This is a genomic window from Pseudofrankia coriaricola (assembly GCF_032027725.1).
Lineage (GTDB): Bacteria > Actinomycetota > Actinomycetes > Frankiales > Frankiaceae > Pseudofrankia.
Map to the genome: position 1 here is coordinate 57,672 of NZ_JASNFO010000027.1, position 56,761 is coordinate 114,432.

The following is a 56,761-nucleotide window of genomic DNA, read 5'->3' on the forward strand; positions in this document are numbered from 1 at the left end:
CGACGGCGACGGCCGGGCCACCGCAACCGCCCAGTCCGCGCCGACGAGGAGACAAAGAGGCAAAGAGGCAAAGAGGTAGTTGCTATCACTCGCGGCCAGCCTCTTGGTCTCGTCGAACCACGACACCGCGGGCGGGCACCTGAGCATCGGCCGACGGTAGGTGTGCTGGTTCACTCCTGGTGGCACGGTTCGGCACCAGGCTCGTCCGCCTCACCGGCAACCGCCGCGGGGCTGGAGCACGCACGGCAGATGTCGGCGAAGACGTCGACGAACGGTCGGTCGTCGACCGTGCGCCAGACGACGGCCAGTTCGCTGGGCGGCAGTCCGCTGACCGGCCGGCAGATGACGTCATCGCGGTGGTAGATCTTGGCGTTGCCCGCGGAAAGCAGGGTGATCCCTGCTCCGGAGGCGACCGCTTCGAACGACTCCTCGGCGGTCTCGGCCTCCCCCGCGATGACGGCTGGGGACTGCCGGGCCGACGCCCCGAGCCAGAAGTCCCGCTGGGCGCCAGCCGTCCTCGGCAACGCGATGAAGGGCTCGTCGGCGAGCTCGGCGAAGGGCACCGCGGGCCGGCCCGCCAGCCGGTGACGAGGCGCGAGCGCGACCCAGACGTCCTCGCGGGCCACGACCCGCCAGGAAAGCGCGCCCGTGTCGGGCACCGGTAGCCAGGCGATCGCGACGTCCACCTCGCCGCCTGCCAGGCCAACGGTGGGGTCGGCCCAGGAGACCTGACGGAAGACCAGCTTCCAGCCGGGAAGCCGCTGTCGCATCCGCGAGGTGACGGCTGGGATGAGCCCGCGACCGATCCGCGTCTGAAATCCCACCCGCACCGTCGTTCCGGCCTGGGCCGACGCCGCCGACACCGCGAGCAGCGCCGCCTCCCAGTCCTCGGTGAGCCGCCGGGCAAGCGGCAGCAGGGCCTCTCCGGCCGGGGTCAGCCGGACCGTCCGCCGGTCCCGATCAAACAGCACAATCCGCAACGACCGCTCCAGGTGGCGGATCTGCTTGCTCAGGGCCGGCTGGGAGATGAACAGCCGCTGGCTCGCCGCCCGGGTGAAGCTCTGCTCCTCGGCGACGCAGAAGGCACGCGAAGTAGTCTTTAAATATGACGAGGTTGGACGGGATGCGACTCGGCCTGTACCGCCGGTATTCGCTGCTTGTCGGTGGAGACGACGCACTAGAGCGTCAGGACGAGGACGGCCAGGACTACGCCGCAGAGTTCGGTGGCGAAGTCGTGAAGACCTACGAGGACAAGAAGAGCGCGTGGCGTAAGAAGCGGATCGTGCAGCCTGACGGCCGGGTGATCCTTCGCGTGATCCGGCCTGACTACGCGAACATGCTCGCCGATCTTCGCGCCGGAGTCATCGACGGCGCGGTGGTCTACGACCTGGACAGGCTTACGCGCGACCTCCGCGACCTGGAAGACGCCATCGAGGTAGTGGAGCTTTACGGCCGTCCGATCGTCGGCCCCGGTGTGGACCTGACGACCGACCACGGCCGAGCGAACGCCCGCGCGCAGGCCGTCTCCGCGAACAAGGCGAGTCAGGACACGTCACGGCGCGTCAAGCGAGCGCACCGCCAGCAGGCCGAACGTGGCGTACCGGTGGGGTCACGCCGTCCGTTCGGCTGGAAGGCCGACAAACGGACGTTGGAACCGGTCGAAGCCGAGGCGCTGCGCGTCGCCGTCCGCCGGATCATCCAGGGCGTACCGCCCGCCGCGATCATCCGCGAGTGGGACGAAGCCGGTTTTCTGAGCGCCACCGGAGTCCGCTGGCGTAAGGCCACGCTGATGAAGATCCTTCGGAATCCGCGCCTGTGTGGCCTGCGCGGCCGGGGCGTGCAGACACCAAACGAACACGGCCAGGTATCCGAGCGGATGGAAGTCGTGACCCGTCGGGTCCGCAGGGATGGCCAGGTCGTCACCGAACCGGTCACCGGCCAGTGGGAACCGATCATCAGCGTGTCCGAGTGGGAAACGCTCACCGCCGTCATCGGGGACCACACGACCGCCGCCCGAGGGTCAAACGCTCGCCGCTACCTGCTCACGGCCATTCTGCGATGCGGCCTGTGTGGGGGCGGGATGCGCTGCTCCCCGCCGTCCGGAACCCGCACGTCACCCACCTACCAGTGCGCGGGGGTCCTCAATGGTGGGTGCGGCAAGGTCGCACGCAACGGGCCGCTGACCGAACGACACGTGTTGGCCGCCGTCTTCGCGAAGATCGAACTAGAGACCGCGCAGGCTGTCGCCGATATCGCCCCGTGGGGCCGACAGGCCGAGCTCGACGAGGTTAAGGCCACGATCGCCGCGACGAACGCCGCATGGACGGCCCGCCCGCGTCAGATCGACCCGCAGGACTATTTCAGCGTCCTGCCCGACCTACGGGAACAGGAACGCGAACTGGTCGCCGATCGCAACGCCTACCAGGTCGCAGCCGCCAAGGCCCGTTCTCGCCCGGCGGACATCGAGGCCGAGTGGGAGACCTACACGTTGGCACACCAGCGCGCGATCATCGCCGAGCACCTACGCGCGGTGGTCGTGCACCCGGCAGGCAAGGGCAGACGGCCGTTCAACCCGGATCTGTTGGAGCTGGTCTGGCGCGACTAGCCGCCGTCCCCGTCGGCCAGGACCATACCGAGCAGACCCGCCACCCGGGCCCGCTTCTGCGCCGACCACGCCGGAGCCTTCGCAGCCTGCACACGGCCCCAGGCACGAGCATCCGCCGACAGCACACCCCCGCCGGACGACCCGCCCCGCAGTGGGCCGTCATTCGGCGGCTGGCGGTCCCACCCACCCACCCCCACCGGCGTGGACACACCATCCGCAGCCACAACCGGGGCAGGAACCGGGGCAGGAACCGGGGCAGGAACCGGGGCAGGAACCGGGGCAGGAACCGGGGCAGGAACCGGGGCAGGAACCGGGGCAGGAACCGGGGCAGGAACCGGGGCAGGAACCGGGGCAGGAACCGGAATCGAACCTTCGGTGCTCACCGCGTCGGCGGCCAAGTGCCCCGTGCCGTCCGTAGCGCCTGAGGCGTCGTCCAGGTCGAACGGCAGGGCGATTTCTCCCGCGAGCCGTCCGGCAGGTCGCTGCCTCACGGGTCCGTCCCCGCGTCACCGCCACCGGCGGATGGGTCGCGACCACGTCCGGCATAGCGCCACTGCCCGATGACCTCCGTTTGCGGATCGCCGTCGGGGCGGCCGAACTCATCGAGGACGACCGGCGATCCGTCGCCGTCCAGGCCGAGGGCACGGCCGCCCAGTGCCGCCGCGAGCAGCCGTGACCAGCGCCGCCGCACCCCGCGTAGCTGGCGGAAGGTGGTGGAGTATTTCCGCGATTTGGTGAGCCAGTGGCCGCCGAAGCCGAACGAGTGTGACCAGCGGATGAGCCCGGATACTCGGCCTGCTGGCCGTCCTGCTGCCGCATCCAGCGCTTCCGCGAAGGCCCGGTCGGTGCCGAGGCGCCAGCACGTTTCCACGAGCCGCTTTGTGTGTTCGCGCAGGCCGAGGCGGGCGAGGTGGCGCAGTGACCGGACCGGCCCGTTCAGTGCCCCCGAGTCGGTGACGGATTTGGTCAGGTATTTGGCCAGGTAGTTGCCGACCTTGACGGCGTCGGTGTCGGAGCCGAGGCGGATGCGGCGGATGTCGACCTGTCCGCCCCAGCGCACCGCCCACCCGTCGACCGACGCGGCGACCGGCAGCGCGCCCGAGCTGTCGAACAGTGCGACCGCCGCCGGGTCGGGCGCCGCCACCGAGACCGAGGCGACGACCGCGCGTAGGCAGTCCGCGATCAGGTCCCCGTGTGCCCAGTCGGGCGGGGTGGTCGGTTCGCCGGAGGGGTCGCGGCCGTCGACCCGGACCACGACGTGCAGGTGCACCAGGCCCCGGCGTTGCATCTCCGCGACCTTGACGAACGACACCCGCACCTGACGGCGCAGTCCGGTGACGGTCAGCCCGACGGCCGAGGCCACCGCGGATTCCAACCTGTCGCGGGTGGCCTTCCACAGCGCGGGCACCATCGCGTTCCAGACCACCGCGCGGCTGTAGCCGAAGCAGCGCGCGCACAGCGGTTCCCCGAGCCGCCGGTCGTCGCCGCTGTGGCGTAGGTGGCAGGACAGCGCACGGCCGTGTTCGCAGGTCCCGCGACGCTGCCGACACACCTGGCTGTCCGCGCCTTTGCCCGCCCGGCGGGAATGGACCGGGCCGAAGGACGGGGCGGTCAGCGTGACGAACCAGGCAGGCCCGCCCGTGACCGCAGCCGCGCCGTCGGGTCCGGTGTCCAGGCCGCGCACGACGATGCGCCGCGCGTCGCGCTGGTAGAGCTTGGAGCAGTCCGGGCAGGCCGACGCCCGCCGGTTGTTACACCGCACGTGCACCGTGGGCGGGGCGGAGGCCCGCCGGATCTCACCGGTCGCCAGGTCCACATGGTCTGACCGTCCGGAAAGGCGGATCGGGCGTACGCAGCCGTCCGCCGGCTTGTCCGGGCCGGTATCCGTAGCCACAGGTCACCCCTTTGGGCGCGTCGAGGCAGCCGCGACCCGCGCGACCACCGAGGGCGCGCGGCGCAGCAGAGAAGAGGAGGAAGAGGGAGCCGGGGGCCGGTTAGTCGGTGAGGGGTTGGCCGTCGTCGTCGAGGCCCTGACGGCGTCGCCAGTCAGCCGCCCACGACTCCCACGCCTGCTGATCCGACTCAGAGATCCGGGGTGGTACCGGCGGAGGCGGCACCGGCGGCCACACCCGCCCCGGCAACAGCTCCGGCGGGGGCGGCGGTGACCAGCCGCGCAGCGGCACCGTCGGCGGGTCCACCGGATCAACCGGCCGTTCCGCCCGCCGCAGCGCCGCCGGGGGCGGGACCGCGCTCACGTCCGGCACCCAGCCCACCACCGGCCGCCGAGGAGCAGACGGAGCCGGGCGGGGAGCGACCACGGGCCGCGCCTGCTGTTCCGGCGGTTCCACGGGGTCGGGGGTGACGGCGGGGTGGCCGTAGCGGGTGGCCACGGTGTGGATGTCGTCGTCGTCCTGCCACGCCGCCCGGACCAGCACCGGAATCGGCGCCTCATCGGTACGGACGTAGCCCGTACCCGCACGGTCCATCGGGATCAGTTCGGCGTGGGCGCCGGCCGCGTGCGCGCCCCGGCCAAGGACAAGATCAACCTGGCCGTCCTCGGACATCCGCAGGCAGACCCGGACCGGGAACAGGTCCCGCCACGTCAGCACGTCCTTACGCGGGTCCTGCACGCCGCCGACGACGACGAAGCCGGGCGCCCGTCCTTGGGTGAGCAGCAGCGGCAACGATTCGGCCACCCGACGGCGTACCGCCACCGGCCCGTAGGCGGTCAGAAACGCGATTTCGTCCACCAGGACCACGACCAGCGGGTCACCCGGGGTAGGCCGATGCACCCGGGCGACCCCGCGCAGCCGGCCGGCACGCCGGGTCATCCGTTCGGCCGCTTCGTCGAGGAGATCCGCGATCGCTACCGGGTCCCAGGCGAACCGGGCGAACAGCGGCGCACCGCCGGCCAGTTCCATCCCGCCTTTGGGGTCGACGGCCCAGATCTCGACGAGACCGGCCCGGACCGCCGGGGCCAGGGCGCGCACGATCGCCCACAGGACCGAGCCCTTACCGGCCCCGGTAGCGCCGGCCACCAGGACATGCGAGCCGGCCAGCGGGAGCAGCCAGCGCCCGCCATCCTCGCGACGACCCACCGGCACCGCCGACAGATCCACCCCACCAGCCAGCCGAGACGTCCGACGAGCCGGACGCACCGGGGCGGGCATCGCAGCCGGCAGCAGCGACCAGGCGTCGGCGTCGAGCCCGTAGTCGTCGAGCCCGTCATCGTCAGCGGCCGTGTCGTCGACGGGAAGGGGTTCCGGGTCGACCGTGCGGCGCAGCGATTCCCGTAGTCGGACCGTGACCGTGGCCCGTCCGGCGTGACGGGCATCCGCCGCCACCGTCAGACCCCGGGCGCCGAGGGCCGCCGCGAGCCCAGGGACCGCCCGTTCCAGATCGGCAATCGACTGTCCCGGGCGGACCTGCACCGCCAGGACCGCACCCGCCGCCGAGCGGCGCACCCGCCGGACGCGGGGAGTGCGCTCCCAGGAGATCGACAGTCCGCAGGCTCGGCAGGCCGCAGCCCACCGCCGCCGCCACCGGCCGCCGGCCAGCCAGCCCAGCAGCGCCCGGCGCGACCACGGCAGCGCGAACACGACGGCCACCAGGACCAGCAGCCCGACCCGGCCAGCCCCCGGGCCGAACACGCCCGCCAGCCACCACAGCACGACCAGCGCGACCGCTTCGCGCCGCCAGTCCCAGACCCAGCGGCCCACGTAGCGGGCCAGCATCCACGGCACCGACGGGCGGACCGTCAGCCGGAAACCCCGCGAAACCCGGCCCGCCCGGACCCACATCACCCGTGCCACAGCACACCTTCCGATCAGCGAAATTGGGTCCGAGGGAGACGGCGGGCGGCAGCCGAACCCGTCAGAGTCCGAGCCGCCGCCCGCCGTGTCTGTGTCAGCTCTCGCGCTTGCCCGCCGCCGGCGGCGGGGCGCCGGTGATCGGCCGGATCTCCTGCGCGGAGAACGCCAGCCCGTGCCGGCTACCCATCTCCCACGCCAGCGCCTTGAGCCCGACGAAGGTCACCGGCTGCCCGAGCGTCAGCCGAGGCGCCGAGGTGGCCGCGACCTTGACGCGCAGCGTCGAGGCCCCCGACCCGGCGACCGCCACCGTGACCTGGACCTCCCACAGCGGGACGCCGTCGCGGTTGGCCCGGTGCTCGCCCTGGTAGACCGACGCCTCTGGCTCACCCATGACCACGGCCGCGACAATCGCCCCGGGGTCGATCGGAAGTTCACGCATGACAACCACTCCATTTCGTTGGTGAAACGCACGGCCGCACGGCCGGGCGGACAGTTTCCGGGCAGGCAAAAACCACGCCCAGGGAAAGAGGAGAGAGAGGAAAGAAACGGGTCGTGAATGCGCTACAGAGGGCGCACCACGACCACCGGAACCGGAGCCACCGGCCCCGACGGCGAGCCGGAGCCGGCCAGCCAGCCGAGCGCGACCCCGACCACGACCGCCACGACGAAACCGCCAATCATCGCCAGGATCGTGACCGCTACCAGGCGTTCCGACGTGGCACGTGCCCGCTCGTCTTCCGGCGACCAGGGCCGGGCCGGCATGTGCGGGTCCATCTAGCCCCGCCTCCAGACCACGGCCGTCCAGACCATGCCCGCGCCCAGCGGTGCCGCCAGAAGGGGCGCGTCACCGGACAGTCCGGCCAGGGTCAGGTACAGACCGCAGACCCACAGAACGAGCGGCCAAAACCACGGCCGCCGATATGTGCGCGGCATACAGCCTCCCAGAAAGGCACCGGGCGGGGCATTCCCGCCGTGGTGCCCACACTGCGCCGAACCGCTGGCAGAAAGCTGCACCTCAACCCGGCCAATAACTGGTTAAAGACCGGCACCGGACCGGCCTGTTCCTGGCACCAGACCGGTACGCGAGTGGCACCGAACTGGCACGCGAGTGGTACACGAGTGGCACCAGACCGGTATCCGCGCACCTCACGCGCCCCCGACCGGCCGAGCGCGCCCAGCCGGCCCGGCAGACACCGCCGGCCGACACCCAGGCCACACCGCGACTAGCACCTAAGTGCTATCAGGGGGGCGAAAATCTTCGCGGACGTTCCAGCACTTTCCGACACCCGCCGACACCGGCAAACACTGCCCGACACTGCCCAACACGTCCCCAAGCATCCGAGCCGACCCGACGGCCTGCGGACGGCTATGACTTCCTCCGTTTGCATCGCAATCTGGGCACATGGCGACGTCTTCCCCCGGAGCCGGCACCCGCCCGGACCCCGCACCCGGCCACCACGCCATCCCAACCAGCGCCACCAGGACCAGGCCCGCGACCCATCCCCACGGACCGTGTCCGGCCGACCTGTCGCAGCGACGACAGGGCCTAGCGGAGGCAAACGGGCCTAAACAACAGGGAAACGGAGAGAATGGTTTCTGTTGCCCTGAATCCCCGCGATCAGGACAACACCACCGAAAGGAGGAGACGGCGGGGGACAGCGGGGGCCGACCAACGGCCCCAGCCGGACCAGCCATGACCAGCACCCAGCCCGACGTTCCGACGCTCACGGACCAGCTCCGCGCCGCCATGCGCCACGGTGTGCGCGCCGCCAGTCTCGCCGCCCACGCACCCGAACTGATCGACCTGCTCACCGCCGGCAGCCCCGGCAGCCGCGACGAACGCGCCATCGCGGCCGAGCAGATCATCCGGGCAGCGACCGAGCCCCTCGGACCCAACGTCGGACCCGCCATGCGGATCATGCTCGGACTCGAACCCGGAACCTGGCACACCCGGATCGAGACCCGCCGCGACCGCGCCGCCCACCTGCTCGACATCGCCCCCAACACGTTCCGCCGCCGCCGCCACGAAGCCACCTACCTACGCGACATCGCCTGGCAGATCTGGCAGACCCAGCGCGACGGCACCACGTGACACCCGGCAAGGCGGGGGCAAATGCCACCGCGGATTCCCTCCGCCGACACACGAAGGCGGGGGCACAGGCCACAAGCCCATGCCCCCGCCCCGGCCGGCATCCTCCACCCGGCCACGCACCGCCGCCACCCAGGCCCACACCCGCGAACCGCCATCACCGCCGCCGCCGAGACACCCGCGATGAGCTGTCAGTTCAGCGGCGCGTTGACCCAGCCACCACGACCCACCAGACGCCACCCCGCGCCACCGGACCTACATCCCCGGCCCCCGCGCTCATAGCTTCCGTCCGACCAGACCGTAAATCCCGATCTCCTCGTCCTTGTATTGATCAGGGTCGGTGTCCGGGCGCCACCGATGCACCGGCACGATCCCCGGATCCAGGATCTCCAGACCCGCCGGCACCAGCGCCGCAACCTCATCCCGGCTACGGACCTGCACCGTGATGCCCGCCTTGCGGTACGCCTCCACGCCCAGCCGGGTCCGCTCCGGCGCGAAGTCCCCGGTGCCATGGCTGAGCACCAGCAGGCTGCCTTTCGGCGCCGCCGCCACCAGATCGGCCACGATCGACGCCGGATCGTCGCTGTCTGGGACGAAGTGCAACACCGCGACCAGCGACAACCCCACCGGCCGCGACAGATCCAGCGTCGTGCCTACCGCAGCGCTCGACAGGATCGCCTGCGGACTCCGTAAATCGGCATCCACGAACGCCGTCCGACCCTCCGGCGAGCCGGTCAGCAGCGCCCGCGCATGCACCAACACCAGCGGGTCATGATCGACGTAGACGACCCGGGCTGCCGGATTCACTCCCTGAGCGATCTGGTGCAGGTTCGGCTCTGTCGGGATCCCCGTACCCACGTCCAGGAACTGATCCACACCGGCACCGGCCGCGAACCGCACCGCCCGATGCAGGAACGCCCGATTCTCCCGCGCGCTCGTCCGTAGATGCGGCACGACCCCCAGCGCCTGTTGCGCCGCTACCTGATCCGCGCCGTAGTTGTTCTTACCGCCCAGCAGGTAGTCGTAGACCCGCGCCGTCTGCGCATGCCGCACATCCACGACCTGATCAGCCTGGTCATCGATGCCGACGCCGACGAAGTCCCACGTCATGGCGCGACCCGCTCTCCCACTCCAGATACGCCGACCGCGCCGGGCCGATGCCAGTCATCCAACGCCCGCAGGCCATCCGCGACCCGGCCCAACATCGCCGGATCCGTGCTGAACGTCACCGGAAACCACGGCAGCGGCAGCGCGACCGCCACCCGCCTCCGTAGCGGCGGCACGATTTCTCCCGCAGGACATGGCCGAGGCGCCATCGAGCCCGCCACCCGCGCCCACACGACCTTTCCCCCGGACCGTGCCCGGTACCACGACCACCGGGCACTGACCGCCTCGACCAGCAACAGCCCGCGCCCGGTCTCCTCGTCCGCGCCAGCCTGGACGACCTGCGGCACGGTGGCGTCGTCGTGGTCCCACACCTCGACCAGAACGCTGCCATTGCCAGCCGACAGCCGCACCGCCACGAAATCGGCATCCGGCCCACTTGCCTTCACCGCGTTCGACGCCAACTCACCGACGACCAGTTCCACGGACTCGACCGCGGCCGGATCCACACGCCAGCCCCGCAGCGTCGCCACGGCACGCCCGCGCACCTCCGACACCACCGCCGCCGTAGGACGGAAACGAGCGACAGCGACACGCGGCGCGACCGAGCTCGCTTGCCTTGTATGGCCTGGCGCCGTTTGTCTGTCTTTCCGGGCCGCCGTTGCTATCGGCGGCGCATTCGCGGCCATCGTTCACCTCACGTCTGTTGACCAGCCGTCCACGGCGGGCGGCCAGCGCCGGATATCTACCGCCGGCCCGCGCCGATACCAGCACGAGAACCGGAGTTTCCTTAGCTCTACGGGGCGAGGCGCCGCGCCGTCGCAATGACCGTGTCCGGCCCGCGCGGTTCATCAACGATCGTGACGTCGATCGCGCCGAACCCGGCCGCCGACAACAGGCACCGCCATTCCCGCCCCGTGTGCTCATAGCGGATCACTGGCACAGTGATACCGCCGCCGAGCGCCACGATTTCCCGACGCGGCCCCGTCCCGTCGCCGACAGTCGCCGAGACCGCCAGCAGCCCGCCCGGCGTGAGCTTGGCGCCCACCAGGTCCAGCAGAGATTCCGCCGGGTAGAAGCTGAAGGCGCCGAAGCACGAATAGCAGACGTCGAACCCTACGCAGCCGGACAGGTACCGGGCCGCATCCACGCAGTGGAAGGCCGGTTTCGGCCACCGCGCCCGCGCCCGCCGGATCTGGCCCGCCGCCGGGTCGATACCGACGCCATCCGCGCCGCACCCGACGAGATACGCCAGGTTGTCACCAGTGCCGCAGCCGAGTTCGACGACCCGACGACCCCGCACGTCACCCAGAAGGCTTACGCCCGGGTCCATGGTGCTGTCCCGGGTCCAACGGAATGCGTGCGCGGACGGTCGGTCGCCGAGCCCACGCGTCCCGATCCGGACCCGAGCGTGTGTCTCCCAGGCCGCTACGTTGACTGCGAGGGCATCCGCAGCCCGAAACAGGCCGCCGCCTCCGCCAGATGCCGCCGGATCACCCCGGCCACGAACTCGTCCTGTGAAGGGTCGTTTATCCATCTCGTTGCCTGTTCGAGATACCAGGCGATGATCCACAGACGGTGCCAGCCCATCGCCCAGGCCTCAGCCGGCAATCCGCCACGCGGCATCGCCACCTCGGCCGCCCCTCCGGCGCGTACGTAGTCATCCATGAATCCGCGCAGCGCGTCGAGATCCGCCGGGCCGGTCGTCCCCTGCCAGGACACCAGATCCAGCAGACCCGGACCGACGAACGCCCGCGCCCAGTCCAACAGACGCCAGCCGTCCGGCCCGATGTGCACGCTCGTCGGATGAAACTCCGAGTGACACAGCCCGAACGGCGCCACCTCCGCCCCCCGCGCCCGCTCCTCCGCCACCGCGCCCAGCTCGCCAAGAAGCACATCGAGATCCGACGCATCCACCCATCGGTCCCGCGACCGCAACGCTGTCAGGCTCTCCAGAGCGCGGCCCGGGAGCGCCGCGAGCGCAGCGCCGTCCAACACCGGCAGCCAACCCGGAGCAGGCACCGCATGGGTCACCACAGCCGCCGCGGCTCCATCCACGTCGGTGGCGGCCCGGACCGCGTCGCCGAGATCTTCCATCAGCATCCCGAGTTCGCCATCCCGGCGAACGCTCGCCACCAGGTACGGCACTGGCATGCCCAGGGCGTTGAGGTAGTCCAGTACGTCGGACTCACCCGTGAACGGCTCCCGCGCGTACTTGAAGATCGCATGACCGCCACCTGGCAGGCTCACCCGCTCCACCCCGGACAGCACCCACACCCGGATAGGCGAGCGAACCGCCCGACCCTCCTCGGCGAGCTCCGCCAGCAAAGCGGCCAGCAGCGACCCCGACTCGTCCATAGACCGGTCCGTCCTTCCATTCCTCGGTACCCGTCAGGCCAGTCCGACCGGCGAGGCGACCCGTGCGCGACCATCGCCGGTCGGAGTCAGGGACCGTCAGTCCGCCACGCCCGCCCGCAGCGCCAGGATCGAGCCGATCCACTCCGCCTTGAACGCTCCGAGGTCCGACCGGAACCGCTCAAGATCCGCGCCGTACGGCAGAACCGCACCGCCGGACATGTTCGCCGACGACTGACAGGCATGCACGAGCCTGCCCCCGAGCGCCGCATGCGCCTTGATCGCGTCGCGTCGCCGGTACTCGTTGAAGAACCCGCCGTGGTACAGCCCGTCGATCCGGTCGCCCTCCGCCTCATCCAGATCGAAGACGACGCGCGCCGTGGCCGGGAAGAACCAGCACGGCCCGATGTCCGTGATCTCCCCCGACGGCTCCACCCGGTTCAGCGCCGCCAGCGTCGCCGACTCTCGCAAGATCCGAAGATCCTCCTCCGTCACCTCCGACAGGTCCGGGTCAGTCAGCCGCTCGCGGTCGAACAGGTGGCCGTACACCAGCTCGGCCGTCTCCAGGACATCCGCCGGGTCCGACGTCCGCCGCCCGTACCGATGCACGAATTCGAGCGCCTGCTGTTCCACCGCCGCCGTCTCCGTCTCCTCGGAACCCAGCAGCCGATCCACCACCAGATCCCAGTCGACGAGCAACCACGTCGGCGCCGCGCTGTGCCGGTAGAAGTAGGCGTCCGGGTCGATGCTCACCCGCGCCCCGTCCACCTCGATCCCCGGAATCCGGTTCCACGTCGGCGTGAACGGCTCACCCGTCCTGACCGTGATCTGACGCTGCGTTGGACTGTCCGTCATGGCGGTTCCTCCCGTCTTTGCGCCGCCAGCCCGCGAACCGCACATGTGAGGACTCGGTCGGGCGGAGTACCGGTGGTGAGTCGCCCTGTCGCGAATCGCCACAGCCATGACACAATCCGCACAGCTCGCAGGCACAGAGCGCAACTCCCAAGTGCGGCCCGCACGCACCGGCAAGTGCGTGCGCCGCCCGAACATCAGAAGGCCGGGGACGACACGTGGCATCTCACCCGCTGCCTGACGGGGCACTCGCCGAGTTTTCCGCGCTCATGCAACAGCTCGTCGCCGAGCACGCCACGAGTTACACCGACCTCAGCCGCCGCATCACCTACAGTCGTCAGCAGATCTCCCGCGCCGCCAATGGCCAGGAGGTCCCATCCGAAGGACTCGCCCGAGCGCTGGACGATGCCCTCAGCGCGGATCAACGCCTCGTCGGGTTGCGCGGCCGGGCGGATCGCGAGAGGCACGCGCGTAGACTTGGGATCAATCTGGCTGGCTTCACCCAGACCTCGGACGAGCAGGAGGAGGCCGGGTCAACGAACAGGCGCGCGTTCGTCACTGTCGACCCGGTCAGCGATGCGTTGCATGAGGAGAAGCCGACGGACCGCCGCGAGTTCGTTGCCCTGCCCGCACTTTCCGCACTGGTACCCGGGCAGAACCTACCCACCGACCGCTCACCGTCTATCGTTTCGATGTCCGACGACGCAGACAACGCGCTTCGCGCTCTTTCGCGCGCTGACGATGCTGCGCCCTCCGAAGTCATCGACCTCCTGTGGTCGGGCGTGCGCCGCCTCGCCCATGCCTACGGCGATCAGCTCACCTTCCTGGTCGATGATCTAGTCATCGCCCGTAAGGCAGCGTTCCGACTCCTCGACGACGCCACCACGCCAGCCAAGAGCCGGGACCTCTACTTCCTCGCCGGCATCGTCTGCGCGATGCTCGCCCACACCGCCCGCGACCGAGGCCAGCCCGACACCGCGTTGTCCTACCAGCACAGCGCGCTCCTCTGCGCCGACAGATCCGGCCACAGCGGACTACGCATCTTCGCCCGCACCGAACAGGCCGCCACCGCCTACTGGACAGGGCACCACACCGAGTCGGCCCGCCTCGCCCGAATGGCGACCGACGAAGCGCGTTCTGTCCGAGGCTCCCTGTCAGTCCTACCAGCTGTCCAAGAGGCACGTGCGTGGGCCGCCGCAGGACGAGCTGACCTCGCGACTGACGCCATCACCAGGGCCGCCGATCTCCGCGACAGCGTGACCCCGGACGACCTGGACGACATCGGCGGAATCCTCGCTCTCCCGCTACCCGAACAGCTCGGCATCGTCGCCGGAACGGCAGCGTGGCTCCCCAGCGCTCCCGACGCAGAACGCGCGGCCCGCCAAGCCATCCACGCGTTCCAGACAGCCGCACCCCACGAGCGCTCCTACAACTCCGAAGCAATCGCGCACGCCGACCTGGCACTTGCGTGCGTACGCCTCGGCTCCCTGGACGAAGCGGCAAGTGCCGTCGCCCCGATCCTCGACGTTCCACCTACACGCCGCGTACATCAGATCCAGACCAGCGTCGCCCGGGTCGCACACGCGCTGACTGACGCACGTTTCGAGCACTCCACCACAGCCCGCGACGCCGTCGCCGCCATCCACTCGTTCAGGGATGCCGGGTAGAAGATCGTCCGCGAATACCCGAGTCGAAGACCCTCCCCTCAGTTACCGATGCTCTTGATTGCCTGCGTGATTTCGTGAAGACTTCCTGTCGGTCTATGCATGACACCCCGAAAATCTGAAAGATCCACGGTGTAAGAAACCTCCGGAATCGTCCCGAATGGCCCGTCGGCCTTTACTGTAAAGGTGAAGGCCTCCCGGCCGCTCTCCGGAATTAGGTTGAACCCCTGGCCGAGAGGCCAGGTCAGCGAGCGTCCGGGGGCGAGGGAGCTGATTCCCTCCGCGAGGCGGACCTGAGCCGCATGTGCCCGGTCTCGCATTTGATCGATAGATGCCAAGGGCGGGTCAACTGCGACCGTCACGTTCAGTGCTACCGTCGGCCCGCTATTGCCAACAATCAGGTTCAGCAGAGTTCCGACGGTCTCATCAGGCCTGACGTCCACCCAGACGTACGGCTGCGCAGCATCAATACGTAGTTGCCGTTGAATTTCCGTTTGCTCTTCTGCGGCACGTGCCGCACGGGTCGCCGCACGCGTAGCCAGATGGCCGAAGTATAAAGAAAACGCGGCAATAGCTGCGGCCCCAATTGAGACCCCAGTTTCGACGTTCATCGGGCTGTGCCTCTTTTCTCGAATTCTTGCGGCCTCATTTGTTCGCCGAACACCAATTACGTCTCACCTGAGCCCGCCACTGAACGCGACGAACCCGGCCATCGCGGCAAGGATCCCGGTCCGCGTCATTGCCACCGCGCTGCCCGGATCCTTCGCATGCAGGTAGAAGATCGGCGCCTTCATCCATGGCACCGTGAGCACGACCAGCCCGCCGAATCCGAGCCCCAGCAACAGCGCCCGCTGCCATCCACTGCCGCGCCGGACCGCTCCCCCTTTGCCTGCCACGAGGAAGGTTGTACGCCATCGCCGCGCCGTGCCAGCGGCATGCCTCCGTTGGAGACAAGCGGAACCGCTGTCCGCCATCGGATGGGACGCCGGTGGCGACCATCCACCAGTGCGCAGGGCGCTGTCAACGAAGGGCGACGAAGATGGTCGAGTCTCAGGTGAGGCTTGACGACAAGATCGACCAAAAAGATCGACCAAAATCGCTGTCGCAGACTTTCTGTACGGGTTCAAGGGCGGCCTTCGGCCGCCGTGGTGGGGCGCGCCGTGCGCGCCGCACACGCCGCTCCGGGTGGGGCCCGTCAGCCCCGCCACGCCCCGGGGCCCCGCCTCGCTTCGCTCGGCACCCCGGGCGTGTCGGGTCTGCCACCCACCCGGAACGTCGGAGCGTCGGCCCGTCGCACCCCACCACCAGGACCATGAAGGCCACCGCGGAATCCGTCAGTAGGCAGCGCGAGCCCGTAGGCATGACAGTGAGCCGGGCGGGTCGGGTTTAGTGCTCGGGGGCCAGCCCCCGAACCCCCGGCCGCCTCCGGAGAGGGGGCAGGGCAGGGCGAGAGTCCGCGTGTCTCCTCCGGTGAGCAGGCACCCAGAGGGTTGCCACAGGAACCTCGACCGCGCAAGACCCGCACCATGGCCGCTGTGGGCGGTCGCCAGGCCGCGCACGCTCCGCACGGCGGACGACGAGTGTGAGCACCGACGGCGGAGCGCACCCGACCAGCCGGCCGCAGGTTCCGACGGCGGATCTTGCACGGCCGAGAACCCTGCGGCAAAGCAGAGCTTGCCTGCCCACCGGAGAAGCCCCGCTCAGCCGGGGGTATGACGGGGCAGAGCCCCGAGGCCCCGGGACACGGCGACGGCCGGCAGCCCCCGTGAGGAGAGCTGCCGGCCGCCGGTGGGCGGGAGGCGTCAGGCCCGGCAGGAACAGCGCGACGGGCGCCGGACGCGCAGCAGGTCCGCCAGGTGCATAACTTCCTCGGGGAGCATCCGCATGACCAGGCCGACCATCCGGGCACCGGCCGCACCATCGCCAGCCGCCGTGATGACCTCCCATACCGCGAGCTGATACGGAGTCAGCCCGGGGTCTGGAGCAACGTCGGTCCCGACCGCTGGCACCCAGCCACCCTCTTGCCCGTCGGCGTCGCCGGGTGTGGTCAGCGCGTCCGCCAGGTCAGGGACCGCGCAGGGCCGGACGGAGACCGCCACGGCCTGACCGGCTCCCTCCTGAAAGATCAGCGTGACCGTGGTCCCGCCGTACGGCCGCGACGCCACGTGATCCACCAGGATCGACGGCGGGAGCATCGAGACCGCGCCTACCAGGTCACGCGGGGTGGCACCCGAGCGCAACGTCACCCCATGCCGACCACCGCCAAGCGGAGTGACATGGGCACGTGGCCGAGCCGCCGGCCAGCCGTTCTCCCCGCTCACCGGGCCACCGCCACACGGGCCGCGCCGACCAGGGAGCCGACCAGGTCAGCACCGATCGGATCACCCGTGTCGATCCCGTCATGAGCCGCAAGCAGCCGCACGCCCTCCCGCCGCAGCATGCCCAGAACCGCCGACCGGCCCGCGTCCATCGCCGCGATGCGGTCGATCGAGTCGACCACGACGACGTCGTAGCCACCGGTCCGGACCATCCGCAGGACCGCCGCCCAGGCAGCAAGCCCCCCACCGAGCTGGCAGACCGAGCCGCCCGCCGTCCAGCCCCGCGCCGCGCACGCCGCCTGAAACACCACCTGCTGATCTGCCACGTCCGGCGCACCGACCGCCCGGCGGGTGAACGACAACGCCCGCACCGCCGACACCGAACCCCAGTACACCCGCACCCCCGGCAACGCCCGGGTGATAACGGCAGCCTTCTCTGCGCTCGACAGCTCACTGTCGTCGCTGGTCATTCCATCTGGCATGATGGCCATCAGGTTCCACTCCTTGCTAGATCAAGGTTTGGGATCTAGGCCCGGGGTTGGTGCTGGTAACACCACTCCGGGCCGCTTATTGAGTTTTCTTTCTACCTACCACTATAGGCGTTCCGCCCGGTAGGCGCAGCCGAATAGGGAAATCCAGGCAGGTAAATCGGGCGGGTAACGCGGCTCCAATCTTGTAATTCCCTGCCCGGTGAAGAATGCGCCCCGCCGGATTTGAACCGGCACGGGAAACGGCCACCTGGACTACGCCGCCAGCCCCCGAGCCCGACGCCCACCAGGACCACGCCCACCGCGACCGCCACCGACCGGCCCGGACGCCCGGACCCGCCGACACGACAAGGGAGCGAGCCCGAAGGCCGCCCCCGGCATGCTTGCTCCAGCTAGCGCAGTTCAGACGTTGCTACGACGTACTACTTGCGTAGTCGTTCACATCTCGTCGCACGGACGGACCGGCCGATACCAGGCAGATGACTACCGGTGGCAAGATCGGAGCTGTGACAGCCACGGGGGACGGAGACGGCGGACGCGGGTGGGACTTCTTTGTGTCCTACACTTCTGCCGACCAGCGGTGGGCGGAGTGGGTGGCCTGGCAGTTGGAGGACGCGGGGTACCGCGTCCTGGTCCAAGCGTGGGACTTTGTGCCGGGGTCGAACTTCGCCAGCGGGATGCAGCAGGGCATCGAACACGCCCGCTGGATGATCGCCCTCTTGTCGCGTGACTACCTTGCGTCACAGTATGGCAGCCAGGAGTGGCAGGCTGCGGCGATGGCCGACCCGGTCGAGTTCCCCCGCAAACTCATTCCCGTCCGCGTCCAGGACTGCCCGCGACCGGGACTGCTGCGCAAGATCGTGTCCTTCGACCTGTTCGATCTACCCCCTGACACCGCCCGCCGCCGCCTGCTCGACGGCGTCCGCGCCACCATGGACGGTCGGACCAAGCCCAAGGAACCACCCCCCTTCCCCATCCCCCCAGGCCCGGTGCCCCCTGTCGCCGAACCGGACTTTCCCCCGTCAATCGCCCTTCCGCAGCCGATCGGCCAACCCCTCAGCGGCCACACCGGCGGCGTGGCGTCGGTGGCGTTCACGGCGGACGGACGCACTCTCGCTACCGCCAGCCTCGACGGGACGGTGTGGCTGTGGGACGTCGCCGGGCCCACCAGCCCCCGACCGATCGGCCGGCCCCTCGCCGGCCACACCTTCGCCGTGTTATGGGTGGCGTTCACGGCGGACGGACGCACTCTCGCTACCGCCAGCGTCGACGGGACGGTGTGGCTGTGGGACGTCGCCGGGCCCACCAGCCCCCGACCGATCAACCAGCCCCTCACCGGCCCCGCCGGCAACCTGCGGTCAATGGCGTTCACGGCGGACGGACGCACCGTCGCCACCGGCAGCGGCTGGAAGGTGCGGCTGTGGGACGTCGCCGAGCCCACCCGCCCCCGACTGATCGGCCAACCCCTCAGCCGCCACACCGACACCGTGGCGTCGGTGGCGTTCACGGCGGACGGACGCACTCTCGCCACCGGCAGCTTCGACCGGACGGTGCGGCTGTGGGACGTCGCCGAGCCCACCAGCCCCCGACCGATCGGCCGACCCCTCACCGGCCACACCGGATTCGTGTTGTCGGTGGCGTTCACGGCGGACGGACGCACCCTCGCCACCGGCAGCTTCGACCGGACGGTGCGGCTGTGGGACGTCGCCGAGCCCACCCGCCCCCGACCGATCGGCGAACCCCTCGCCGGCCACACCGACACCGTGGCGTCGGTGGCGTTCACAGCGGACGGACGCACCCTCGCCACCGGCAGCTTCGACCGGACGGTACGGCTGTGGGACGTCGCCGAGCCCACCCGCCCCCGACCGATCGGCGAACCCCTCGCCGGCCACACCGACACCGTGGCGTCGGTGGCGTTCACAGCCGATGGACGCACCCTCGCCACCGGCAGCTTCGACCGGACGGTACGGCTCTGGCGGATGCACTGAGCCGTACCGCACAGAGGCGTTGCTACGACGGACTACTTGCGTAGGTGATGCCGCTCCAGTCCCCGCAGCCGAGCCAGCGTCACGACGGCCGCACGGGAGAGCTGGATAGTGACGTGCGTCACCTGGCGAGATGAAACCGCAGGTCACGGCATTGTGGATCACGAGGGTCATAAACCTACTTCGCGACTCCTGTGCACCGCCACGAAGTAGCGGAGGTCCCGGACATGCACGTCCATAACCATTGGTTATCACAGTGGGTCTTGGACCGGCACGGAGCAACCCGGCACGGTGGTCCTGTGGGTTCCTGAACGCTACGGCGCAACCCGCGAGAGGGGGACACTATGGAGGCACTCGTCTACGACCCGGACCGGCCGGCTGGCCTGCGTCTGGCGGAGGTGGCCGAACCGGTTCTGAGGCCCGATGAGGCGTTGGTCGAGGTCCGGGCGATCTCGTTGAACTTCGGTGAGCTGGCCTACCGGACGGGGCGCGCCCAGCCTGGTCAGGTCCACGGATGGGACGCCGCCGGGGTCGTGGTCGCCGGGGCCGAGGACGGCTCCGGTGCCGTGCCCGGCACGCCGGTCGTGACCTTCGGTTGGGACGGTGCCTGGGCCCGCCGCCGCGCCGCGTCCACCGCGGACCTGGCGGTGCTGCCCACCGCGCTCGATCCGGGCGCGGCGGCGGCGCTGCCCGTCGCCGGGGTGACCGCGCTGCGGGCGATCCGCCGGCTGGGCTCGGTCCTCGGCCGCCGGGTGCTGATCACCGGGGCCTCCGGCGGGGTGGGACGGTTCGCCGTACAGCTGGCCGCCCGGGCCGGCGCCGAGGTCATCGCGTCGGTCGGGACCCCGGAACGCGGCGAGGGACTCGGCCGGCTGGGTGCCACGGACATCGTCATCGGCCCGGCGAACGTGACCGGACCGGTCCACGGAGCTCTCGACAACGTCGGCGGAACGCAACTCGCCGAGGCGTTCGCGCTGCTCGAGCCGGGCGGGGTCGCGCTGGCCATCGGGAAGGCGTCCGGCCAGCCGACCACCATCGACTTCGAGCAGGAACGGCACCGGTCCGGGGACCGGCGGATCGAGCCGTTCGTCATCGGCTCCGGGCTGGCCGCGGACCTCGGCTACCTCGTCCGGTTGCTCGGTCAGGGAAGGCTGGATCCCCAGATCGGCTGGCGTGGCTCCTGGGAGCGGGCGCCCGAGGCGGTCGAGGCGCTGCTGTCCCGCCGCGTCGCGGGCAAGGCCATCCTCGACATCCCGGCCTGAGCGGCGCCGTCACCAACCGCGCCGGTCCCGCGGGCGCGCCATGGACCGAGCGAACCAAGTGAACCAAACCGACCGAACCGACGCTGGCGGACCTGCGCCACCGGCCGGCGAGGGACACGACCCAGTAGTGATCCTGGGGACAACGGCCGCCGGGCGTGCGAAGGAAGATCATTTTCGCACACCCTTTGGCCCTCTAGAAGATCTCGAGGAGCGTGAGCGTGGAACTCGGTGTCAGTGGTCTTAACGCGAAGGCGACGGCCGGCCCGGAGGCGACCGTCCGCCTGGCACGGCTGGCCGAGGAGCTGGGGTATCGCTCCTGGTGGGCCGGTGAACACGTCGTCCTGCCCAGCCCTCGGGTGCCGGCCTCGCCGATGGAGGCGACGGACCCGATCCTCGACCCCCTGATCCACCTGACCTACGTGGCCGCGGCCACCCGGCGGCTCGAGCTGGGCACCGGGATCATCATCCTTCCCCAGCGCAACCCGCTGGTTCTGGCCAAGCAGGTGGCGAGCCTGGACGTGCTGAGCGAAGGGCGAACGCTGCTCGGCGTCGGCGCCGGCTACCTGGAGCCGGAGATGTCCGCCATCGGGGTGCCGATGGCCGGGCGCGGCCGCCGCACGGACGAGTACCTGGACGCGATGGCGTCGCTCTGGCTCGATCCCCAGCCCGTCTACAGCGGGCAGTACGTCTCGTTCGCAGACATCGACGCGCATCCTCGGCCCGTGCGCCCGGGCGGCCCGCGAGTCGTGATCGGCGGTCACAGCCCGGCCGCCTACCGACGCGCGGTCGCCCGTGGGCACGGATGGTTTGGCAACGGCACCGCCGCCGACCTCGCCACCCACCTGTCTGGACTGGCCGCGGCAGCGGTCGAGATCGAGCGACCGGCCCGGCTCGGCCGTCTGGAAATCATCTATATGCAGCTCGATCCGATCGAGGTCACCGCTGCCGCGGCCCGCCGGTACGCCGAACTCGGGGTCGACCGTCTCCTTGTGTATCCGCTGCCGATCGAGTCGGAGAGTGACGTCGCCGCTTTCCTGGAACGGCACGCTTCCCTACCCCGCTGACCGTGTCCCCGAGTCCGATCGTCCGATCAGCCGAAGACCGGACTCGCGGCTCGCTACGCCTCGACCACCGCCGCCTGGGCGCCCGATCCCTTCCAGTCGACAAGCTGCACGATGATGCCGTTGGGGTCGCGAACCTGAAAAGCCCGCTCCCCCCACTCCTCCTCGGTCAGCGGCATAGTGATCATCACACCCTCGCCACGCAGCCGGGCGAGCTCACCTTCCAGGTCGTCGACGACGAAGGCGATGATGAGCCCGCCCGCACGGTCGTCGCGCTGGTCGGCGGGAAGCGTTGGCAGGCCACGGCGCAGGAAGACGACGTTCATACCGGCGTCGTCGCGGACGAGGGAAGCGAATCCCTCCGCGGCCAGCTGCTCGGCGAAGCCGAAGTGCCGGGTCAGGAAGCCCGCCGACGCCTCGACATCGTCGACGTTCAGTGAGACGGCGGATGAAATGATCTTCATGGTTGGCCCTTCAGGATCGACAACTCTGTACGATGTACAACATACATCGTACAGTGTTTTGTGTACGAAGATGGCCAGGTGACGGATGAACGCTCGGGATCTGGTGACCCGGCACGCACGCTGGCGCTGCTGTGGGGGAAGCCGCTCGCACCATCCCGCCGTGGACCGGCCAGGGGGCTGGAGCTGAGTGCCGTGGTCGACACCGCCATCGGGCTGGCCGACCGCGAAGGGCTGGCCGCGGTGACCATGCGCGCGGTCTCCCGGGCACTCGGCGTCGTGCCGATGACCCTCTACACCTATGTGCCGGGCAAGGCCGAGATGCTTGACCTGATGCTGGACGCGGTCTACATCCGGACGCCGCGCGCGGACACCACGGGCGCGCGCTGGCGCACGCGGTTGACCGCCGTCGCCGACGAGAACCGAGCACTCTTCTCGGCGCATCCCTGGGCCGCCGAGATCTCGACCCTCCGCCCGCCACTCGGACCAGGCCTCATGGCGAAGTACGAGCACGAGCTGTCAGCACTCGACGGGCTCGGCCTTTCCGATGTGGAGATGGACGACTGCCTGACCTACCTGCTGTCCTTCGTGCAGGCCAATGCCAGGGAGGCGCACCAGGCAGCCGCCGTGGCGACCGCCGGCGATGACGCGCAGTGGTGGGCGCGCGTCGGCCCGCTGCTCGCCCAGGTGCTCGACGAACGGCGCTACCCGCTGGCCAGCCGGGTCGGCACCGCCGCCGGTGAGGCGCATGGCAGCGCCCACGACCCCGACCACGCGTACCGCTTCGGCCTGGCCCGCGTCCTCGACGGCCTGGCCTCCCTCATCGAACGCGCCGAGCCAGGTTCGCCGGGCAGGCAGCTCAGCGCCGACGGCACCGGTTGACGCCGAATCGACCGCCAGTCATGTGTCATCCACGCGATCTCGGCCGGACCTCGGGATAGCGAGACTGCTCGCCGGGATGCACGGATCAGGCCGGGCCAGAACGCGCGACCCGAAAATCGTGTCTTCGACGCCAGTCTCCACGGCCAAGAACTCTAGTGGCGCCGCCTCGACCGCAGAAAGCCCATGATCGTTGGGTTGCGGCTGTCGGCGGTGTCGCCGCGGCAGCAGGCCGGCGCCGACGGTCGCGCCGAGTCATCACCGTGGTCGCGCCCGCGAGGCCATGGCGGACGGAAGCCTTTCCGCCGATCTCGCGCACCGGACGAGGTCATTCCCAGGCGGGAATTGTCGGTCACCATCGCCGCCCACAGGATCTGGGTCCACAGGTCCAGGCGACATACCGACAAAGGAGATTCCATGATTGAGGTTGACCCGCGGGATCTGGCCGCCCGCTACGTGGCCCAGTGGACGGAGCCGGACGCGGCGCAGCGCCGTGCGGCCATCGCGCGCCTGTGGGCCGAGGACGGCGTCCACATCCTCCAGCCGCCGATGGAGATCCGCGAGGCCGCGGCAGGACTCGGCTTCGAGCACCCGGCCCTCGACGCCCAGGGGCACGCCGCCATCGAGATCCGCGTGGCACGCAGCTACGAACAGTTCGTCGAGAAGGCGGGGCTCACGTTCCGGTCGTGCGCCGATGCGGTACGCCTCCGGGACGTCGTCAAGTTCCGCTGGGAGACTGTGTCCGTCGACACCGGCGACGTGGTGGGCGGGGGCCTGGAGATCGTCGTGCTCGACGACGACGGCCGGATCAAGACCGACTACATGTTCCCGGGAGCCTGACCTCCAGGCGCGGGAGGCACCGACCCGGCGGCCGCCGAGAGAGCTTCGGCCGTCGCCGGGTCGACCGGCAGGAACGCCTCCAGCTTCAGCTCGGCGAGCGTTACGTCGACGGCGGTGGCGAAGGTCGTCACCGTCGTCATCAGGCGCAGCTCACCGCGGGATGACCCCAGGTGAAGCGGGACCGCGAAGCCGAGCTGCCCGTCGGACGGCGCCAGCTCAGGGACGTATCTCATGAGTTCGGAGCGCAACTCCGCCATGTGGCCAAGGCGCGCCAGGATGTGGCGCGCCCATTCGGCGAGGTTGCGGATACGGGGCGCGACGCCCTCTGGATGCAGCGCGAGGCGGTAGACGTTTCTGCCCGGGCCTACAAGCTCGGGCGCCGCACCCTCGGTGATCAGATCGAATGCGTCGTTCGCGGCGATCAGGTCGCCGTCGCGGTCCACGACCACCGCCGGATATGGCAAGTGCCCACGGACGATGTGATCGATCGCCGTGCGCACCGGGGCCAGCACCGGTTCGTCAAGCGAGCTCTCCGGGTAGACGGGCGCAAACCCGGCGGCCAACAACAGCTCGTTGCGCTCCCGCAGCGGCAGTTCGAGTGACTCGGCCAGACGCACGACCATGCTCCGGCCGGGGACGGACCTACCGGACTCGATGAAGCTGAGGTGCCGCTGGGTGGTACCCGCCCGCAGCGCCAGATCGAGCTGGCTGAGACGACGGCCGGTACGGCGTTCACGTAGCGCGTGAGGGAAGTCCACAGGCCTGTTCTACCGGCCGTGGCGTCCTGGGCCATTCCTCGCCGGGAATTGTCGCTGTCCGCACCGGCCGTGAGCACCGTCGCCATGGACATCGGCGTACTGCTTTCGACCAAAGCCGCCGAGTGGGGCGCGGGCACCTCCGAGCGGTACTGGCAGGCTTGGGGTGATGACCGAGCCCCCTACCGCCCCGGACGCCGCCACCGCCTATGACGTCGCCGCCGCCTATGACGTCGCCGCCGTCCGCGGCCGCTTCCCGGCGCTCGCCGCCGGCGCCGCCCACTTCGACGGGCCGGGAGGCTCTCAGACCCCCGATGTCGTGGCTCGGGCGGTCTACGACACGCTCACCCGTCCGCTGGCCAACCGTGGCACCGTGACGCTCGGCGAGCGCAACGCGGAGGAGACCGTCGTCGCCTGCCGCGCCGCCCTCGCCGACCTCCTCGACGTCGAGCCGGACGGTGTGATCTTCGGCCGCAGCATGACGCAGAACACGATGGACCTCGCCCGCACGATGGCGAGGCGATGGGGTCCGGCGGACGAGGTGGTCGTCACCCGGCTCGACCATGACGGCAACGTCCGGCCGTGGGTTCTCGCCGCGCGGGCGGTCGGGGTGACGGTCCGTTTCGCCGACTTCGACCCCGAGACCGGCGAGCTCGAGCTCGACCACATCGAGCGTGTCCTCTCCCACGCCACACGGCTGGTCGCGGTCACGGCGGCCTCCAACCTGATCGGCACCATGCCCGACATCGCCGCGATCAGCCAGCTGGCCCACGCCGCCGGCGCCTGGCTGCACGTCGACGGCGTGCACCACTCGGCGCATGCGGCGGTCGACGTACCGGCCCTCGGCGCGGACTTCTACGCCTGCTCTCCCTACAAGTTCCTCGGCCCCCACTGTGGCGTCACCTACGGCAGGCCCGAGCTCCTCGAACAGCTCTCCCCCGACAAGCTGCTGCCGGCGACCGACGCCGTGCCGGAGCGGTTCGAGCTCGGCACCCTCCCCTACGAGCTGATGGCCGGTACGACAGCGGCCGTCGACTTCCTCGCCGACCTGGCACCCAGCGCGGCCGGTACCGGCCGCGCGGCCGGCGCGGGCAGCGCGGGCGCGGACCGGCGCGCGAGGCTTCTCGCTTCGATGGCGGCGCTTCAGGCCCACGAGGACGTCCTGCGCGAGCGGATCGAGGCAGGGCTGCGCGAGCTGCCCGGGGCCACGCTCTGGTCACGAGCGGCCCGCCGCACGCCCACCCTCCTTACGACCTTCGAGGGCCATGACCCGCAGGACATCCGAACCTTCCTCGGCGAACGCGGGGTCAACGCCCCCGCCGGCTCCTTCTACGCCTATGAGGCCTCCCACCGGCTCGGCCTCGGTGACGCCGGCGGCCTGCGGATCGGGCTGGCGCCGTACAACGACGACAGCGACGTCGACCGGCTGCTCACGGGGCTGAGGGAATACTTCGACCGCGGCCACCGCGGGCGTCGTCTCGCTTGACGATGTGACGATCCGGTGGACATCGAACGTCCCGGAACGTCCCGCCGCGAGCGGTTGGTGAACGCGCGGGCTTCGGGCTACCAGGCGATGGAGTTGGGGTTGGTGCCGCGGAGGAACGGGAGGCGGGTGGCCTTGGCGGTGGCGATGTCGATGCGGTAGGCCGCGCCGGCGCCGTCGACGACCATCAGGAGCTTGCCGGCCGGGTCGAGGGCCATCTGGGTGAACGTCCAGAGGGCGTTGCCCCGGTCCTGTTTCGGCTCCTCGAACAGGGCCCGCAGCTGACGGCCGGTGAAGGCGTCCAGCTCGACGACCCGGGTCACCGGGGCCCCGTCGGGACGTTGCTGGGCGGCGATGACGTAGACCCGGGTGCCGCCGACGCCGAGAAGCGGGGTGATCATGGTGTCCAGCTGCAGAAGCGTCGGAGGCGCGGTGTTCGGCGGCAGCTGCGGTGGCAGGGGTCCGTCCGTCCCCCAGCCGAAGATCGGCTTGATGGTGCTGTCCCGGACCAGCGACACCTCGTGGCCCGCCCCATCGATCGTCAACCGGTACGCGAACCCCCTGGGCGTGGCGCGGTCGTAGGCGAAGGCATGGAACACGCGCGGATCGCTCGTCGCCTCGACCGTCGTGAAGAACTCATCCGACCGCGGCTGGACGGTCGCGGTGACGGCGCCGGTCAGCGCGTCCCGCACGGCGACCTCCCGGTACTTTCCGTCGGCGATCGTCGTGAGGAAGTAACGAGCCGGGAATCCGGCCTCGGCGACGGCCGCCGCCCAGGGGTCGGGCGGCTTTCGGAGCGCCTGGGCAGCACAACCGCCGACCCGCCGACCAGGAGCAGGACGACGACGCCGACCAGCACAGGCACGAGACGCCGCGCCCGGCCCGTGCGCGGCTCGCCGCGGTGGTACCAGCGCTGCCGGGCCAGGCTGGTGGGCGAGGCTGGGACCCTTCCGGGTGCCAGGTCGGTGGTCACCAGGTCGGTGGTCACCAGGCCGGCGGTCGCGGCGGTCGCGTCGCGCAGGCGGTCCTCGAGCGCGGTCATGGGCCGGGTCACCACGCGATCGAGTTCGGCATCGTGCCCCGCAGGAACGGAATGCGGGTGGCCCGCGTGGTCGCGATGTCGACGCGCCGGGTTGCGCGCGTGAGGCATGGACTACGAAGCCCGGGTTGGCCGGACGGCTGAGCCAGGCCCTCCACCCGACGCGGCCTGAGATCAAGCCGCGCAACCGACGCAATACTCGACGCAGTTGGCGGCGATCTTGTGCAGCTGGATGATCTGGCCCGAAACGGAATCAGGTGCGCCCGACCAGCAAGACTGCGATTTCTCCACGATCACGTTCTGCTGGGGTGGGTGCACCTGCCCCGGGCGACCTATGTCATCACCGGACTGGCTGAAGATCGTCGCTGACGACGATCGGTCGTCGACTCCAGCCGGCCTATCCCGTCAGTGAGCTGAACCAGTGAGACGGGGCGTGGCGGATCAGCACTTGGGCCGTGAGGACGACGGCGGCACAGGCCAGCAGCGGAACAACCACCAAGCGTTCGACCCTGCCGTCCGTCCGAGGTACCAGGACTGTCTCCATCCGCCAGTTCACCGGCCAGAGCAGGGGGCAGCCCTCTGGGGTCAGGCAGTCCCCGATCAGATGGGCGAGGCAACCCAGGGCGACCGGGTAAGCGGCAAAGCTCATGTTCAGGTCATGCATGAGATAGACGGCCACCCCGGCCATCCCACAGTCCTTCAGCCCCGACCAGACCTCATGCCCCTCGAAGTCCAGACCGAGGCCGCGCAGCCCGAAGCCCACGAGAACGAACAGCGCCGCCCACCAGCCGTACCGAAAGTGGGCCGCCAGCAGCCCCATGGCATACCCCATGGCGACCACAAACAGCAGGGAGTGGGTGGCGTGCCGATGGCCACCAGACGCCCGGCTCACCCACCGGCACATCGTCCTCGTGACCGGTCCGAGAGTGTTCGCGATCCGGCCGGACGGATGGTCGATGTCGGGCAGCAGCCCCGCGCCCGCGGCCACCACCGCACCGGCGATCACCTGGCTGGTTGACAACGACACCGCGTACGAGCCCAACCACTCTTCGCGGGAAAGGAGTGGCGCGGCGACCAGCCAGAGCACCGCCCCGCTCAGCGCGTGCGTCCGTCCCATCACGGCAGGTCCACCTCAATGATCAGCACCTGGCGGACTCTAGCCCGCGCCGTCCAAGGCTCCCGCGAGGCGCCAACGTGACGTCCATCGCCTATCCGACAAGACGGGCTACTTACGGCACCCGGCCTTGCGCAGCGACAGTGCGAGCGTCGCGGCCAGCGCCCCGTGACTGCCGAGGAGACGGATCGCGTCACCGTTGTCCGTTGGCGGTCCCCAGCCCTGTGCCGCGCAGATGTGCTGCGCGACATCGACGCAGGCCTCGATCGCCGTCACGGCGGTGTACATGACCCCGCGCAGCCAGATCGGATCCGCGCGGCGCTCATCGTCGGCGTCCGACTCGGAGCGGAGCACGGACAGATCGCCGGTGATCGCGCGGAGCAGGCGCCATCGCTATGGCCGCGTGCCCTCTGTTGGCGCTGCTGTTGTCAGTCGGGCTGCTCAGTCGCGCTTTGAAACGGCACCGATTCCAAGCTGCCACATTTCATAGTTCCCACATTCTGCCGTGATCTCGGCCGTCGCCTGAGCCGCGATGAAGAAGTCGTCGACCACTGGCGAGGTGCGCGAGGCCGCCACCGCGAGGCACACCTGGTCGGGCGCCAGATCCGGGATGGGCACATAGATGACGTCCGGATGTGAGTAGAACACGGTCGCCGAACGGGCCAGGAACGAGATGCCCCGGCCGGCCGCGACATGCTCGAGCGTCTCGTCCACCCCACGCACCAGGTACCCGGCGTTGGGGTGCGGGCGCCTGGTGGGCTGTGTGCTCGGGTCGGCAGGCCAGACCAGCGGCTCGCCGGCCAGGTCGGCCTCGGTGACCTCCTCCTTGCCGGCCAACCGGTGGTCGGCGGGCAGCACCGCCACCCGCGGCTCGGTGTACAGCGGGGTGACGCGCAGGCCAGTCTCGTCGATGGGCAGCCGTACATAGCCGACGTCGATGCGGCCGTCGAGCAGCATCGTGGCCTGGTCGTCCCATTCGATCCGCTGCACGTCCACAACCACGTCCGGGTGCCGGGCCTCGAAGGCCCGCGCCGCCGGGATGACCGGGATGCCGGCCCGGAAGCCGACCATTAGCCGCTGGCTGCCGCGTGCGGCCACGGTCACCCGGCGGCGGACCGCGTGCGCGGAGGCCAGCAGCGGGCCAGCGTCGGTCAGCAACTGCCTGCCGGCGTCGGTCAGCGCCACGCCGTGGCTGTCCCTGGTGAACAGCGGAGTGCCGAGATCCTGTTCCAGCGCACGGATCTGCCGACTGAGCACCGGCTGCGCGATGTGCAGCTCATCGGCCGCACGGCCGAAGTGCAACGTGTCGGCGACGGCGACGAAGTAGCGCAACTTGCGCAGGTCCAGATCCATGGAACCTCCCGGTCCGGCGATGCCTTCAGGGTATCGCAACGGCTGAAAGAGGTCTTGGACACACACTCAGGCCAGTGGCACCGTGGAATTGAGCGCCGTTTATTGCGTCATTCAAGGGCGTCGACGACACCACCGTTAACAACAACGGGGTGGGCGTGGCGTTCTGTCCAGCTATCCCGCTCCAGAAAGCAGGCACTCCATGAGCAGCATCAGCATTATCGGCCTGGGGGGCATGGCCCGCGCCATAGGCGCCCGCGCGGTCGAGGGCGGCAACGCCGTCGAGGTCGTCGGTCGCGACGCGGCCAAGGCCAAGGACTTGGCCGCCGCGCTCGGCGGCGGCGCCACGGTCGGGACATTCGGCACCGCCCCAGCCGGCGACATCGTCATCCTCGCCGTGCCGAACGCCAGCGCCGTGCCGGTCGTCGCCCAGTACGGGAACGCGCTCGTCGGCAAGGTCATCATCGACATCACAAACCCCGTGAACGCCGACGCCACGGGGCTGGTCACCCCTGACGGCACTTCCGCCGCGCAGGAGATCGCCAAGGCCGCCCCGGCGAGCGCGCACGTCGTGAAAGCGTTCAACACCGTCTTCGGCCACGTCCTGGCCCCGGGCCGCCCGCTGGACGTGCTCTTCGCCGGCGACGACGCGCGGGCCAAGGCGAGCGTATCGGCGTTCATCGAGAGCCTCGGGTTGCGCCCCCTGGATGCCGGAGGCCTGGAGATGGCGCAATGGCTGGAAGGGGCGGGCCTGCTGATGATCAGCTTGGCCCGCCACGGCGTGGGGGACTTCAACTTCTCCCTCGGCGTCAGCAGTCTCAGCTGAGCACACCCGCACCACCACTTCTCGCACCACATCACTGTTCGACGATACGTACGGATGCCGCGGCCAGATCTCGCGACCCGCTCTCCAGCCCGAATCCCGGCAGCTACCGCTCCGGCCGCGCCGAACTCGACGTCGTCTTCCGGCCGACGAGGCGTGATCGGGCCGTCATTGGCCTCCCACCGGAACGGGAGCAGACCCGGTAGTTCCACGGTCATCGCTGGGCTGCCGAGCAGATGACGCGGGGATGGCGTTGTCGATGAGGACGGCGGCGATGGCGGCGGCGGTGAGGAAGGATTCGCTGTTGAGGACTCGGGTGCGGGCCGAGGCGCCGTCGATGAGCAGCGCCAGTTGTTCGCCGAGTTGTTCGGGGTTGGTGGCGCCGGCTTCGCGGGCGGTTTCGGTGAGCCGCGCGGCGATGGCGGTCGTGTAGTCGCGTGCGTACTGGGATGCGGGAACTGTTTCGGATACCCATCAATTCAACGGAGTGATCATGGGAAAGCTCGATGGCAAGGTAGCGGTGATCACCGGCGGATCCACCGGCATGGCACTGGCCGGCGCCAAACTGTTCGTCGAGGAAGGAGCGCACGTTTTCATCCAGGCCCGGCGGCAGGAAGCACTGGACGACGCCGTCAAGCTGATCGGCCGCAACGTCACCGCCGTCCAGGGTGACGCGGCCGAACTGGACGACCTGGACCGCTTGTACGACACCGTCAAGCGGGAAAAGGGCTCGATCGACGTGCTGTGGGCCAGCGCCGGGATGGGCGAACCCGCCGTCCTCGGCGAGATCACCGAGGAACAGTTCCACCGCTCCTTCTGGCTCAACGCGCGCGGCACCCTGTTCACCGTGCAGAAGGCACTGCCGCTGATCAACGACAACGGCTCGATCTTCATGACCGGATCCAACGCCTCCCTCGGCGCCTTCCCCGGCTGGAGCCTCTACGCGGGAAGCAAAGCCGTCCAGCAGGCCTGGGCCCGCGTCTGGCTCAACGAACTGCGCGACCGCAAGATCCGGGTCAACGTCCTGACCCCCGGCCAGGTCGCCACCGCCAAACAGGAAGAACTGTTCGACGAGGCAACCAAGGCCGCATTCGAGTCCCTCATCCCCCGCGGAAAGATGGGCCGCCCCGAAGAAATCGCCACCGTCGCCCTGTTCCTCGCCTCCGACGACTCCAGCTACGTCAACGGCCTGGAACTGGTCACCGACGGCGGCACCACCGCCATCTGAACCACGCCCCCGGCCTGAGCGCGTTCTACCGCGGACTCGAGGACCTTGGCTACGACACCCTGTGGGTCGGCGATCGCCTGGTCACGCCGGTTGATGTGGACAGCAGCTATCTGGCCCACGGGCCGCAGATGACCAGCTCCCTCGATCCGGTGCTGCTGTGGACCGTCGCCGCGGCGGCGACCAGCCGGATGCGCCTGAACGCCAGCACGCTCAGCACGTTCTACTACGAGCCGCCGCACCTGGCCCGGCTGCTGACCACGCTCGACGTGCTCAGCGACGGCCGCCTTGGCGTTGGTGTGGGGCTGGGGTGGATGAAGCAGGAGTACGACAGTTGACAAGGAGCAGCAGCTTGCGCGTTTTCGTCACTGGCGGGACCGGCCATTCCGGTTCGTACATCGTCCCCGAGCTCATCGCCGCCGGGCACGAGGTCACCGGCCTGGCCCGGTCGGACACGGCCGCGGCGGCGCTGTCCGCGCATGGCGCGAAGGTGCGTCGCGGCGACCTCGAGGATCTCGACGGGCTCAAGGAGGCGGCCGCGGACTCCGACGGCGTTATCCACGTCGCGCACAGGCAAGACCTGCTTCTCTCCGGCGGGATCGACGCCGTGGCCGCCGCGGAGGTCCCGATCATGCTCGCGTACGGCGAAGCACTGGCGGGAACCGGAAAACCGCTGGTCGCGGCGGGGAGCATAGGCTCGCCAGGGAGCCTGGGCCGGCCGGCCACCGAGGAGGACCCGGCCCTTCCCGGCGGCGATGAGCACAAGGGCACCCTGCACGCTCGTAACGTCGTGGAAACCGCCGTAGTCGGCCTCGCTGAGCGGGGAGTGCGGTCTTCGGTCGTGCGGATTGCCAACATCGCGCACAGCACGACCGATCGTGCCGGCTTCCTCTTGCAGCTGATCGCGCTCGCGAGGGAGAAGGGTTTCGCCGGCTACCCCGGAGACGGCGCGAACCTGTGGAACGCCGTGCACGTCCGCGATGTCGCCTCCTTGTTCCGCCTGGCGCTGGAGAAGGGGCCGGCTGGCAAATACTGGCACGCGGTTGGGGACGGGGGCATCCCGTTCCGCGAAATCGCCGAGGCCATTGGCAGCCGTCTGGGCCTGCCCGTCGTGAGCGTTCCCGCGGACGTACTGATGGTGCCGGGATACTTTGGGTTCCTTGCGAACATAGTCACGCAGAGCTACCCGGCGTCCAACCTCATCACCCGCCGGACCCTCGGCTGGGAGCCCGCTCAGCCCAGCCTGCTCGCCGATTTGGACAACGGCCATTACTTCTCCGCCATCTGATGGCAGGGACCCGAATCACAACGAGTCCGGCAGATGACAAGGGTTCGGCTCTTCTGGAGGGATGCTGAGAATATGACGACTGTGGGATTCATCGGAAGCGGCGCCATCGGCAGCACCATCGCGCGGCTCGCCGTCGAGGCCGGGCACCAGGTCGTGCTCAGCAACTCGCGCGGTCCCGAAACGCTCGCGGACACGGCCGCGGAACTGGGGCCGCGGGCGTCCGCGGCGACGAGCGGGGAGGCCGCGGCGGCCGGTGACATCGTCGTGGTCACGGTGCCGGTCAAGGCCTTCCCCTACTTGCCCGCCGCGCCACTGGCAGGGAAGACGCTCATTGACACGTGCAACTACGGCCCCAACCGTGACGGGCACATCCCCGAGCTCGACAGCAAGTCGCTCACCTCGAGCGAGTTGCTGCTGCGGTACATCCCGGACGCCATGCTCGTGAAAGCGTTCAACAGCATCTTCTTCAAGCACCTGCTGTCACTCGCCCGTCCGGCGGGGGCGGCCGACCGCTCGTACCTGCCGATCGCCGGGGACTCCGCGTCGGCGAAGGCGGCGGTGACCGAATTCATCGAATCCATCGGGTACAGCGTGGTGGACGCGGGACCGCTGGCCGATAGCTGGCGGCAGGCGACGGGCACGCCGGTGTGGGGGACCCCGTACGGGCCGTTATCGAACGAGAAGGGCCAGCCGGTCGGCGAGGACGCCATCCGCGCGGCACTGGCCACCGCAACGCGGTAACCGCAGGCCCGAGCGGCGGGCCGCTCCTGCGCGGCGGCGAAGCTCCAGCTCCGCCCCGCGCGCCGTCCGAGCGTTCCAGCGCGAAGCACGCAGATGACGTCGCCGAGCTGCCGGGGCCACGACACGCTGGACGTTGGCGGATCCGGCGGGCCGTCAGGTAACGGTGTGTCCTGCCCGCAGGAGGTGCGCCGCGTACCCGCGCCATGGCCGCCACCGCCGCGCGTACCGGGCCAGGCCGGCGGCGTCGCCGGGCAGCCCGCGCTGCCGGGCCGCGGCACGCAGCCGGGAATCCCCGGCCGGAAAGGCATTGGGGTCGCCGAGTCCGTACAGGGCCAGCTCGTCAACCAGGGCGGGGCCGAGGCCGGGCACGGCGAGGAGGGTATGGCGTACCGCGGCGCGGTCGACACCCTCGTCCATGACCAGCTCCCCCGTGGCCAGCCGACGCGCCAGTTCGCGGAGCGTGCGGCCGCGGTCCATGGGCAGCCCCAGCTTCGCCGGGTCTATCGCAGCAACCGCCGCGGGCTCGGGAAAGGCGTGGGTCAGCCGGCCGTCCGGCGCGGCCAGCGACGCGCCGAGCGTGGCGACCGCCGCCGCCTGTGGTCCGAGTACCGCGCGCAGCGCGGTCTCGGCTCCGTCGACGGAGCAGGGCAGCCTCAGTCCCGGAAACGCCTCGACCAGCGGGGCGAGCGCCGGGTCGGCAGCCAGTACGGGAAGGTAGGTTCGCGGGTCGGCGTCGAGGTCGAGCAGACGCCGGCAGCGGGCCACCGCCGCACCCAGGTCCGCCACGCTGGCCAGGCGGAAGGTCGCCTGGACATGGTCGGGCGCCGGCCGCAGAGCTACCGTACCGGGGCCGCCGGGCAGCCGGAGCACCCTTCGGTACTCGCCGTCCGGGCAATCCTCGACCCCCGGCACCGCCCGGGCCGCCAGCCAGCCCAGCACGCCGTGCGGGTCGTAGGGCACCCGGACGGGAAGCCGCAACATGAGGACGCCGGGCGGCTGCGGGGCATCCCGCCGTCGCGCCGCCCGCAGCTGTGACGGGGTGGCCGCGAAGACCTCCCGAAGCGTGTCGTTGAACTGCCGGATGCTGGCGAAGCCGGCCGCGAAGGCGATCTCGCCGAACGGCATCCCCGTAGTCTCCACCAGCAGCCGGGCCTGATACGCCCGCCGGGAGCGGGCCAGCGCGAGCGGCGGGGCGCCGACCCCCTCGACGAGTACCCGGTGCAGGTGGCGGCTGCTCACCGCGAGCCGGCCGGCCAGGCCGGGTACGCCCTCCCGGTCCACCACCCCGTCGGCGATCAGCCGCATCGCCCGGCCGACCAGGTCGGCCCGGGTGTTCCAATCCGGCGAGCCGGGTACCGCGTCGGGGCGGCAGCGCTTGCACGCGCGCAACCCGGCCAGCTGCGCGGCCGCCGAAATACGGTAGAAGGTGACGTTTACCGGTTTCGGGCACACAGGTGAGGGGCAGCTCGGCCGACAGTAGACCCCGGTGGTGTGTACCCCGACGATGAACCAGCCGTCGAACCGCGCGTCCCGGCTGCGGGTGGCCTCGAAGCACACGTCGAAGTCGAGATCCACCCTCCGATCATGCCCCGCTCGCGGTCGTCACCGGGCCGGACCTGGTAGTCGGGTCCGTCTCGGTGGCCGCCGGATCGGGCTCAGCCGACCGGGCACCGGCGGCGGTCAGGTCGCGGGCGAAGGCGAGCGTCGGTACCGCCATCAGAGCGCAGACCGCGAGTACCGTGACGGTCACACCATGGCCCAGGGTCAGCGCGGCCAGCCCGGCGCCGAGCGGTGGGGTGGCCTGCATCAGTGTGCGCAGCAGCCCGAAGAGCCTGCCGTGGGTACCGGCCGGCGCGGCTGCCATGCGCAGGGTCTGCGCCCAGGTGGTCATCGCCGCCGCGCAGCCGCCCAGCCCGACCAGCCCGACCAGCGCCGCCCACCGGGAGGGCACCAGCAGCGCGAGCACCGTGGCGGCGGCGAGCAGTGACGCCGCCATGATGGAGCGGGTCAGCGATGGCCGCCAGGCACCGCGCAGCAAGGTCAGCGCGGCGAGCAGTTCGCCACCGGTCATGGCGGCCACCAGGTAGCCGTACCCGCCGGCGCCCAGGCCGTACTCCACAGCGCGCCTCGGCAGCACGACCAGCAGCGCGCCCTCGCCGATGTTGAACAGCGCGAACATGACGGTGGTGTCCCGTAGCACCGGCTGGCCCGCGATCAACCGCAGCACGGGCCGCAGCCCGCCACCCGCCGCCACACCACCCCGGGACGGTCGGGTGCCAGCCAGGCCGCGGGTACCGAGCAGGCAACACGCGAACGCCAGGTAGCTCAGCGCGTCGAAGGCCACCACGTACCCGGGCCCGACCAGGGCCACCGAGAAACCTGCCGCCACCGCGCCGACCAGACCGGCGATCCCGAAACTCACCGACTCCAGAGCGTTGGCGGCCATCAACTGCCCGGGTGCCACCAGGCTGGGGATCAGCGCGGGGAATCCGGCCAGGCTGATCATCTTCAGCAGCCCGTACATGGCGGCGACCAGGTACAGCTGGGTGGTCCCCAACCCACCGGCGACCGCGGCCAACGGCACCGACCCGAACACCGCGGCCCGAAGCAGACTGTCTCCCGCCAACAACCATCGCCGGTCGTACCGGTCCAGCGCCCAGCCGGCGACCAGGCCACCGACGGCCACCGGCGCGGTGTAGAGCGCGGCGAGCAAGGCCACGCTCCCGTGCGGCCGCCCGAACACGAACGCCACCAGAGCGACCCAGCTCGCCGCGTCTCCCGCCGCGGACACGGTGGCGCCGATCCACACCCGGCGGAAAGCGGCATTATCCAGCGGGGACCCCATGGGGATCCGGTCCTCGTCAGCCACCGGCCCATGCTCATCTCCATGCCCGACCAGGCGCTGGCGGAAATCGGCCAGCTTGGTCCAGCCTCCCGGCACAGATCTTCACGGCGACCGCCACCCCGGATCGCCGGGCTGGCGGTCGCCGTGAAGATCCGGTCAGGGGCGGTCTTGCCCGCGGGCGCGGATAGTTACGTTCCGCGCATCTCGGCCACAGGGTTCGCACTACTTCTGGTCGCAGAAATGCGCCGAACCCTGGTCATGACGGAGCTACCATCCGCGACACGCCAGCCAGGCCCGTCGCAGCCTCGACAGCCGTGACCCCAGGCGGCCGCATCCGCGTATCCGGCCTTATTGCCCAGCTGCTCCCGCCGAGGTATTCGGAAGGCCTCCGTCACCTACCCTCGTGCCCGTCGACAATCGCCCCGCCCGCCGGCCTACCGTCGGCGGCTCGCCTCCCGTACAGCGTGGCGGTCCAGGCGTTGGTCAGCGTGTCGATCAGGACCGTCTGGTCGTCGAAAGGCGGGACCCCGGCGGCGGCGAGATAGTACAACCGTTCGCCGAGCCAGGTGAGGCCCGCCGCAGTGGCCTGGACGTCCACGCCGCCGAGGTGCCGGAGCGCCTCGGGGTCAGCCTCGATGCGGGTGACCGCGGCGTCAGTGAAGCTGTTCATCTGGTCGAGCCACAGCGCACGCAACCCGTCGTCGGATCCCCAGCTCTCGACGATCGCTTTCAGCACGCCGGCGTTTTCTCGCCACAGCCGCGCGCCATCCGTGACGCCCTGGCGCAGGCCCTCCACCGGATCCGACGGTCCGGCCGCGTCTGGGCTCACCCACGGGTCCGCGGCCTCATGCCCGCGCCGTACCGCCTGGCGGACGAGCTCGGCGAGCACGGCCTGCTTGCTGGCGAAATAGAAGTAGAAGCTGGCCTTCGACACGCCGGCGGCACGAATGATGTCGATGACGCTGACCGCGTCGAACGCGCGGTGCGCAAGCAACCCCTCCAGCGCGCCAAGCAGACGCGACCTCAGCTCCGCGGGAGGCGGGTCCCCCGCCGACCGGCGGGCCGATTCCGCAGTGTGGGACGGCGTCATCCTCTCACGTTAGGGCACCTTGGCCTGGCTACTTGCTCAGGTACCAGGTGTCCGGGCCGTGCCTGGCAGCGCACAACGATCCGCCCGACCAGACGGGTAGTCCAGACTGGGTGTATGGTCGCCGCATGACCGCCATCGCGATACACCTCGTGGTAGCCGATACCGACAGCGACGCGGCGTGGTATGAGCGGGCACTGGGCGCTCAGGAGATCAGGCGGCTGACGCTCCCGGACGGGCGAGCCCTCATGGTCGAGCTGCGGCTCGGCGACACGGTGCTGGCGGTCGCCGCCGAGATGCCCGAGGCCAAGATCCGCGCCCCGAAGGACCTTGGGGGCACGCCCGCCGCACTGCACCTGGCCGTTCCCGATGTCGACGCGGCCTTCCAGCGCGCCGTGGCCGCGGGCGCGGCGGTCTTCGAGCCAGTGCACGACGCGGTCTGGGGCGATCGCACCGGACAGTTCCTCGACCCGTCCGGTCATCGCTGGGCTCTCGACACCCACGTCCGGGACGTGCCCGACGACGAGATCTCTCGCGAGCTCGCCCGGATCGTCAGCGGGTCGTCATGAGATACCGGACGTTGGGCGCCAGCGGGCTGCGGGTCTCCGAGCTGATCCTCGGCGCGATGACCTTTGGTGAGCAGGGCGGGGTCGGCGCCCCACTGGAGGAGTGCCGCCGCATCCTCGACGCCTTCGCCGAGGCCGGCGGCAACACGCTCGACACCGCGATCAACTACCGCGACGGCGCCAGCGAGGAGATCCTCGGCGAGCTGCTTACCGGCCGCCGCGAGTCCTTCGTCCTGGGCACCAAGTACACCGTCTCCCGCGACCGCGCCGACCCGAACGCCGCCGGCAATGCCCGCAAGAACCTGCGTGCGTCTCTCGAGACCAGCCTCCGGCGGCTGCGCACCGACCACATCGACGTGTACTGGGTCCACATGTGGGACCGCTTCACCCCGATCGAGGAGACGATGCGTGCCCTCGACGACGCGATAAGGGCAGGCAAGATCCTCTACATCGGCATCTCCGACGCCCCCGCCTGGGTCGTCGCCCGTGCCAACACGCTCGCCGACTGGCGCGGCTGGAGCCAGTTCGTGGGCCTGCAGGTGCCCTATAGTCTGCTCAACCGCGACATCGAGCGGGAGCTGCTGCCCATGGCACAGTCACTCGGCCTAGGGGTCACCGCCTGGAGCCCGTTGGGTGGGGGCGTCCTGTCCGGAAAATACATCCCACCGGCCGGTCCCTCGACGGCCGGGACCAGCAAGGACCAAGCGGGCGGTCCGGCCCCGACGCGTCTGAGTGCCGCGTCACTGACCGAGCTCGACCTCGCCGTCGCCCGAACCGTGCGCGAGGTCGCCGACGAGCTCGGTGTCACCCCGTCGCAGGTCGCGATCGCCTGGACCACCTGCCGTTCCGCGGCGATCCTTCCCATCCTGGGCGCGCGCCGAGTCGATCAGCTCCGTGACAACCTCGGCGCGCTCGACGTCACTCTGACACCCGATCTCGTCGCCCGGCTCGACAGTGCCACCGGATTCTCGCCAGGCTTCCCGACCGAGTTCATCGACCAGACCTCGCCATGGGTCCTCGGCGCCGCCGATCTAGATTCGCAGCCCCACGGCGCCCGATAGGCGACGCGGGACGAACCAGGCTCAGCCCGCCGGCATCGAGCACCATCGCCTATCGCGATTTGGACGGTCTCGACGAATTCGCTGCCCGTCGCGGGCGCCAGAAGCGAATGGTCCTACTGCGGTCGGCCGGATTTCCAGCCGCCCTTCCCACCGGCCTGTGCTTGCGGTGGAGGCCGGCCACCCATCCCCCGATGCGGCCCGGGAATGACGGACCTTGGGTGACCGGCCACGAGTGGAGTGTTCCAGCCAGACAAGGCGGTGAACACCGGATCTGGTTCTTTCGTTGTTTCCTTCTCGGCGCTTTCTTTCGTTGTTTCCAGCCGGCCGGCCGCCGTGGGCCGTAAGATCGCGGCTGTACACGTGCGGCGCGCGGTCACCCGGCCGCGCACAGTCGGGGGACACGGTCAGTACATGGAGAGACGGGCAGGACGTCCACCGGAGGCGATCGCCGCTGAGGCCACGCCGCCACTGCGGGCCTTCATCGCCGAGCTGCGCGAGCTGACGCGGCGGGCTGGCTTCCAGAAGCGGGAGCTGCTTGCGACCGCCAGCGGCTACTCCGCTCCGGTCATCAGCAAGGCGTTACGCGGAAAGAGCTGGCCCTCCGAGCAGGTCGTGCGGGCCCTCGTACGCGCCTGTGGCGAGGATGAGGACGCCTGGACGGGGCGCTATTGGGCGGCCCGAGACACGTCCAGCACGGGCGCGTCGGCGCCGCGGCGTCCTGCGGGCACGGAGCAGGTGTGGCGCGTCCCGTCGCCCAGGAACCCGCGCTTCATCGGCCGGGACCGGGAACTGGCCGCGCTACATGCCGGCCTACGTGGCGAGACAGGTTCCCGCCAGGTGCTGTGCGGACTCGGCGGCGTCGGGAAGAGCAGTCTCGCGATCGAGTACGCCTACCGGTACAGCGCCGCCTACGACCTGGTGTGGTGGGTGCCCGCGGAGGACCCAGTGACCTCCACGGCCGCTCTGGCGATCCTCGCCGACGAGATGGAGGTCGCGGTCGTCGGCGACGCCGAACGGTCTGCCCAACGCGCCGTCACCGTTCTCGGCGGCGGGCGGCGGTTTCCCCGCTGGCTGGTCATCCTGGACAATGCTCATCTGCCGGGCGACATCCATGGTCTGCTGGGTGCCGCCGCGCGCGCTCCGGGAGGGCACGTACTGGTCACGTCCCGACGCCGGGACTGGCCGATGGCCACGACGCTGCCCGTCACTGAGCTTCCGACGACAGACGCGGTCCGCCTCCTGCACGCCCAGGCGGGCCTGCTGACCGACGCGGCCGCCAGCCGGATCGCGGACGCGCTGGGCTGCCTGCCGCTGGCGTTGCACCAGGCCGGGACGTGGATCGCGAACACCGGGATCACTCCCGGCGACTACCTGGATCTACTGAGCCGGAACGTCGTCGACATGATGCACCGCGGGGCCCCGCCCGACCAGGTACCCGTCGCCGCGACCTGGACCCTGGCGATCAACGCCGCCGACAACCCCGCGATGGAACGCCTGCTCCAGCTATGGGCATGGTTCGGCTCGGCGCCCATCCCCATCGCCTGGTTCCATCCTGGCGTGGCCAGGCTTCTGCCAGAGCCACTCGCCGAGCTCGCGAAAGACGTCGCCGTGCTGCGGGAACTCGAGGGTCAGATCTTCGTGGCGTCACTGGTGAGCCGCGGCGATGACACGCTCACGATGCACCGCCTCGTACGCGCCGTGCTGCGGGACGCGACTCCCGCGGCGCTACGGCCGGCGATGCGCCGGGCCGTCCACCAACTCCTGGTCGCGGCCCACCACGCCCGGCCGGCCGCCGCGCTACCGGACTGGTCGCACGTCGCCGACCTCTATCCGCATGTGCTCGCGTCCGGCCTAGTGGACAGCGAGGTGACCGGCGCCCGCGACCTCGTCCTGTGGCTGGCCTGGGCGCTGCGCGCCGCTGGCGACAACCCGGACAGCCGCCGGCTCGCCGAGCTGGCGTTCACCCGGTGGACCGCGGCGCTCGGTCCGGCCCACCTCGACACGGCCCTGGCGGCGCTCAACGTCTCCGCGACGCTGTGGGCGCAGGGCGACCACGCCGCGGCCCGAGGCCTCGCCGCCGCGGCCCACACCCACGGCGCCGACGGCGACCGGCGGATCGGCCTGAAGCACCTCGCCCGCCTGCGCGCCGAGTTCGGCGACGACCACCGGCATGTGATCTCCGCGACCGCCAACGTCGCCGCGGTGTGCTGGTACGACGGCGAGTACGACGAGGCCCGCCGCTGGTTCCAGGAAGTACTCGACCACGGCCACCGAGTCCTCGGAGACGCGCACCCCCACACCATCCGCGCCGCCACGTTCCTCGGGTCCGCGATGCTCGCGCAGGGCGACCTGGAGTCCGCCACGCCGCTGCTGACCGAGCTGTACGCCCGCGCCACACGCGTTCTCGGAGAGGCGCACCCCGACACCGCCAGCGTGCGCGCGCTCCTCACCGACAACCGATTCCTGCCAGCGGGCTGACATCTGATGGTCCCTACGCCGCGGACCGCGCCGGTCGTGTCGCTGTTGCCGTGGACGTACAGCGCGTACAGCCGCCCGACCGTCGCTTCCAAGATCGGGTAGTACACAGTGTCGAAGAAGTGCGCCGAACCCTGGTCACGAGAACATCACTTTTGGCGACGGTTCGGTCCGAATTGAGGTGCGACCCGCGGGACCCTAACTGGCCGAGTTTGACTCCTTACCGCTGGTTCCCGTTCCCGTTTCCGTAGCCAGCCCGGCCGTCGGCGCCGCCATTGCGGTGAGGCGGCGGCTGACCAGGCAGTGCGGCTGGCGGTCCGAAGAACTGTCCTTGTCCGAAGCGGCAGCCATTGCGCGCCAATGCGCGTGCCTGCTCGCGGTTCTGGACGCCGGTGGCGACGACCGTGAGACCGAGGTCCTTGGTGAGGGTGAGCAGTGCCCGGCGGAGCAGGTCGGCCCGGTTGGCGCTGCCTGTTAGGCGGCCGGCGAAGGAGCTGTCGAACATGAGTATCTGGATCGGCAGCTCGTCGAGCACCAGAAAGGTGTTCTGGTTCCTGGCGATGCCGTTCAGCGCGAGGCGCAGGCCACGTGTGACGCATGTCCGCAGGCCGCGCGCGGCCTCCTCGTCGAGGCACTCCATGTCCGAAATCTTGAGGACCAAGGCCTGGGCGGGGAGCCGGGAGGCCACCAGCGCCGCCTCGACGTCGGGCAGTAAGTCACCAGCCGGCCTCGCCGCCGAAACGCTGACGCAGACGGCGACGTTCTGCCCTGTCTGCCTTCGGTAGTGGCCGACATCGTGGCAGGCGCGGCCGAGGATCAACTGTTCGAGCTGTGCTCTTAGCCCCGCTCCGGTCGCGACCGCGACCGTCTGCTCTGCCGTGAGCAACCCGAGCGTCGGATGGTGCCAGCACGTTGAAGCCTGGAACGCGACCGTGTGATGGTGGGTCAGATCGACGATCGGCTGATAGAGGACATCGATGACGCCGCCGGCGGGATCGCCCAGCAACAACTGGCACAGCGCGAGTTGCGCCGTCGGCGACCGGCCGTGAGCGAAGATGTCAGGATCGTAGACGACCAGACTGTTTTTCCCCCGCCGCTTGGCTGCGTACATGGCGAGATCTGCCTGCTGGACCAGGTCCTCGGCACTGATCGAGGATCCCGGCACGGTGACTGTCAGGCCAAGGCTCGCGTGAATGGCGCACGGCTGCCCGGCGAGAAAGCACGGTGCCCGGACCACCGCGCCCACCCTCTTGCCGACCGCCTCGGCATCCGCGGCATCGTCCGCCAAAAGAACCGCGAACTCGTCGCCACCGAGACGGGCGACCGTGTCCGAGGGCGGTACGCAATCAAGCAGCCGCCGAGCAGTTATCCTCAGCAATTCGTCCCCGGCCGGATGGCCCAAGGTGTCGTTGACAATCTTGAAGTCATCGAGATCGCAGAAGAGCAGTGCCAGCCGGCCGCGGGCTCGCCGAGCGACCGCGTCTTCCACCCGGTCACCGAACAGCACGCGGTTCGCCAGCCCGGTCAGCGGGTCATGGAGCGCCTGGTGGTGCAGCTGGCGACGGCTCTGCTGAACCCTGTCCAGCAGCTTCTGGTTGTCCGCCAAAGTCAGCATCTGCCGGATCAGTACGAGCAACACGAGCGCGAAGATGCCGTATATTTCGATCGGTTCGACCCGCGCCCCGGTTGACATCTGAAAGCCCGCCAGCACGCCCAGCGCGGACAGCGGAATGTACGGGAGGAATATCCTCACCCAGCGTACGCCGGGTCCGGCCCGCCAGCCAGCCCGCCGGACGCGCCAGGAGGCCCTGCCGTCATCAGGAGCGGATTCGAGACTTAGGGGGGCAGCGGCAACCACAGAGCCAGTCGATGGCCGTGGCGGCGCGATGCAGGCAAGCCCGATCATCACAGTGCCAATGGCATTGGCGGCCTCGAGTTGCAGGGGCTCCGGTTGGCCGCTCGCGATGAAGTAGAGCGACGCGTGCAGAAGTATGGTGATGGAGGCCAGCCCGCCACCGAGCAATGCGAACGAATTCTTCTGGCGGGGGCGCCGGAACGCCGCCACGAGCAGGACGGTGATCAGTAGCAGGAGACATCCGAGGCCGAACGCCAACAGGACCACGAGACTGGCTGGTGCGGGTGCTCGCGCACGCACCAGAGGCTGGAGTACGACCACCCAGCCGAGCAGGCTCAGCGAACCGACGAGGAGCACCGCGTCCATGACGGTGACAGTCCGCCAGTGGGTGCCGCGTTGACCGGCTCTGCGCACCGGCTCGTCCTCTGGGCTGATTGGGTCGGTGGGAAAAGCCAGCAGCGCGACAACGGATGCTGGAATGAACGCCAGATACGCCGGCTCCGTGCCCGACAAGGGTGGCACCGGGTCCTGGCCCGAGAACAACGCCCTGACGGACGTGATGACCAGGCCGACTGCCACCGCTATCCATCCGGCGAGAAGGAGCAGTCGCCAACGTCGCTCGCCGCCCTTCGCTCGCCGTGCCGACCACAGCTCGCACCCACCCTGGAACGCTATAGCGGCCATGCCGCAGGCGCGGACCACCAGGTCAGCGGCGCGCGAGGGAAGGATGAAGGAAGCGAGCATGACTGTGGGAGTGGCTGCCGCCCAGGCATAGACTATTCGGCGGAAAACGGCCGCGCCGCAGTTCGGTGCGTCGCACTCCGTCGCAGCCGCTCGAGTGATCTCCGCGCGCGACATCGTCCTCTCCGCCTGGGATCATTTCCACCCACCCCGGCCTGGATCGTCCTGTAAGCCGGAATGTATCGCCGCGACGAACCTCCCTCCAACCCATCCAGCCGAAAGCGGCGTCATATATGCCCAGAGTGATGGCACGTACATTAGTACGGGTGGACGAGGACCGCCAACGAGCCGAGGAGGCCCGATACGCCCTCCATGCGTTCCTCGTCCGTCCCGGAACCCGCCCATTCATCACATCGCCGAGGCCGACGACCGACCTCGGGCGCGCCTGACGGCCACGCTGATCGACCATCGACGTGACGGCGGCCATCCCTGCCGCCGCCTCCGGAGTCGGTTCAGCCGGGCATCAGGTTGGCGAAACAGCGGCTCGGCTGCCACGTCGAGGACGCTCCCGTCAGCCGCCGATCCGGGCCGACGGGTTCGCATTGATGGTGGCCGGCGCGCGCAGGATCTTCCCGCGGCCCAGCCATGCCGTGTCGGGTTCTCGACTGGCCGCGGGCCCGACACCTAACTATCCGGGCCGGCTCGGCCATGTTGTCGTGAATGCGGCAGAACGCGGGATCGATGATCTCACCCGGCCCTTGGCGAAGCGCCGTCATCGTCCACGCCGGGTCCGGCGGTTTCCGATCGTGACCACCTGAGCCGGGCAAGCTCCAACAGGCGGGCTGGCAGGCACGGTGTCAGTATTCGGCCCGGGGGACGTCGGCCCGGCTCTCCCGGCGGCGTGGCGGGCAGCGACCGGCCCTCGGATCGGGGGCAGCCACACGATGAACAGGCGTCCGACCGCTATCGGCCGGACGACGGCCGGCCAAGCCCGCGGGGACAGGACCACCGATGACGAGACGGCGGTGACCGGGCGAACGGCGCCCGCCGCGCAGCCCACCCTGGCGCGCGTCCTGAGTGGGCGGATGCTGTTGTTCCTCGTGCTCGGTGACGTCCTCGGATCGGGGATCTACGCGCTCACCGGGCAGATCGCCGCCGACGTCGGCGGGATGATCTGGGCACCGTTCCTGATCGCCTTCGCGCTGGCGTTCCTCACCGGGACGGCCTACGCCGAGCTCGTCGGCAAGTACCCCCGGGCGGCCGGAGCAGCGCTCTACGCCAACGAGGCGTTCCGTCGCCCGTTTCTCACCTTCATGGTCGGCTTCACCGTGCTGGCCGCCGGGATCACCTCCACCGCCACGGCCGCCCGGGCCATTGGGGGCAAATACCTGGCGGAGTTCGTGGCGGCCCCGATGGTCGTCGTCGCGGTTGTGTTCATCCTGCTGACCGCGGTCCTCAACGCCCGTGGGATCGAGGAGTCGGCCCGGGTGAACCTCGTGCTCACCGTGATCGAGCTGGCCGGGCTGTTGCTGATCGTCGGGATCGGCGTGCACGCGCTGGCTACCGGAGCGGGTGAACCGGGACGGGCCTTCGAGCTGCGTGCCGAGGGGCCTGCGCCGCTCGCCCTGCTCGCCGGCACGACGCTCGCGTTCTACGCGATGCTCGGCTTCGAGAACTCGGTGAACCTCGTCGAGGAGGCCCGCCGGCCGCGCCGGGACCTACCGCGGGCGCTGTTCGGCGGCATGTTCATCGCCGGCACGGTCTACCTATTCGTCGCGTTCACCTGCGCGATGCTGGTGGATCCCGACATCCTCGCCGGCTCCAGTGCCCCGCTGCTGGAGGTGGTGAAGGCCTCCGACGTGCCGGTGCCGTCGAAGCTGTTCGCCGCGGTCGCGCTGGTCGCGGTCTCCAACACCGCCCTGATGAACATGGTGATGGCCTCCCGTCTCGTCTACGGCATGGCCGCCCAGGGCACGATCCCGACCGTCTTCGCGCGGGTGCTGCCCGGCCGACGCACCCCGCCGGTAGCGATCGGCTTCGTGACGGCCCTGGCGGTGGCGCTGGCCATCACCGGCCAGCTGGCCGGCCTTGCCGATACCACCGTCCTGCTCCTGCTGCTGGTCTTCTTCGTCGTCAACATCAGCGCGCTGGTGCTGCGCCGCGAGCCCGCCCCGCCCGGCGCCTACCGTGCCCCCACCTGGGCCCCGGCACTCGGCGCGCTGTCCTGCGCGGCGTTGGCCACCCCGCTGGTCCACCGCGAGGGCACCGTCTACCTACGCGCCCTCGGCCTGCTCGCGCTCGCCGCCGTCCTCGTCCTTGCCCAGAAAGTCGTCAGCGGCCGGTTCCGCGCGTGTGCCGCCAGCCCGCCATCGCGGTAACGCCTCGCGCGCCGTCCGGCGCTGTGGCCGGACCGCCCCGCCGATGTAGCCGGCTTCCGCAGGCCGCGGACCGCGCGGACCTCGTGGCTGTCCCGTAGCCGGCAGGCCTCGCTGAGTGAGCCGAGCATGCGGTAGGCGACCGCATGCAACCGCGGGCGCTGTCGCTCGAACTGCTCGGCCTGCCAGGTCGCATGGTCCACGAGTTGCCTCCGTCCGATCGAACCCCTCCCAGGCAATGACGAACGCGGCGCGGCCGATGTGACGGGGCTATCCCCGTCGACCACGCCCGCACAGGTGACGAATGTCGCCCGGCGGAACCGCCGGTCACATCTGCCGGGCGGGATCCGACAGACAGGTGACGGCCGGACGCCCGCTGGCGCCAGGTTGCGGGACGACGGCCGCGGACAGGAGGCATCTCCACATGGACTCGATCACCACCGGCCCAAGGGCCGAACACCCGGTCGCGACGCGCCGAGCGTCCGAGCGTGCCCGAGCCACCGTCGCCACGGCGAATGCCAGCGGTTCCGGCGCGAAGACCGACGCCGACGGATCGTTTCTCGCGACCCGACGCGGCAAGCTCACGCTGGCGTTGCTGTGCGCGGTCGCTTTCCTTGACTTCGTCGACGCGTCGATCACCAATGTGGCGCTTCCCGACATCCGGACCGATCTTGGATTCTCGAGGCAGAGCCTGCAGTGGATACCGAGCGGCTACCTGCTGACCTACGGCGGTTTCATGCTGCTGGGTGGCCGGCTCGCTGACCTGCTCGGCCGTCGCCGGGTCCTGGTGACGGGGACGGTCCTGATCGGGATCTCGTCGCTCGTCGGCGGGCTGGCCGGGGATCCCGGGCTCCTGATCGGCGCGCGGCTGGCGCAGGGTCTTGGTGCCGCGATGATGCTGCCGGCGGCGTTGTCGATCCTCACGACGACGTTCCGGGACGGCGCGGACCGGCACAAGGCACTCGGCGTGTGGGGCGGGGTCGGCGGACTCGCGTCCGCGGTCGGAGTGCTGCTCGGTGGGGTGCTGACCGAGGGACCGGGTTGGCGCTGGGTGTTCTTCGTCAACCCGCTGGCCGCCGCGCTGGTGCTCCCGGCCGTCTTCTGGCTGATTCAGCGTGACCGGCGCGATGGCAGGCCGGCGAGCTTCGACATCGGCGGCGGAGTCCTGGTCACCGGCGGGATGCTGCTGCTCGTCTTCGGGCTGGTGAAGGCGCCTGACCAGGGCTGGGGTTCGGCCCGCACGATCGGCGAGCTTGCCGGCGCGGCCGTCCTGCTGATCGCGTTCCTGGCCAACGAGCGGCGTCAGAGCAGCCCGCTGCTACCACTGTCGATCTTCCGGATCAGGGGTCTCGGGGCCGCCGACTTCACCGGCCTGATCGCGTTCGCTGGCCTCATCGCGATGTTCTTCTTCCTTACCCTCTACATGCAGAACGTCCTCGGATACTCGCCGATCAGAACCGGCCTCGCCTATGTCCCGCTCTGCTTCGGCGTCGGCGTCGCGGCCGGCATCTCCGCGCAACTGCTCATCCGGATCGGCACCCGGGCCGTCATCGTCGTCGGTGCCCTGCTCGCTACCGGCGGCCTGTACTACCTGTCCCGGATCCCCGTCGACGGCTCCTACCTGACGGACCTGTTCCCCGGTCTGATGATTGTTTCGTTCGGTCTCGGGGCGGTGTTCGTCGGCGTCACCACGGCCGCGAACGCCGGCGTACCCGCCGACCAGGCGGGGCTGGCCGCCGCACTGCTGAACTCGTCGCAGCAGGTCGGCGCCGCGCTGGGGCTCGCGATCTTCTCCGCGGTCGCTACCTCACGCACGAACCACCTGCTCGGGCAGCATGCGGCCGTGCCGAACGCGCTCACCGCGGGTTTCTTCCACCGCGCACTGCTGACCGGTAGCGCCTTCCTCCTGGCCGCCGGCCTCATCGCGCTGCACAGCCCCAACGCGCACGGCGAAGCCGAGCACCCCGCCGGCTCCGACATGACGCCCGAACCGGCCCGGCTCTGACCCCACCCCGCCCACCCCGGCGTGCCGCCGAAGACGGCCGCCAGGCGTGGGACGCCGGTAACCGACATCGCTGACCAGCTCCTAGGCGGCGCTGCCGCCCGCGACCGACCATAGGTGGACATCATTTTTCCGACGTGTCGATGTGGGACCTGTCGCGGGGCGGGTGAACGTGTCGCAGGGCGTGTGCCATCCGGTCGACGAGGAGCGCCTCCCCGTCAACCATCGACGGCGCGAGGTGGCTGTTGATCTCGAGTGACACCAGGCCATGCAAGGTGCCGAACAGGCCCAACAGGCGGTGCTGGTCGTCGGTGGGCAGCGTGGCGAACTCCACCAGCCGGTCGCCGCATCCCTCCGCCTCCCCGACCGCTAGCAGGAACGGCCGATAGACCGTCTGTTCGGCGGTGACGGTGGGTCCGTCCGGCGGTGCCGCGTAGCCGGGCAGTTGGTCGGTCCAGATCAGGTTGAACTGCCGGGGGTTGGCGACGGCCCAGGCCCGGTACGCCCGGACGCATGCGAGAAGCCGGTCGACGGGCTCGGCGCCCTCGCTGTCGTCGAACGCCTGGTCAACGGCGCCCGCGAGGCTGTGGAAGCTTTCCGTGATCAGCGCGGTGAACAGGTCGTCGAGGCTGCCGAAGTAGGTGTAGAGCGAGGCCGGGTTCATGCCGACCTCGCGGGCGACACCTCGCCACGACACATTGCCCGGGCCGCCTTCGTCGAGCTGACGGCGGGCGACGGCGGTGATCTCCTCGACCAGCTCCCGACGATGCCGGTCCCGTCGGGACTCCGTAGGCATGCGCACGCCGTCGAGACTAGCCGAACAACCTTGATCTTCCGAACAGCCTTGACTTGCCAAACAGCGTTTGGATACGATCTCCAAACAGTGTTCGAAGTTCGAATAGTGATTGGAGAACGTGAAATGGCAGACCTCCTCGACGCGCCCGTCGTCCTGGGCGCGGGTCCCGTCGGCCGGTCGGTCGCGGCTGCGCTGGTGGCCCGCGGGATCCGCCCGCGCGTCGTCACCAGGTCAGGAACCACGATCGACGGGACCCAACCCTGTCGGGCCGATGTGGCCGACCCCGACGGCACCCGTGCCGCGGTCGGCCACGCCACCGTGGTGTTCCAGTGCGCCCAACCGCCCTACCACCGGTGGCGGAAGGAGTTCCCGGACATCCAGCGATCCGTCGTCCGCGCCTGCGAGGCGCGTGGCGCGGCGCTCGTCGCGATCGAGAACCTCTACGGGTACGGGCCCGTGTCCGTGCCCATGACCGAGGACCTTCCGATGAAGCCGACCACCCGGAAGGGTGCGGTGCGCGCCGCCATGTGGGCTGAGCTGCAAGACGCCCACCAGTCCGGTCGGGTCCGCGTCGCGGCCGTTCGGGCCAGCGACTTCTTCGGTGCCGGGGTTCGAGCCTCGGCGTTCGGCGAACGATTCTTCGCCCCACTCGTATCCGGCGGGAAGGCCCAGATCCTGGGGTCGCCCCAGGCTCGGCACGCGATCACCTACGTGCCCGACCTCGCCGAGGCGGCAGTGCGCGTGGCCGAGGATCCCTCAGCCTGGGGGCGAGCCTGGCACGCGCCGACCGCTCCAGGGATCACTCAGCTCGCCCTCGTCGAGGCCGCCGCCCGCGCCGCCGGCGTACCGCCCGCCTTCGTCGCGGTGAAGCCGTGGCAGCTTCGCCTCGTGGGCGCCTTCAACGCCGGCGCCCGGGAGACGGTGGAGATGCTCTACGAGTTCGAGAGGGACTTCGTCGTGGACTCGTCGGCCTTGGAGATCCGCTTCGGCCAGCCGCCGACGCCGCTGGACCGCGCGCTCGCCGAAACAGTCGCCTGGTACCGGCGGGCGGAGGCCTGACACCAAGACCCGTCTGTCCGGCAGTTCCGTCATGCATGTCGGCCGCCACGTACGGCCCCGTCAAGACGAATCCCTCCAGGAGATACCCCCGATGCTCACCGCAGGCCCAGCCCTCGAAGTTCCGTCGACACGACGCATGCAAGGCCTGACCACGATCATCGAAAGCCTGCTCATCTTCGTTCCACTGCTCGTCCTCGGCACGGCCATTGGCTGGCCCGGCTCGCTCGGTGACCCGGCGGACGTCGCGCTGCCCCGGCTCCTCGAACACGAGGTCGCCACCAGGTCGGGCTACCTCGCCTACCTGGCGTACAGCGTTGCCTTCTTCCCGGTTGCGGTGAGCATCTCGATGTGGCGCCGAGAAGGACCCGCCACGCTTGCCCTCGGGATCGCGGTCGGTGCCGCGGCGGTATCCGCCCTCGCTCGAGCCATCGGCATCACGCGGTGGCTATCCGCCGCGTTCCCGCTCGCCGAGCAGTGGCAGGAGACCACGTCCGCGACCTCGCGCGAGGCCCTCGCCATCCAGTTCGACACCCTCAACAACTTCGGCGGCGCCATCGGCGAGACCCTCGGGGTCAGCGTCTTCGCCGCCGTCTGGCTGGGCGCGACGGTCGCCCGGCCGGGACTTCCCCGGTGGGCACGCGTCACCGGCGCGCTGGTGCTCGTCCCGCTCACCGCACCAGCGATCGAGCTCGCCGGCGTCGACGCGGGCATCCTGGTGTCGCTGTCCAGCGCCGCAATCACGATCTGGCTGCTCGCTGTCGGAATCGCGATGATGCGAGACCGCCCCGTCGGCCGTCCCGTCCCCAGCACGGCGACCGAGGTGCCTGTCGTTTCCGGATAGCACGACGGCTAGTAAACGATGTCGCAGCAATGTGCCGAACCCTGGTCAATCCGCCTGCCGACAGCAGACGGAAAGCCCCGAAAATCGAACCCCGGTCACGGGCATGTCACTTTCCGCGATGGTCGGGGGATCGGCGCGGAGGGCCACCACACAGGCCGCCCGCCACCACATCAGGCTCGCGGCTTAGGCTTGATCGCAGACGAGCCCGCAATCGCGAACAGTTCGCGGTCTCGGCCTGGGCCAGGTAGTTTGATGACTGGCGTCCGTCCGCGCCCAACCTCCAGCGATCCGCCCCAGCCGGGTCACCTCAGGAGGCAAAGGGGGGTCTGCTCCTCGGCCGGGCTGACGCGTTGTCGATCGTGTGCCCGTCGTGCCGGTCGCTGGGGGATCCGCGGACGGGCCGCGGGAGACGGCGATGACCAGGCAGAGTGACTTCAAGCAGCGGGTGCGCGCCCGCATGGCCAAGACCGGCGAGTCGTATGCGACTGCTCGGGGCCAAGTCCTCGCCGAACGGCCTGACACCGCGGCTGTCGCTCGCGATGACGGCTGGATGCGTGCGGCGTTGCACGTGAGCAACGGGGATTGCACGGATCTGCCCGGGACCGGGCTGGCCGAGCGCGTGCTGTTCTGGCGCGATGTGCTCCATGAGGGGCCGGTGCCCGCGGTGGGGCCGCGGGAGCTGCGTCAGGTCAGATCCGCTTTCCTCCTCGAGGCGGGCTGCGACGACCGGGACGAGGGCCCCGACATGTTCGCCGAGCGGGACCGGGTCCTCGCGGACAACCGCGACGGTGAGTATGTGCTGTGGTTCGAGGCGGATCTGTACGACCAGCTTCAAATCATCCAGATTCTCGACCGTCTCGCCGGCCTCGGCGTGCCGGCGCGGCGCGTCACGTTGATCTGTATCGGCGAGCATGCCGGTATCGCGCGGTTTGGCGGTCTCGGCGAGCTGACGGCGGCGCAGCTGCGCGAGCTGCCCACCACCAACGCGTGCATCCGGCTGACCAACGAGGCGCTGCGGCTCGCCACCCGCGCCTGGGCCGCGTTCCGGGCGACGGTCCCAGACGGCCTGCGCACGATCGCCGACAGCCGCTCCGGTGAGCTGCGTTTCCTGGGCGAGGCGTTCGACCGTCTCAGCCGGGAGTATCCGGCCGCCCGAGACGGGCTGTCGCTGACCGAGCGGCGGATCCTGGCGGCTGTCGCCGACGGCGCGTCCAACGCCGAGACCGCGTTCGTGCGGGCCGCGGCGCGCGAGACGCGCCCATATCTCGGCGACACCTGGTGCTTCGCGATGATCAACCGGATGGCACGCGCCTCCGCCCCGCTGCTCGACCTCCAGCCGACGGACCGCCCGGTCGGCCGCGGCACCGGTCTGCGCCTGACCGATACCGGCGCACGAGTGCTCGCCGGCGCGGCCGACCACGTGACGCTCAACGGCATCGACCGCTGGATCGGTGGGGTGCACCTACAAGGCAGGCGCGTGCCGTGGCGCTGGGACGACGGCACCGAGACCACCGTCCTCACCGCCGAGGACACACGGCCACCCCACACCACCCCTTGACCAGTTCGCCCGTCGTCCCCGTGCGGGCTCTGATCGACGGCCCTCGCCCACTCCCCGACGCGGTCCCCGCCTGCGCAACAGGCCAAAGGCCGCCTCACGGGCTGGCACAGCCGCGACCTAGGGCACCAGGCTGGCGGCGGTGATGGCGCCGAGTTCCCAGCAGGCCTCGCGGGCCGCGCTGTCCGGAGTGCCAGTCACGGTGACCGGATCGCGCAGGCGCTTCCAGCGCAGACCGGTCGCGATCGACTCAACCGAACGCACCGCGCCCGTCGTGTCGCTGCTGCCGTGGACGTACAACGCGTACGGCCGCCCGACCGTCGCTTCCAGGATCGGGTAGTACACGGTGTCGCAGAAATGTCGCGAAGGCTGGTCACGAGGCGGGCACTTTAAGTAACAAGCCGGTCGGGATAGCGTCACGCCGTCCGATGTTCGTCAGATCCCTTCGTAGAGAGCGGCAGGGCCGATGAGCAGGATGTCCGGCGACTCTTCCGTGGCTCTGGTTAGTTGTTCGCTGAAACCCGCCGCGCTGAAGCAGGCAAGTCTGGCTGTGGCCGCGCCCGGCCGACCCTGAGTGTCGAGGAGGTCGCGGATCCGCCTGAGCCGGTCGAGGTGCGCGAGGCCCATTGCGTCACCCCACTTCGCCTCACCGATCATGAACAGACGCTCCTGCTCCTGGTCGTCGTCGTAGCCGAAGGCGACGACGTCGAGTTGATGGCTGGCGCGTGCGGTCGGATCGTTGACGACGCCCGACAAAACCCGACTGATGAGGGTGGAGCCGAAGCGTTCTGGCGCGGCGTGGTGGGCGGTCCAGTGGCGGCATACCTGCTCGAAGTGCGGCCCGAGGACGTTGCCGACGAACCGGCGCTGGCCGATCTTCCAGAGTTGGGCGAGCCGGCGGCCGCCTCGCGCATGTTCCAGGTCGGACCACATTGGTCGCATCACGGCGTGGTAGAAGGTCACGAGCGGTTCGGCGATGCGGAACTGGGTGCGGTTGTCGCGAAAGGCGTCAGGCTCCCGGGTGATGAGTCCGCAGTCAGCAAGGACGGTGAGCGGGTGGGCGAGGTCGCCCGACCTCCGGCCGAGGTAGGACGCGATCCCGCCACGTGATGCGTTACCCTCGGCGATCGCCGCGAGAACCGAGTGGTAGAGCGCCGTGTCGCGCAGGTCGGGTTCGTCGGCGAGCAGGTAGCGGCCTTCGCGGAAGAGCGCGCTGGTCGGCGAGAGCACAGTACGGGTAACCCAGGCATCGAAGTCGTCGGGGCCGGACGGAGTGTCGTCGCGGGCGAACTCACGGCGGTAGGCTGGGGTGCCGCCGACGATCGCGTTCACCTTCAGCGCGGTGACGGGGTCGTCGATGCCCCAGAACTGGGCCGCGAGCCGATGGTCCAGGGTCGGGACGACGAGCTCCAGACCGGCTCGACCGCGCAACGGCGCGCTGCCCGCGAGCAGGCCACCCATGAACGACATCGCCGACCCGCACAGCAACAGACGCGTCCGGCTGTCGTCCCGCTGCGCGCGCCGTGGCGCCAGCACGTTCTGGATGATCGACGGCAGTCGTGGGTTCGCCCGGACAAGGTAGGGAAACTCGTCGATCACCACTGGCATGGCACGCTCGCGGCCCAGCGCGAGCAGCGCGTCGAACACCGGGTACCAGTCGTCGAACACCAAGGGCGCTGGCGCGCCCAGCCGGTCGGCCAGCGCCATGCCGATCCGACGCAACGACTCGCCGTCCGTAGCCTCGTCCGCCCCGAAGAAGAACCCGCCAGTGGCCTCGCACAGCGCGCGGAGCAGGAACGTCTTGCCCTGCCGACGCCGGCCGGACACGACTCCCAGCGTCGCGCCAGCCGTGGTGTCCGCCGCGAACCGCGTCAACGCGTCCCACTCAAACTCCCGGTCGAACATGTCCGCCGGCCGCTCCAGCGTAGCCAACCAGCCACCCCATCCCAAGAGTCAGAAGTACAGTTATCATAACCATACTTATGGAACTGGCGTGGCGTCAGCTGGCCAGCCGCACGGCGGGCACCCGCCGCGCAGCCGCGAACACCAAGTCCCCCCGCGTGCTCAGGCGCACCATCTAGCGATCGCGGCGAGGCGTGCGCTGGAACGGCTGTCGGTTTTCCGAGTCTTAGTCGGTCATCAGGGACGCGGCGACCGTGGCGCCGAGTTCCCAGCAGGCCTCGCGGGCCGCCGCCTCAAGATCGCCGACGATCGACAGCGGTTCGCGCGGGCGCTTCCACTTCAGGCCGGTGACGATGGTCTCGACGCCGCGGACCGCGCCAGTCGTGTCGCTGTTGCCGTGGACATACAGGGCGTACGGCCGGCCGACCGTTGCGTCCAGGACCGGATAGTAGATCTGGTCGCAGAACTTGCGGAAAGTCAGATGCGTCGAGTGGCTACGTAGCGTGTCATCGCCCTTGATCCCTTCGCCCGCCCCTGGCATGACCTCCCCCGCCACTCGCCTCGTCGATGACCGCCGCAAGGCCCAGCCGACCCTGTCCCTGGTGTTGCCGCTGTCAGCCGAGTCCGGCTCCCCCATTTGACGCACAACTAGTTATGCGCATAACGTTATGCGCATAACTAGTTCTCGCAAGGAGAGACCGTGGACTTCGAGCACGCCGACGCCATCAACCAGGCCATCCGCCTCCTGAGCTTGCGCCACCGGGCCAGGGCCGCGGCCCTGCTGGCCCCGCTCGGCCTGCACCCCGGACAGGAGGCGCTCCTGCTTGAACTCGCCAGGACCGGCCCGATGATCCAGGCACAACTCAGCGAGGCCCTCGGTTGCGAGCCACCCAGCGTCACACTCATGACCCGCAAGCTCGAAGCCTCCGGCCACATCCGCCGCAAACCCGCCCCGTCCGACAAGCGCGCCAGCATCGTCGAACTCACCGGCAGCGGCAAGGCGGTAGCCGACCAGGTCAAGGACCTGTGGTGCACTCTCGCGCAGGAGACCGTGACCGGCCTGCCCGCCGAAACGGTGACGGAACTACCCGGCATCCTCAACACCTTGACCGGAAACGTGGACACCAGGCACCCCGATCACCCACACGGCCGCCGGCACGGTCCGGTCGCGCAATCGCGACGGGCCGGGCGCATGGATCAGGGCAAGCCGATGACTGGCGACTACGAACCGAGCGGGTTGGGGTTTGTGCGCGAGTATGTCGAGCAGATCATACGCACCGGCACGACCGACGGCGTCACGATGAAAGACCGGCCCATGGTGCTGATGACCTACCGGGGCGCCAAAACCGGCAAGGTTCGCAAGACGCCGGTGATGCGTGTCGAGCACGAGAGCCGCTACGCGGCTGTCGCGTCCAACGGCGCCCAACCGACCAACCCGCAGTGGTACCCGAGCCTGCTCGCCGAACCGATCATCGAGCTCCAGGACCGCACGGTGACGCGCCAGTACCGGGCGCGCGAGGTGTTCGGGGACGAGAAGGCTCTCTGGTGGCGCCGGGCCGTGGACGCGTTCCCGGACTACGCCGACTACCAGCGCAAGATCGACCGCCAGATCCCGGTCTTCGTAATCGAACCGGTCAGCGGGGGCACACCGGCCGATGACGGCACCGAGGGATAGCGCCGCTCACCTACGACGAGCTCAATCGGAGAAAGTCATGACCTGCGAATGAAGATCTTTTAGGCGGTTGACGGTGGTGCGTGGTCGTCGGCCGTTTGACGAGTTTCCCGTTCTCGAAGCGGAGGCCGGCGCCAGCGAGCGCGACGAGGTGTGGTGCGTTCACGGCCGCCAGCGTGATTGCTCAGTAGATCTGATCGCAGAAGTAACATCAACAAGGGTGCTTAATGGCAGGGCAGGGCGGCGGGCAGCTGCCCGGTGAAGAAGGCTCCGGGAGAGACTCCCATCATGCGGCGGAACTCGGCGGTCATGTGGGACTGATCGTAGTAGCCTGCTTCGGCGGCGAGTTGGGTGAGGGACTGCTGGCTCGCGCCCGCGAGCACATGTCGCGTCCGC

Annotated in this window: 52 protein-coding genes and 2 pseudogenes (1 of these 54 running past the window's edge); 23 read left to right on the plus strand and 31 right to left on the minus strand. The window is 70.0% G+C overall.

Going from position 1 to position 56,761, the window contains the following annotated elements; translation table 11 throughout:
* Positions 1 to 170 precede the first annotated feature (170 nt).
* Complete coding sequence (locus QOZ89_RS15380) at positions 171 to 1,178, minus strand: LysR family transcriptional regulator (RefSeq protein WP_312624092.1); 1,008 nt, start codon at positions 1,176 to 1,178, stop codon at positions 171 to 173.
* Here QOZ89_RS15380 and QOZ89_RS15385 point away from each other — a divergent pair.
* Positions 1,124 to 2,605 (plus strand): recombinase family protein, encoded by a 1,482-nt coding sequence (locus QOZ89_RS15385; protein WP_312624093.1) that lies wholly within the window; start codon positions 1,124 to 1,126, stop codon positions 2,603 to 2,605. The genes QOZ89_RS15380 and QOZ89_RS15385 overlap by 55 nt on opposite strands.
* 487 nt (positions 2,606 to 3,092) lie before the next feature.
* On the opposite strand, the gene QOZ89_RS15390 is transcribed toward QOZ89_RS15385, so the two are convergent.
* From QOZ89_RS15390 to QOZ89_RS15405, 4 genes are all read right to left on the minus strand, one after another.
* A complete protein-coding gene (locus QOZ89_RS15390) occupies positions 3,093 to 4,499 on the minus strand; it encodes a replication initiator (RefSeq protein ID WP_312624094.1) in 1,407 nt (468 codons plus the stop codon).
* A 100-nt stretch (positions 4,500 to 4,599) separates the two neighbouring features.
* Positions 4,600 to 6,417 carry an FtsK/SpoIIIE domain-containing protein gene (locus QOZ89_RS15395; RefSeq protein WP_312624095.1) on the minus strand — a complete coding sequence of 606 codons (1,818 nt, stop codon included), beginning with the start codon at positions 6,415 to 6,417 and terminating at the stop codon, positions 4,600 to 4,602.
* Positions 6,418 to 6,511: 94 nt separating this feature from the next.
* Complete coding sequence (locus tag QOZ89_RS15400) at positions 6,512 to 6,856, minus strand: hypothetical protein (protein ID WP_312624096.1); 345 nt, start codon at positions 6,854 to 6,856, stop codon at positions 6,512 to 6,514.
* 122 nt (positions 6,857 to 6,978) lie between these two features.
* Positions 6,979 to 7,179, minus strand: a complete 201-nt coding sequence (locus QOZ89_RS15405; RefSeq protein WP_312624097.1) for a hypothetical protein — start codon at positions 7,177 to 7,179, stop codon at positions 6,979 to 6,981.
* Positions 7,180 to 8,110: 931 nt separating this feature from the next.
* On the opposite strand from QOZ89_RS15405, the gene QOZ89_RS15410 reads away from it, so the two are divergent.
* A complete protein-coding gene (locus tag QOZ89_RS15410) occupies positions 8,111 to 8,509 on the plus strand; it encodes a hypothetical protein (protein WP_312624098.1) in 399 nt (132 codons plus the stop codon).
* A gap of 273 nt (positions 8,510 to 8,782) precedes the next feature.
* On the opposite strand, the gene QOZ89_RS15415 is transcribed toward QOZ89_RS15410, so the two are convergent.
* The 5 genes from QOZ89_RS15415 to QOZ89_RS15435 form a co-directional block, all read right to left on the minus strand.
* On the minus strand, positions 8,783 to 9,616 hold the full coding sequence (locus tag QOZ89_RS15415) for an SAM-dependent methyltransferase (RefSeq protein ID WP_312624099.1): 834 nt from the start codon (positions 9,614 to 9,616) through the stop codon (positions 8,783 to 8,785).
* Positions 9,613 to 10,278: an ATP-binding protein gene (locus QOZ89_RS15420; protein ID WP_397428781.1), complete on the minus strand. Its 666-nt coding sequence runs from the start codon at positions 10,276 to 10,278 to the stop codon at positions 9,613 to 9,615. The genes QOZ89_RS15415 and QOZ89_RS15420 overlap by 4 nt, the downstream gene beginning before the upstream one ends.
* A gap of 128 nt (positions 10,279 to 10,406) precedes the next feature.
* On the minus strand, positions 10,407 to 10,943 hold the full coding sequence (locus QOZ89_RS15425) for a class I SAM-dependent DNA methyltransferase (protein ID WP_312624101.1): 537 nt from the start codon (positions 10,941 to 10,943) through the stop codon (positions 10,407 to 10,409).
* A 95-nt stretch (positions 10,944 to 11,038) separates the two neighbouring features.
* Positions 11,039 to 11,968: an aminoglycoside phosphotransferase/kinase family protein gene (locus QOZ89_RS15430; RefSeq protein ID WP_312624102.1), complete on the minus strand. Its 930-nt coding sequence runs from the start codon at positions 11,966 to 11,968 to the stop codon at positions 11,039 to 11,041.
* A 96-nt stretch (positions 11,969 to 12,064) separates the two neighbouring features.
* Positions 12,065 to 12,820, minus strand: a complete 756-nt coding sequence (locus tag QOZ89_RS15435; RefSeq protein WP_312624103.1) for a hypothetical protein — start codon at positions 12,818 to 12,820, stop codon at positions 12,065 to 12,067.
* A 215-nt stretch (positions 12,821 to 13,035) separates the two neighbouring features.
* On the opposite strand from QOZ89_RS15435, the gene QOZ89_RS15440 reads away from it, so the two are divergent.
* Positions 13,036 to 14,484, plus strand: coding sequence for an NsdA family TPR-like regulatory protein (locus tag QOZ89_RS15440; protein ID WP_312624104.1), 1,449 nt, complete (start codon positions 13,036 to 13,038; stop codon positions 14,482 to 14,484).
* 38 nt (positions 14,485 to 14,522) lie between these two features.
* On the opposite strand, the gene QOZ89_RS15445 is transcribed toward QOZ89_RS15440, so the two are convergent.
* The 4 genes from QOZ89_RS15445 to QOZ89_RS15460 form a co-directional block, all read right to left on the minus strand.
* Positions 14,523 to 15,092 (minus strand): DUF8453 domain-containing protein, encoded by a 570-nt coding sequence (locus QOZ89_RS15445; RefSeq protein WP_312624105.1) that lies wholly within the window; start codon positions 15,090 to 15,092, stop codon positions 14,523 to 14,525.
* A gap of 63 nt (positions 15,093 to 15,155) precedes the next feature.
* A complete protein-coding gene (locus QOZ89_RS15450; RefSeq protein WP_312624106.1) occupies positions 15,156 to 15,377 on the minus strand; it encodes a hypothetical protein in 222 nt (73 codons plus the stop codon).
* A gap of 906 nt (positions 15,378 to 16,283) precedes the next feature.
* Positions 16,284 to 16,802: a hypothetical protein gene (locus QOZ89_RS15455; RefSeq protein WP_312624107.1), complete on the minus strand. Its 519-nt coding sequence runs from the start codon at positions 16,800 to 16,802 to the stop codon at positions 16,284 to 16,286.
* The gene (locus tag QOZ89_RS15460; protein WP_312624108.1) at positions 16,799 to 17,290 is read right to left on the minus strand and encodes a recombinase family protein; all 492 of its coding nucleotides are present in this window, start codon (positions 17,288 to 17,290) and stop codon (positions 16,799 to 16,801) included. Before QOZ89_RS15460 ends, QOZ89_RS15455 begins: the two co-directional genes overlap by 4 nt.
* A gap of 551 nt (positions 17,291 to 17,841) precedes the next feature.
* Between QOZ89_RS15460 and QOZ89_RS15465 the strand changes: the two genes are divergently transcribed.
* The 3 genes from QOZ89_RS15465 to QOZ89_RS15475 all read left to right on the plus strand — a co-directional run bounded on the left by QOZ89_RS15465 (position 17,842) and on the right by QOZ89_RS15475 (position 21,598).
* Entirely contained in the window at positions 17,842 to 19,275 is a 1,434-nt protein-coding gene (locus QOZ89_RS15465; protein WP_312624109.1) for a toll/interleukin-1 receptor domain-containing protein, read from the plus strand.
* Positions 19,276 to 19,616: 341 nt separating this feature from the next.
* On the plus strand, positions 19,617 to 20,534 hold the full coding sequence (locus tag QOZ89_RS15470) for a zinc-binding dehydrogenase (RefSeq protein ID WP_312624110.1): 918 nt from the start codon (positions 19,617 to 19,619) through the stop codon (positions 20,532 to 20,534).
* 218 nt (positions 20,535 to 20,752) lie between these two features.
* On the plus strand, positions 20,753 to 21,598 hold the full coding sequence (locus QOZ89_RS15475; protein WP_071052669.1) for an LLM class F420-dependent oxidoreductase: 846 nt from the start codon (positions 20,753 to 20,755) through the stop codon (positions 21,596 to 21,598).
* 53 nt (positions 21,599 to 21,651) lie between these two features.
* Here the strand turns inward: QOZ89_RS15475 and QOZ89_RS15480 are convergent, their stop codons facing one another.
* On the minus strand, positions 21,652 to 22,059 hold the full coding sequence (locus QOZ89_RS15480) for a VOC family protein (protein WP_071052668.1): 408 nt from the start codon (positions 22,057 to 22,059) through the stop codon (positions 21,652 to 21,654).
* A gap of 78 nt (positions 22,060 to 22,137) precedes the next feature.
* On the opposite strand from QOZ89_RS15480, the gene QOZ89_RS15485 reads away from it, so the two are divergent.
* Together QOZ89_RS15485 and QOZ89_RS15490 are read left to right on the plus strand one after the other, a co-directional pair.
* Positions 22,138 to 22,938 carry a TetR/AcrR family transcriptional regulator gene (locus QOZ89_RS15485; RefSeq protein WP_071052667.1) on the plus strand — a complete coding sequence of 267 codons (801 nt, stop codon included), beginning with the start codon at positions 22,138 to 22,140 and terminating at the stop codon, positions 22,936 to 22,938.
* A gap of 414 nt (positions 22,939 to 23,352) precedes the next feature.
* Entirely contained in the window at positions 23,353 to 23,775 is a 423-nt protein-coding gene (locus QOZ89_RS15490) for a hypothetical protein (RefSeq protein WP_312624111.1), read from the plus strand.
* Here the strand turns inward: QOZ89_RS15490 and QOZ89_RS15495 are convergent.
* Positions 23,754 to 24,533, minus strand: a complete 780-nt coding sequence (locus QOZ89_RS15495; protein WP_312624112.1) for a helix-turn-helix domain-containing protein — start codon at positions 24,531 to 24,533, stop codon at positions 23,754 to 23,756. The genes QOZ89_RS15490 and QOZ89_RS15495 overlap by 22 nt on opposite strands.
* Before the next feature lie 166 nt (positions 24,534 to 24,699).
* Here QOZ89_RS15495 and QOZ89_RS15500 point away from each other — a divergent pair, with 166 nt between their 5' ends.
* Positions 24,700 to 26,016, plus strand: coding sequence for a cysteine desulfurase-like protein (locus QOZ89_RS15500; protein ID WP_312624113.1), 1,317 nt, complete (start codon positions 24,700 to 24,702; stop codon positions 26,014 to 26,016).
* Between the two features lie 77 nt (positions 26,017 to 26,093).
* Here QOZ89_RS15500 and QOZ89_RS15505 read toward each other — a convergent pair whose 3' ends face one another.
* The 5 genes from QOZ89_RS15505 to QOZ89_RS15525 form a co-directional block, all read right to left on the minus strand.
* Positions 26,094 to 26,705, minus strand: coding sequence for a hypothetical protein (locus QOZ89_RS15505; protein ID WP_312624114.1), 612 nt, complete (start codon positions 26,703 to 26,705; stop codon positions 26,094 to 26,096).
* Positions 26,690 to 27,055 carry a hypothetical protein gene (locus QOZ89_RS15510; protein ID WP_071052662.1) on the minus strand — a complete coding sequence of 122 codons (366 nt, stop codon included), beginning with the start codon at positions 27,053 to 27,055 and terminating at the stop codon, positions 26,690 to 26,692. The genes QOZ89_RS15505 and QOZ89_RS15510 overlap by 16 nt, the downstream gene beginning before the upstream one ends.
* Before the next feature lie 394 nt (positions 27,056 to 27,449).
* Positions 27,450 to 28,169 carry a metal-dependent hydrolase gene (locus QOZ89_RS15515; protein ID WP_071052685.1) on the minus strand — a complete coding sequence of 240 codons (720 nt, stop codon included), beginning with the start codon at positions 28,167 to 28,169 and terminating at the stop codon, positions 27,450 to 27,452.
* A gap of 108 nt (positions 28,170 to 28,277) precedes the next feature.
* Positions 28,278 to 28,520 (minus strand): DUF86 domain-containing protein, encoded by a 243-nt coding sequence (locus QOZ89_RS15520; protein WP_241842228.1) that lies wholly within the window; start codon positions 28,518 to 28,520, stop codon positions 28,278 to 28,280.
* Between the two features lie 87 nt (positions 28,521 to 28,607).
* Positions 28,608 to 29,519 (minus strand): LysR family transcriptional regulator, encoded by a 912-nt coding sequence (locus QOZ89_RS15525; RefSeq protein WP_071052661.1) that lies wholly within the window; start codon positions 29,517 to 29,519, stop codon positions 28,608 to 28,610.
* 199 nt (positions 29,520 to 29,718) lie between these two features.
* Here QOZ89_RS15525 and QOZ89_RS15530 point away from each other — a divergent pair, with 199 nt between their 5' ends.
* From QOZ89_RS15530 to QOZ89_RS15550, 5 genes are all read left to right on the plus strand, one after another.
* Entirely contained in the window at positions 29,719 to 30,342 is a 624-nt protein-coding gene (locus QOZ89_RS15530; RefSeq protein ID WP_071052660.1) for an NADPH-dependent F420 reductase, read from the plus strand.
* Positions 30,343 to 30,832: 490 nt separating this feature from the next.
* Positions 30,833 to 31,567, plus strand: a complete 735-nt coding sequence (locus tag QOZ89_RS15535) for an SDR family NAD(P)-dependent oxidoreductase (protein WP_312624115.1) — start codon at positions 30,833 to 30,835, stop codon at positions 31,565 to 31,567.
* A gap of 14 nt (positions 31,568 to 31,581) precedes the next feature.
* Positions 31,582 to 31,902 carry an LLM class flavin-dependent oxidoreductase gene (locus QOZ89_RS15540; RefSeq protein WP_312624135.1) on the plus strand — a complete coding sequence of 107 codons (321 nt, stop codon included), beginning with the start codon at positions 31,582 to 31,584 and terminating at the stop codon, positions 31,900 to 31,902.
* 14 nt (positions 31,903 to 31,916) lie between these two features.
* Entirely contained in the window at positions 31,917 to 32,852 is a 936-nt protein-coding gene (locus QOZ89_RS15545) for an SDR family oxidoreductase (protein WP_071052657.1), read from the plus strand.
* Positions 32,853 to 32,924: 72 nt separating this feature from the next.
* Positions 32,925 to 33,593 (plus strand): NADPH-dependent F420 reductase, encoded by a 669-nt coding sequence (locus QOZ89_RS15550; protein WP_198543517.1) that lies wholly within the window; start codon positions 32,925 to 32,927, stop codon positions 33,591 to 33,593.
* Positions 33,594 to 33,746: 153 nt separating this feature from the next.
* Here QOZ89_RS15550 and QOZ89_RS15555 read toward each other — a convergent pair whose 3' ends face one another.
* The 3 genes from QOZ89_RS15555 to QOZ89_RS15565 all read right to left on the minus strand — a co-directional run bounded on the left by QOZ89_RS15555 (position 33,747) and on the right by QOZ89_RS15565 (position 37,528).
* Positions 33,747 to 35,168: an AlkA N-terminal domain-containing protein gene (locus QOZ89_RS15555; protein WP_071052655.1), complete on the minus strand. Its 1,422-nt coding sequence runs from the start codon at positions 35,166 to 35,168 to the stop codon at positions 33,747 to 33,749.
* A 7-nt stretch (positions 35,169 to 35,175) separates the two neighbouring features.
* On the minus strand, positions 35,176 to 36,462 hold the full coding sequence (locus tag QOZ89_RS15560) for an MFS transporter (protein ID WP_131804161.1): 1,287 nt from the start codon (positions 36,460 to 36,462) through the stop codon (positions 35,176 to 35,178).
* Positions 36,463 to 36,829: 367 nt separating this feature from the next.
* Positions 36,830 to 37,528 (minus strand): TetR/AcrR family transcriptional regulator, encoded by a 699-nt coding sequence (locus QOZ89_RS15565; protein WP_083419653.1) that lies wholly within the window; start codon positions 37,526 to 37,528, stop codon positions 36,830 to 36,832.
* A 125-nt stretch (positions 37,529 to 37,653) separates the two neighbouring features.
* On the opposite strand from QOZ89_RS15565, the gene QOZ89_RS15570 reads away from it, so the two are divergent.
* The 3 genes from QOZ89_RS15570 (at position 37,654) to fxsT (ending at position 41,630) form a co-directional block, all read left to right on the plus strand.
* Positions 37,654 to 38,094 (plus strand): VOC family protein, encoded by a 441-nt coding sequence (locus tag QOZ89_RS15570; RefSeq protein WP_071052650.1) that lies wholly within the window; start codon positions 37,654 to 37,656, stop codon positions 38,092 to 38,094.
* Complete coding sequence (locus QOZ89_RS15575; protein ID WP_071052648.1) at positions 38,091 to 39,152, plus strand: aldo/keto reductase; 1,062 nt, start codon at positions 38,091 to 38,093, stop codon at positions 39,150 to 39,152. Before QOZ89_RS15570 ends, QOZ89_RS15575 begins: the two co-directional genes overlap by 4 nt.
* Positions 39,153 to 39,563: 411 nt before the next feature.
* Complete coding sequence (gene fxsT / locus QOZ89_RS15580; protein WP_071052646.1) at positions 39,564 to 41,630, plus strand: FxSxx-COOH system tetratricopeptide repeat protein; 2,067 nt, start codon at positions 39,564 to 39,566, stop codon at positions 41,628 to 41,630.
* 5 nt (positions 41,631 to 41,635) lie between these two features.
* Here fxsT and QOZ89_RS15585 read toward each other — a convergent pair.
* Together QOZ89_RS15585 and QOZ89_RS15590 are read right to left on the minus strand one after the other, a co-directional pair.
* A pseudogene (locus tag QOZ89_RS15585) lies at positions 41,636 to 41,752 on the minus strand (flavodoxin); the annotation flags it as partial.
* A 95-nt stretch (positions 41,753 to 41,847) separates the two neighbouring features.
* Positions 41,848 to 44,340 (minus strand): diguanylate cyclase domain-containing protein, encoded by a 2,493-nt coding sequence (locus tag QOZ89_RS15590; protein ID WP_083419652.1) that lies wholly within the window; start codon positions 44,338 to 44,340, stop codon positions 41,848 to 41,850.
* Positions 44,341 to 45,188: 848 nt separating this feature from the next.
* Here QOZ89_RS15590 and QOZ89_RS15595 point away from each other — a divergent pair.
* Both QOZ89_RS15595 and QOZ89_RS15600 read left to right on the plus strand, forming a co-directional pair.
* Positions 45,189 to 46,541 (plus strand): APC family permease, encoded by a 1,353-nt coding sequence (locus QOZ89_RS15595; RefSeq protein WP_071054825.1) that lies wholly within the window; start codon positions 45,189 to 45,191, stop codon positions 46,539 to 46,541.
* Positions 46,542 to 46,962: 421 nt separating this feature from the next.
* Positions 46,963 to 48,543 (plus strand): MFS transporter, encoded by a 1,581-nt coding sequence (locus tag QOZ89_RS15600; RefSeq protein WP_083420160.1) that lies wholly within the window; start codon positions 46,963 to 46,965, stop codon positions 48,541 to 48,543.
* 121 nt (positions 48,544 to 48,664) lie between these two features.
* Here QOZ89_RS15600 and QOZ89_RS15605 read toward each other — a convergent pair whose 3' ends face one another.
* Complete coding sequence (locus tag QOZ89_RS15605) at positions 48,665 to 49,336, minus strand: TetR/AcrR family transcriptional regulator (protein ID WP_071054827.1); 672 nt, start codon at positions 49,334 to 49,336, stop codon at positions 48,665 to 48,667.
* 123 nt (positions 49,337 to 49,459) lie between these two features.
* Here QOZ89_RS15605 and QOZ89_RS15610 point away from each other — a divergent pair, with 123 nt between their 5' ends.
* From QOZ89_RS15610 to QOZ89_RS15620, 3 genes are all read left to right on the plus strand, one after another.
* Positions 49,460 to 50,395: an NAD-dependent epimerase/dehydratase family protein gene (locus tag QOZ89_RS15610; protein WP_071054829.1), complete on the plus strand. Its 936-nt coding sequence runs from the start codon at positions 49,460 to 49,462 to the stop codon at positions 50,393 to 50,395.
* Between the two features lie 136 nt (positions 50,396 to 50,531).
* Positions 50,532 to 51,236, plus strand: coding sequence for a DUF4386 family protein (locus QOZ89_RS15615; RefSeq protein ID WP_071054831.1), 705 nt, complete (start codon positions 50,532 to 50,534; stop codon positions 51,234 to 51,236).
* Positions 51,237 to 51,651: 415 nt separating this feature from the next.
* Entirely contained in the window at positions 51,652 to 52,794 is a 1,143-nt protein-coding gene (locus QOZ89_RS15620; protein ID WP_198543656.1) for a hypothetical protein, read from the plus strand.
* 117 nt (positions 52,795 to 52,911) lie between these two features.
* Here QOZ89_RS15620 and QOZ89_RS15625 read toward each other — a convergent pair.
* From QOZ89_RS15625 to QOZ89_RS15635, 3 genes and pseudogenes are all read right to left on the minus strand, one after another.
* A pseudogene (locus tag QOZ89_RS15625) lies at positions 52,912 to 53,154 on the minus strand (flavodoxin); the annotation flags it as partial.
* A 72-nt stretch (positions 53,155 to 53,226) separates the two neighbouring features.
* A complete protein-coding gene (locus QOZ89_RS15630; protein WP_116271867.1) occupies positions 53,227 to 54,723 on the minus strand; it encodes an AAA family ATPase in 1,497 nt (498 codons plus the stop codon).
* A 196-nt stretch (positions 54,724 to 54,919) separates the two neighbouring features.
* Positions 54,920 to 55,234: a flavodoxin gene (locus tag QOZ89_RS15635; RefSeq protein ID WP_241842466.1), complete on the minus strand. Its 315-nt coding sequence runs from the start codon at positions 55,232 to 55,234 to the stop codon at positions 54,920 to 54,922.
* Positions 55,235 to 55,393: 159 nt separating this feature from the next.
* Here QOZ89_RS15635 and QOZ89_RS48265 point away from each other — a divergent pair, with 159 nt between their 5' ends.
* Entirely contained in the window at positions 55,394 to 56,368 is a 975-nt protein-coding gene (locus QOZ89_RS48265) for a nitroreductase/quinone reductase family protein (RefSeq protein WP_312624116.1), read from the plus strand.
* A gap of 221 nt (positions 56,369 to 56,589) precedes the next feature.
* On the opposite strand, the gene QOZ89_RS15645 is transcribed toward QOZ89_RS48265, so the two are convergent.
* Positions 56,590 to 56,761 carry the final stretch of a helix-turn-helix domain-containing protein gene (locus tag QOZ89_RS15645; protein ID WP_312624117.1) on the minus strand. The gene runs 287 nt beyond the window's last position, so the window shows 172 of its 459 coding nt (coding positions 288-459); its start codon lies off the right edge, out of view; its stop codon occupies positions 56,590 to 56,592.

Excerpts from the sequence above, each read along its gene's own strand:
- QOZ89_RS15600 (WP_083420160.1), top strand. The coding sequence starts at position 46,963 with ATGGACTCGATCACCACCGGCCCAAGGGCCGAACACCCGGTCGCGACG.
- QOZ89_RS15500 (WP_312624113.1), top strand. The coding sequence starts at position 24,700 with ATGACCGAGCCCCCTACCGCCCCGGACGCCGCCACCGCCTATGACGTC.
- QOZ89_RS15525 (WP_071052661.1), bottom strand. The coding sequence starts at position 29,519 with ATGGATCTGGACCTGCGCAAGTTGCGCTACTTCGTCGCCGTCGCCGAC.
- QOZ89_RS15570 (WP_071052650.1), top strand. The coding sequence starts at position 37,654 with ATGACCGCCATCGCGATACACCTCGTGGTAGCCGATACCGACAGCGAC.
- QOZ89_RS15400 (WP_312624096.1), bottom strand. The coding sequence starts at position 6,856 with ATGCGTGAACTTCCGATCGACCCCGGGGCGATTGTCGCGGCCGTGGTC.
- QOZ89_RS15410 (WP_312624098.1), top strand. The coding sequence starts at position 8,111 with ATGACCAGCACCCAGCCCGACGTTCCGACGCTCACGGACCAGCTCCGC.
- QOZ89_RS15480 (WP_071052668.1), bottom strand. The coding sequence starts at position 22,059 with ATGAAGATCATTTCATCCGCCGTCTCACTGAACGTCGACGATGTCGAG.
- QOZ89_RS15425 (WP_312624101.1), bottom strand. The coding sequence starts at position 10,943 with ATGGACCCGGGCGTAAGCCTTCTGGGTGACGTGCGGGGTCGTCGGGTC.
- QOZ89_RS15515 (WP_071052685.1), bottom strand. The coding sequence starts at position 28,169 with ATGGGACGGACGCACGCGCTGAGCGGGGCGGTGCTCTGGCTGGTCGCC.
- QOZ89_RS15590 (WP_083419652.1), bottom strand. The coding sequence starts at position 44,340 with ATGTCGCGCGCGGAGATCACTCGAGCGGCTGCGACGGAGTGCGACGCA.
- QOZ89_RS15470 (WP_312624110.1), top strand. The coding sequence starts at position 19,617 with ATGGAGGCACTCGTCTACGACCCGGACCGGCCGGCTGGCCTGCGTCTG.
- QOZ89_RS15510 (WP_071052662.1), bottom strand. The coding sequence starts at position 27,055 with ATGACCGCGCTCGAGGACCGCCTGCGCGACGCGACCGCCGCGACCGCC.
- QOZ89_RS15535 (WP_312624115.1), top strand. The coding sequence starts at position 30,833 with ATGGGAAAGCTCGATGGCAAGGTAGCGGTGATCACCGGCGGATCCACC.
- QOZ89_RS15405 (WP_312624097.1), bottom strand. The coding sequence starts at position 7,179 with ATGCCGGCCCGGCCCTGGTCGCCGGAAGACGAGCGGGCACGTGCCACG.
- QOZ89_RS15445 (WP_312624105.1), bottom strand. The coding sequence starts at position 15,092 with ATGAACGTCGAAACTGGGGTCTCAATTGGGGCCGCAGCTATTGCCGCG.
- QOZ89_RS15610 (WP_071054829.1), top strand. The coding sequence starts at position 49,460 with ATGGCAGACCTCCTCGACGCGCCCGTCGTCCTGGGCGCGGGTCCCGTC.
- QOZ89_RS15635 (WP_241842466.1), bottom strand. The coding sequence starts at position 55,234 with ATGCCAGGGGCGGGCGAAGGGATCAAGGGCGATGACACGCTACGTAGC.
- QOZ89_RS15615 (WP_071054831.1), top strand. The coding sequence starts at position 50,532 with ATGCAAGGCCTGACCACGATCATCGAAAGCCTGCTCATCTTCGTTCCA.
- QOZ89_RS15605 (WP_071054827.1), bottom strand. The coding sequence starts at position 49,336 with ATGCCTACGGAGTCCCGACGGGACCGGCATCGTCGGGAGCTGGTCGAG.
- QOZ89_RS15415 (WP_312624099.1), bottom strand. The coding sequence starts at position 9,616 with ATGACGTGGGACTTCGTCGGCGTCGGCATCGATGACCAGGCTGATCAG.
- QOZ89_RS15575 (WP_071052648.1), top strand. The coding sequence starts at position 38,091 with ATGAGATACCGGACGTTGGGCGCCAGCGGGCTGCGGGTCTCCGAGCTG.
- QOZ89_RS15435 (WP_312624103.1), bottom strand. The coding sequence starts at position 12,820 with ATGACGGACAGTCCAACGCAGCGTCAGATCACGGTCAGGACGGGTGAG.
- QOZ89_RS15565 (WP_083419653.1), bottom strand. The coding sequence starts at position 37,528 with ATGACGCCGTCCCACACTGCGGAATCGGCCCGCCGGTCGGCGGGGGAC.
- QOZ89_RS15385 (WP_312624093.1), top strand. The coding sequence starts at position 1,124 with ATGCGACTCGGCCTGTACCGCCGGTATTCGCTGCTTGTCGGTGGAGAC.
- QOZ89_RS15530 (WP_071052660.1), top strand. The coding sequence starts at position 29,719 with ATGAGCAGCATCAGCATTATCGGCCTGGGGGGCATGGCCCGCGCCATA.
- QOZ89_RS15490 (WP_312624111.1), top strand. The coding sequence starts at position 23,353 with ATGATTGAGGTTGACCCGCGGGATCTGGCCGCCCGCTACGTGGCCCAG.
- QOZ89_RS15620 (WP_198543656.1), top strand. The coding sequence starts at position 51,652 with ATGACCAGGCAGAGTGACTTCAAGCAGCGGGTGCGCGCCCGCATGGCC.
- QOZ89_RS15430 (WP_312624102.1), bottom strand. The coding sequence starts at position 11,968 with ATGGACGAGTCGGGGTCGCTGCTGGCCGCTTTGCTGGCGGAGCTCGCC.
- QOZ89_RS15460 (WP_312624108.1), bottom strand. The coding sequence starts at position 17,290 with ATGGCCATCATGCCAGATGGAATGACCAGCGACGACAGTGAGCTGTCG.
- QOZ89_RS15550 (WP_198543517.1), top strand. The coding sequence starts at position 32,925 with ATGACGACTGTGGGATTCATCGGAAGCGGCGCCATCGGCAGCACCATC.
- fxsT (WP_071052646.1), top strand. The coding sequence starts at position 39,564 with ATGGAGAGACGGGCAGGACGTCCACCGGAGGCGATCGCCGCTGAGGCC.